Below are 57,671 nucleotides of genomic sequence, written 5' to 3' on the forward strand. Positions count from 1 at the left end.
GCAAAGGAGCCCGATGCTTAGTTCAGGTATTTGGCAAAGAACTTTTCCATGGCTTCGTAGGCTTCGAAGCGGTTTTCTTCGTTAGAGAAACCAAGACCTTCATTGTCCTTCACGATGTAGTCCACGGTGACGCCACGTTTTTTCAGCGCTTCGACCATCTGGTCGGACTCTGCCTTGTTGACGCGAGGATCTTTGGCGCCTTGCAACACCAGCAGGGGCGCTTTGATCTTGTCGGCGTTGAGGGCCGGTGAATAGGCCTCCATCGCGGCTTTGTCCTTCACCGGGTGGCCAACCATCTCATACTGCATTTCCTGGAAGGGCTTCCAGTAAGGCGGAATGGTATTGAGGAATGTCAGCAGGTTTGAAACCCCTACGTAATCCACCCCGCAGGCATACAGATCAGGCGTATAGGTGAGGCCGGCCAGTGTGGCATAACCGCCGTAGCTGGCACCGTAGATACAAATCTTCTTGGGATTGGCAATGCCTTGGTCAATCATCCATTTCACACCGTCGGTGATGTCATCCTGCATGGTGCGGCCCCATTGCTTGAATGAGGCTTGCCAGAAGGCCTTGCCGTAGCCGGTGGAGCCACGGAAGTTCATCTGCAGCACGGCGTAGCCACGATTCGCCAGCCATTGCACCTCGGGGTTGAAGCGCCACTCGTCACGCGCCCAGGGGCCGCCATGCGGATTGACGACAACGGGCAGATTCTTGGCTTCCTTACCGACTGGCAGTGTCAGATAACCGTGGATGGTCAGACCATCGCGCGATTTGTATGAAATTGGCTTCATTTCTGCCAGTTGTTCTGACTTGAGCCATGGCGAAACGTCTGCCAGCTTCTTGAACTTCTCGTCTTTGGCGTTGTAGAGGTGGTAGCTGCCCCGGGTGCGATCATTCTTGACCACAACAACGTAGTTTTCCTCTTCCTTATCGACCGCCACGATGTCCCCTTCCATATCGGCAAAGGTGCGCTCCATGGCGTGGTAGACCTTCTCGGTCGGGCCGTCGATGAGTACTTTCTGCTTCTTGGCTAGCTCATAGGTCGTCGATGTCAGCGTCTTGCGCTTGTGCGACCAGCTGAAGTCGATGATGTCCGCAGACTCGTGGATGCTGACGATGTCTTTTTCCTTGCCGGTTTCCGGGTCGATGACGACCAGTGCCTGTTTGTCGCGGCCCAGGTTCGACCAGGCATATAGTGCCTTGTTATCGAAGGTAAACAGCACGGGCTCCAGCGTATCCTTGAAGCTGGTGGTGGCGATGGTTTTCCAGGAAGCCTTTTCGTCAGCGCGGGTCATGACACTGCTATTGACGCCATCGGTCGAAATGGCCGCCCGCAGCTTGCCATTATGGTCGGCCAGCCAATGCGTGATATTGCCGGGGTTCTCGGCAACGAGTTTCAGCGCCCCGGTCTTGGTGTTGAGCCGGTAGGCGTCGAAGATTTCGGGCTTACGCTTGTTCAGGCCCACCAGTAGGTCGGTGTCGCTGTCTTCGAGTGAATCAATAATGCGAGCCCTGACCTTGGGGAACGGCGTCAGATCGCGCGTGGTTTTTCCATCGCGATCAACTGAAAACAGGTGGAAGTTCTCGTCGCCACCGTTGTCCTTCAGGTAGACGAGGCGGTCATTGCCTTTCCAGAAGTATTGGCGAATATCACGATCCTTGACGGCTGTAATCCGCTTGGCTTCGCCTTTAACCGGCTGGGTGAAAATATTCAGGCGATTTTCGTAGGGCTGAACGAAGGAAATGGTCTTGCCATCGGGCGAGATGCGGAAAACGGTTTTTTCCGGATTGCGGAAGAAGTCGCGCAAGGGCAATTGTTCGATAGCTTGGGCGCTGAGGCTTCCGGCCAACAGAGCGGCGACGGTGGCGCTACGGTACAAAGGCTTCACTCATGTCTCCTGTATGGGGTGGTTGAACGTGCATGCAGCGACGGGCTGCAACGACGAAGGGCTGCATTATGGCGATAGCGCAGGGTGACGTCAGCCCGCGCCTTCGACCGGAATCTCAATCGAGAGTTGCGATGACGGGCGCGTGATCGCTGGGGCGTTCTGCTTTGCGGGCTTCTTTGTCGATGACGCAGCCGGTGCAGCGAGCAATCAGCGGGTCGGACAGCAGGATGTGGTCGATGCGTAACCCGGCATTCCGGCGAAAGCCTGCGGCACGGTAGTCCCACCAGGAGAATGTTTGTTCTGGCTGATCAAATTTACGGAAGCTATCGTGTAGCCCCAAGCTGATCAGCTGGTTGAATGCCGCGCGTTCCGGTTCGCTGACCAGTACTTGACCGACCCACTTGGCGGGATCGTGGACATCGCGATCTTCCGGGGCAATGTTGTAATCGCCCAGTAGCGCCAGCTGCGGGTATTGCTTGAGCTGGTCGCCAACGTAGGCAATCAGTGCTTCCAGCCATGCCAGTTTGTAGGGGTACTTTTCCGAATCCAGACTCTGGCCATTCGGAAAGTAACCACAGATCAGCCTGACTTCACCAAAGGTGCCTGCGATCAAACGCATCTGGTGATCACTGTAATTGGGAAGGTTGATCTGAATGTCGGTGGCGGGTTCGCGGGAAATCAGTGCCACGCCGTTGTAGGTTTTCTGGCCAGCAAATGCGACCTGCCAACCGGCTTCACGAATCGCCGCTTCGGGAAAATTAATGTCTTCCAGCTTGGTTTCCTGCAGACACAGACAATCTAGCTGGGGATGGGCGGCCAGCCATTCGAGTACTTGCGGCAGCCGGACTTTGAGGGAATTGACGTTCCAGGTGGCGATCTGCATGGGTCTGATCCTGAATGGCGCTGCATGCGCAGACGGGTCGCCATTGTGCCAGCTATTGCGGATCGGGGAAGGTTTTGCAGGCTATTGCAAAGGATGCGAGACAGGCAGGAGGCCTGTCTCGGTAGAGACTACTGCTTGGGCTTTGTGGCGTCGGCATTCGACGCTGCGGGCTTGGCGACCGGGGCAGGAGGGGGCTTCGGGGCGCCAAAGTCGGCAGTGCGCGAATAGCCTGCCGTGTTGAGCAGGGCATTCCAGTTCTCCGCATTGAAGCCAGTCGTGATTGAGTTGCCTATTTGTAATACAGGCACACTGTCTCCGCCACTGAGTGCCTTGAACGTGTTGAATTCCGCTTCGCTGGAAGACGGGTCGCGTTGGGTGAAGGGAATGCCGCGTTTGGCGAGCAGGTTGCGGGCATCATCACAGTTGCTGCCACAGGCATTGGCCCATAGAACGACGGGGTTTTTGCGTGCCGCTTCTTTGTTCGAATACGACAGGCCGCTGGTTTCTATGCTATTGGTACGAACCTTGTGCTCAGCGGTATTGGCTGCGGGAGGCTGGTCAGTAAAGATAATGTTGCCATTGGCGTCTTTGTATTGATAAACCTTGCCGGCATATGCCGTCGTTGCGGCCATCAACACGAAAAGCACGAGAGTGCGCTTCATGGTCGATTCCTTTCACATGATGATGACATCAGTATATTCCCATATTCCCGGTTGTCGGGGCCGATTGTGGCTCGCCGGCGGTCGGCTTGATCATGCATAAACTTCCTACTCTTAATCTGATTGGGGCTGGCCAATTGGGGCGCAGCGTTGCCAAACTCTTTATCGGCCAGAAACTGGTTTTTCTGCAGTCTGTGGCGACACGCTCTCTTGAAACCGCACAAGCGGCCTGTGACTGGCTGGAGGCTGGCAGGGCTTGTACCTTGCCTGAGCTGCCCGCTGCAGATTTCACACTGCTAGCGGTTTCTGATGACCAGCTTGCTTCAGTTTGCATCCAGATTGCGCCGCAGCTAAGGGCCGGCAGTGTGGTGTTTCACTGTTCCGGTTCGCAAAGCTCGGAGGTGCTGTTGCCCGCGCAGCAACGCGGGGCGGTGGTTGCCAGTGTGCACCCGCTACGTAGTTTTGCAGACCCGGCCGCCGCCGTCGCCGGTTTTGCCGGAACTTTCTGCGCCTGTGAAGGGGATGCGAAGGCTATGGCCTTGCTTGGACCGATGTTTGATCGGATCGGTGCCCGCCGGTTTGCCATCGACCCCTCCGCCAAGGTGCTCTATCACGCGGGAGCCGTGTTTGCCTGCAACTATCTGGTGGCGTTGATGGACGCGGGGCTAGCGTGTTTTGAAGCTGCCGGGGTCGAGCGCAGTACGGCATTCCAGGCACTCAAGCCCCTGATCGACGGTACGCTGGCGAATGTGGGGCGGGTAGGTACTGTGGCGGCCTTGTCCGGACCTATTGCCAGGGGAGATGTTGCGACGGTTGACCGTCAACAAGCCGCATTGGCTGCCAAACTGCCGACATTGGTGATGCCGTATCAGGTTTTAGGTCAGATCGCCGTCCGGCTCGCCGAGCAACGACCCGGCCAGGACAGGCAAGCCATGTGTACACTGGCCAGCCTGTTGCAGCAGGGGGACGTATGAGCTGGCAGTTTGAAGCGATAGGCCGAGTCGAATCGCCTTATAAAGAGAAGTTCGCCATTCCCCGCCAGCCAGGTTTGGCAGCGCATGCCAAGGGACGTGTGGTGCTGTTGCCGCCTTATGATGTGGCTGACGCGGTGCGCGGCCTGGAAGGCTTCAGCCATATCTGGCTATCGTTCATTTTTCATGCCACCGCCGAACAGGGCTGGCGACCAACGGTGCGTCCCCCAAAGCTGGGTGGGAATGCGCGGGTTGGCGTATTTGCGACGCGCTCGACATTCCGACCGAACCCCATAGGACTATCGGTGGTGCGTTTACTTGGGGTCGATATTCGCAAGGGTGTAGCACTGGAAATCGAAGGCATGGATCTGCTGGATGGGACGCCAATCATCGACATTAAGCCTTATTTGCCGTTTGTCGATAGCCAGCCGGGGGCGAGCATGGGCTTCGCGCCTGAGCCTGTAGCATTTCTGCAGGTGATGTTTCATCCGCAGGCCGAACCAGCGCTACAGGCAGCGAGTTGCCGCTATCCTGATCTGGTGGGCTTGATCAGGGATGTGCTGGCGCAAGACCCGCGTCCCGGCTATGCCGACGACCCGGAAAGGGTCTATGGAATGCAGTTATACGATCTGAATATCCGCTGGCGATGTGTCGCCGGTGTCGCCGAGGTGTTGGCCGTGGAGCAGACGCAGGCCCGCTTGGGCGGGGAGTGAAGCCTTGCTGGGCCGGATAGCGTGGACTGCCAGATGGGCTTCAGAATTCATACCCCAAGAAACTGGGTTTCCAGCGCTGTGGTCTGGCTGCCGCCGTTGGAGGCTTTTTCTACCAGATACGCCTTGGCACTCGGGCGAGAGCTGACGACCTGATGCAAGGTACCTTCTACAAAATGCAAGGCTGCGCCGTCATCGGCTGCGTAAGCAGCGCTGCTGCCGTGTGCAACGGCCAGCTGTAATGCCGGCTGCCGCTTGCTTTCCCCATCATAATGCGGGCAGGCACCACCTGGCAGCAGACCAAGACAATTGAGCGGGACCAGCTGGCCGGGGTTGGAATCCGTCAGCCCCCATTCAAACCAACAGATCATGCCGGCAGAGATTCCCGACAACACCACCCCCGCCTCGTAGGCGCGCCGTAGCGCCTTGTCCAGCCCCCATTCACGCCAAAGTGCCAGCATCGAGCGAGTATTGCCGCCGCCAACGAATATCAGATGCTGGTGTTGGAGGTACTCGTCGAAATCTGCGGTATGTGGCTTGAACATCGATAAATGACTGGGCCGGCAATCCAGTCGGGAAAAGGTATCGTAGAAGCGGGACAGGTAGTACTCGCTATCGCCGCTGGCTGTCGGAATGAAAGCGATCTGAGGCCTGGGTTGTCCGGTTGCTGCCAGCAGGTAATGGTCGAGCAGCAGAGAGGACTCCATGGAGAAGCCCCCACCTCCCAGCGCGACAATCTGTTTGGGTTTGCTCATAGCTCAGAAGTACAGTGCGGGCAGCGCGTGGCTTTGACAGGAATGGCACTGTAGCAGCGGGGGCAGTCCTTGGTTACGGGCTCTACCGGCGCAGTAGCAGGCGGCGGACGTAGCTTTTCCAGTGCCCGCACGATCAGAAATACCGAAAAGGCAACGATCAGGAAGCTGATCAAGGTGTTTGCAAACAGACCCAGATTGAGCGTCACCGCACCGGCATCCTGGGCAGCCTTCAGCGTTTCGTAAGGACCGACGATTTTGGCGCCGGGTTTGAGCACCACAAATAGATTACTGAAATCCACATTGCCCAGTAATAACCCAATTGGCGGCATCACTACGTCTTTGACCAGTGAATCGACGATCTTGCCAAATGCCGCGCCAACAATCACCCCGACGGCCAGATCGACCACGTTGCCACGCATGGCAAATTCTTTGAACTGTTTAAGCATGCTTCCTCCCGAGAATGGCGATGCCACTAGCTTAGCAGCTACTTTGGCATGTTGCGCGAGGCGCTCTCGCGCTTTCGGTGCCATGACAAGGCCGGTACGTGCGGGACTTGGAACAAATTAGAACAAGCCTCGTGGGAGGCTAGCGACGTCGCAGGTACACCGTGATCTCTTCTCTATCGTGGTAGAGCTGGCGGGCGTTGAGCTTATAAGGCACGTCTGCATCACGCAGCCTGTCATCAATCAGGTCGAAACACAGGCTGACGGCATCCAGTCGCTTCTTCATGGGTAGCTTCAAATTGAAAATGGCTTGGCGGGCATGGCCTTCGGCCAGCCACTGCGCCATTAACGCAGCAATCCGGTTTGGTTGCTCGACCATATCGCACACCACCCAATCCACAGGCTTTTTCGGCTTGAAACGAAATCCATCAGCACGTTCATGTCGGACATGGGGGTGATCGGCCACAATCCCCTTTAGCGGTCCGTTATCGACAGCGGCAACCCGCAAACCACGGCTGACCAATTGCCAGGTCCAACCCCCTGGCGCGGCGCCTAGATCAACTGCATGCTGACCGCTACGTAAACGCTGCTTTAGTTCATCTTCCGGAACCAGCGTCAGGAAGGCCTCCGCCAATTTCAGGGTAGATCGGCTGGGTGTCTCAAATGGCATCTTCAGACGAGGGATGCCCATTGGCCACGGCGAGGTATGTTCCGGCGCTGCCAATGCGAGTGTGACACTCTGCATGTCGGTAAAAAACAGATGCAAGCGTGGCGCTCTGGGATGCTTGCTCAGTAGACCTTCTGCTGCTGCCGCTTCCAGCAATTTTTCACCAAAGCGGCGGCAAAAACCCGATAGCTGCTTCGCTTCATTGGTATCTGGCGTTTCCAGCCAGATGTCACAAAATGGCCCGCCCAGTTCTTTGGCGGCCGCCAGAATCGGGGTTAGCCTATCTCGCTCGCTGAGTAGGGCGACAGGTTCCTCTGCTAGCAACAACTGCCGAGCAAAGACCAGCTCACGCCACACAGGCAGGCGATCACCTTTGCTGCTTGTATACCTCACCCGCACCCATCCTTGGCCGCGCTCGATTTCACAGTCAATACCTTGCCGTAGCAAGAATCCACCGATTTCATCACCACATTCGGGTTCGAATCCGGGACGGCAGTAGGCAAGGAGGTGTGTAGACATGGTCAGGTTTCAAACGCGAATGGGAGGGGCTGGTACAAATGGAAAAAGGCAGCCGAAGCTGCCTTTTCCGACTCTACTAATTCGAAGTGGTTCGAATTAGAAGTTGTGCATTACGCCTACACCGAAGGTGGTCGGATCGTTCTTGCCATCAACCTTGAAGTCGATGTGGCCGAGTTCAATCTTCACTGCGGTGCGCTTGCTCAGGCCTTGCTTGAAGCCAAATACGTAGTGGTTGTATTCGCTGTCCTTAACGTCATTGTTCTTGCGAGCAATGATCAGACCGCCTTGCAGTTCGGACTGGCCCATGGCGTAAGCAGCGTTGAACAGGAAGCTGTTACGGTCTTGAACCTTGGCACCACCTGTGCTCATCTCAGCCTTGGCCTTCTGGAATGCACCACCCAAGCTAACAGCGCCCATTGTGTAGCCAACGCCCAGCAGATAGTTGCGACGATCAACTGCAGTAGCAGCTGCACCAACGCGCTCTTCAACATCAACAGCACCACCAACCCATACTGGGCCTGCTGCATACTTCAGCGAACCAGCGAAATCCCAGCTGGAATTGTCTTTAGCGGTCTTGTTCTCGCCCAGAGCCAAGCTTGCAGCTACGGAAACTGGACCGTAGTCACCGGTGAACTTGGCAGAGTTGTTGAAACGTCCCTTGTTGTTGCCATCCACTTCGTTCAAGCCAAGTGTCAGCGCAACGTCGAACAGGTCGAACTCTTCCAGGAACAGTTGGTATGCAGACTTGCCACGGCCCAATGCAATGGCAGAGGAACCAAACTTCATACCAACCCAACCTTCACGGGTTGCCCAGCCGGATGCGCTGGCATCGTCAGGAGCAACGCCGCTTTCCAGTTGGAAAAATGCCTTGGTACCGCCGCCCAGATCTTCTTCACCCTTGAAGCCGATGCGTGAGCTGGTTGCCAAGTTATCAACCTTCAGTTGGCGCTCGCCAGAAGTGTATTTGCTGTCGTAAACAACGCCTACGTTTACCTTGCCGTAGATGTTGACGTTCGAAGTGTCAGCCAGAGCAGCCGGAGCGACAACGGCTGAAGCAACAGCCAAAGCGATCAGTTTCTTGTTCATGAGTTTTCCTTCGTTGAGGTTAATTGGTGAAGCTTGGGTACAGCCGAGACCCCTTTTGCGGGGCGTCACGCAAAGATGATAGTGGTTTCGTTTTGGCACAAGCAACCACTGGTGTCTGATTTTGGAGAGAGGGAGCCTAAGCTGAGTTGATAGGTGAGTGTGGTAATTGATTGAAAAATAATAATTTATTTGTTTTGGTGCGGGCTTTCCCTTAGTTGCAATGGCGCAACAGATATTTGTTTACCTGAATTGGAACGGCAAGGCAATTGCTGTGTAACGAAGGATTTTGCCCAATGCCATCCAACCAATTGTGGGGGCTGGAGGTAACTTAAGTAGCCCGGCCGCCAGGCAAAGTGCATCACCAATAATGGGTACCCAAGATAGAAGCATGAGTGGGGGGCCATGCTTTTGCAGCTGAGCAATATATTTATGTCTGACTTCCTTGGGAAATATCCCCCCTAGGAAGTAAGTGGTTGCTCCGCCAAGTGTATTGCCAATGCTGGCAATCAAGATTGCCTGAAGCGGGCTGCCGTAGCCAAGGCTTAGGTAGGCGAGTAAAGCAATTTCCGAATTGCCGGGCAATAGGGTTGCTGAAAGAAAGGCCGAGCTGAATAACCCAGTTTCAGCCCAAAATGCTGTGATTGTCATGTCGGGCCTGGGAATGGGTGTATCAATCAAGCCTCAAAGGTAAACGGGGAGTCGCTTTGGGTGCTGATCAGCAAGGCAAGTGTGGAGAAAAACTCCCCTTCGTCACGGGTGTTCTTCCAGATACCGTCAAGGTTGCGATAGTGAAACCCACCACTGCGAGCAGCAATCCACATTTCCTGATTAAAGGTGTGTCGATTAACGATGATTTTACTGCCATCTGCAAACTCCAGCTCCAGCACGTTGCCATTTTGGCTGGGTTCAATGTCCAGTCCGGATTTGTCGATCTGATGCTGGATTTTCTCGAAAATTGCGTCGGTTTGGGTCAAGAACGCGGATTCATCCATGGGCGGTTCTCATAGGGTTAATTTGCTAGTATGGCAATTTTGCCATAAGCCGGTGTTGATCAAGCGTGGCTTATGCCAAACACCGGTCAACTGGGCATCATTTGATGAATAGTGGTCGATTGTTTTATCTACATTGTCTCATTGTGCGACGAACTGAGTGGGAAGAGGGGGCTCAAATATATGCGTTTATTTGTATTGATTCTGGTTGCGGCCATGTCTTCTGGTTGCGGCTATAAAGGTGCTTTGTATTTGCCCGCTACGAATAAGGAGGTGTCTGCGGAAGCAGCAAAAGCGGGTACTTCACAGATCAAGGAGCAGGAGTCCACACGCCCATGACGTATTTCTCTATGGAAGATCAGCGCCTCATATTCGATGGGTTGCCTCTGGATCAAATCGCTGACAGGTTTGGTACGCCAACCTATGTTTATTCGGCTAAGGCGTTGAAGGAAGCGTTCCGGGCCTATGATCAGGCATTTGCCCCTGTTGATCATTTGATTTGCTATGCCATGAAGGCGAATTCCAATCTCTCTATTCTTAAATTGTTTGCGGAGCAGGGTGCTGGATTCGACATTGTCTCGGGAGGGGAGTTGCGACGGGCGCTGGCGGTTGGTGCTGCGCCGGATAAGATTGTTTTCTCGGGGGTTGCCAAATCGGTTGAGGAAATCAAGCTGGCGCTTGAGGTGGGAGTTCGTTGCTTCAATGTTGAGTCCGAAGCAGAGCTGGAAAGATTGGATGAGATCGCTGGACAGTTGGGTAAGCTGGCGCCGATTAGCTTAAGGGTGAATCCAGATGTAGACCCCAAAACCCATCCTTATATTTCCACCGGACTCAAGGACAACAAATTTGGCATTGCATACGCCGATGCACGGCGCGTATATCGCAAAGCATCGGGTTTGCAGAATCTACGCATAGCCGGGGTGGATTGTCATATTGGGTCTCAGCTGACAGAAATAGCCCCCTTTGAAGATGCTTTGGCAAGGCTGCTGAATTTGCACGCTGAGCTCAAAGAAGATGGGATTCAATTGCATCATCTCGATCTGGGGGGCGGGGTTGGGATTCGCTATTCTGATGAGGAACCGCCGGCTGTATCGGCATATGCCGAGGCGATCATGACTCAGTTGAGGGGCATGGATTTGCAGCTTGTACTGGAACCGGGACGATCTTTGGTTGGTAATGCAGGCTTGTTGCTGACTCGGGTTGAATATATCAAACCTGGTGAAGCCAAGAATTTTGCAATTGTTGACGCAGGAATGAACGATTTGATTCGTCCGGCTTTATATGAAGCGTGGCATGACATCGTGCCCGTGTGTTCTCAACCTGATACACCTGCCCGCGTATATGATGTAGTTGGGCCTGTCTGTGAGAGTAGTGACTTTTTAGGTAAAGATCGGACTTTGGCGATTCATCAAGGCGATTGTTTGGCTGTATTGTCAGCTGGAGCCTATGGTCAGACAATGAGCTCCAACTACAATACTCGACCAAGAGCTGCTGAGGTGTTGATAGAGGCGGGTGCAGCAAGGTTGATACGTAGTCGAGAGAGCTATGAACAGCTATTGGAGAACGAGAAAGCTCTGCTTTCCTGAGTTACTCTTCAAGTGACCATTTAATTTAGGCGACTTAAACGAAAAAAGGCGCATCTGTTGTGATGCGCCTTTAATTTTGTCGAAGCCCAAAGATGAATTATTTTGCAGCGTTTGCCATATAGCTGACAGCCGCTTTGAATTCCTCGTCGCTGCCAGCAAAGCCGCCTTTGGGGGGCATTGCGCCTTTACCTTGTGTTGCACTTGCGATAAGAGAATCCAAGCCGGCTTTGAGTCGAGGTGTCCAAGCTGCTTTGTCTCCAAATTTCGGAGCGCCTGCAGCGCCAGTGCCATGACACGCTACACATGTTGACTCATAAATTTCTTTGCCTTTGGCAGCTAAGTCCACTTTGCCCGCAGTGGCTCCACTCGTTGCGGGCTTTGGCTCTTCAAATTTGCCACCACTGGCATTCCCCATAAAAGCTACTGCCCGAGCAACTTCATCATCCGTCAGGTCAGCTGCTCCACCTTTGGCGGGCATGCCTTTAAATCCGCCAACAGCGTGTTTAACAAGTGTTTCAAGGCCTTGGCTAATGCGAGGTGCCCATGCTGCGCTATCTGCAAACTTTGGTGCTCCGGCCAAGCCCGCGCCATGGCATGAAGCGCAAACAGCTTCATAAACAGCTTTTCCATTGCGACTTCCAGGAGGGCCGCCTTCAGATGCTTTTGAAAGGCCAACCGGTTGAATTCGGGCTAGTACTTCCTGATCTGTCATGGTGCTGTTAGAAACATTGCCCGTGAACAGTTTGACAATAAAAAATATCAGTAATGGAATTCCAATGAACGCGGCGGCGACCAGCACTATCACGTCCTTGATATTGGTCGAATTGTTGGCGTTTGCTCCGCTCATGCTGCCATTCCCTTTGCGCAGTGTCGTTGAGATTCGTTGTCGATAAAAAACCACACGATTATAGCGGTAATTGGCACAACTCTCAAAACCACCCTGAATTCTCTGGGTAGACGCCTGCTGTAAAGCGCGGTATTATTTCGCCTCTTCGCAAGAAATGCGCCCGTAGCTCAGTTGGATAGAGTGTCAGTTTCCGAAGCTGAAGGTCGCTGGTTCGATTCCAGCCGGGCGCGCCAGCTTATTCTGTTGCTTCTGCCGTAAATCTTTCTTAAGTCAGGCTTTTCCCGCTTCTACCTGCTTTTTATGTATACGCAAGTGCATTGATGCCTTGAGGGGTGTCAATTTGCGTAAATTATGATTTCCTGCGCAATGTTGGTTGCCTTCGTGGAACCTGTTGGCCTGTAGTCTTATCATACGCGCATGAACAAGCCCACTCTTTGTGCTCTAGTGGTTGGCATTCTTGCCGGCCAACTCCATGCGGCCGAGCTGCCCGATCTTGGCGATTCGTCTTTGGCTAATCTTCCCCCCAATGCTGAAAAACAAATTGCGCAGTCTGCGGCAAGAGAACTGCGCCAGTCCGGTGAAGTGATTGATGATGTTGAGATTAGTGATTATCTGAATTCACTGGGTAATCGTCTGGTGTCGGCAAGTGATGATGCCCGCCAGGGCTTTACTTTTTACCCTTTGTTGTCCAGTTCAATAAATGCCTTTGCTATTCCGGGTGGGGTGGTTGGGGTAAATAGCGGCCTGATTTTGACAGCGCAGCATGAAAGTGAGTTGGCGGCGGTTTTGTCTCATGAGATAGCGCATGTTACTCAACACCATTACGCCAGGATGGTTGAGTCGCAAAAAGGGGCTGGCTGGATGTCTCTAGCGGCAATTGCCCTGGCGATTTTGGCTTCCAGAGGAAGTGGGGATGCCACTCAAGCTGCCCTGGCCGGTGCCACTGGATTGCAGTACCAGCGTCAAATTGACTTCACCAGAGAGTTTGAGCGGGAAGCTGACCGCGTCGGTATTGCCACCTTGGAACGTGCGGGTTTCGATACAAAGGCTATGCCAGCGTTTTTTGAACGGCTCCAGCGTTTTTATCGAAATGTAGATAATGGTGCGTTCGCTTTTTTGCGTACTCATCCGGTAACAGGCGAGAGGATTGCGGATAGCGCGGCGCGGGCGGCGCAGACTTTGGGAAAGACCCATGTCGATAGTATCGAGTTCTTGTTGATGCGAGAGCGGGTGAGGGCCATTCAGCTAGGTGGTCGATCTGCTGTGGATTATTACAAAGTGACCATTGAGCAGAAGCGCTATGTAAGCGCTGTGGCGCAGCAATACGGGCTCGCCGTAGCAGCAAACATGGTGGGCGATTATGAACTGGCCAAACGTAGTTTGATGTCAGCAAAGAAGGTGTTTAATCGGCCAAGCCCTTCACTTGATGCCCTTGAAGGTGCAATCGAGTTGAGCGATGGTAAGGCGACTCAAGCTTTGGAGATCTTCAGAAGTGCCAGAGTTGCAGCGCCGTACTACAGAGCTTTGCTGTATGGGGAATTGGATGCGCTGATCAGGTTGCGTCGTGATGCGGAGGCAGTTGCTCTGGTTGAAGAAATGCTCGGGCGTCGGCCGGGAGATTCAGGTCTATACAAACGGCAGGCGTTTGCTTATACGCAGATGAATCGTTTGATTGATGCGAAAAGGGCGCAGGCTGAGTACTTCGTCTCTGTTGGTGATCCTATAGCCGCAATTGAGCAGTTACAGATGGCGGTCAAAGTAGGTGGTGGAGACTATTATCAAATGTCTGCGATTGAGGCTCGGCTCAAGGAGTTGCGCCAGATTATAAGGGCGACAGAGTCGGATGAGCGGAAAAGAAGGAATGTGCCCTGAGCTATATTCAATATTTCAATCCTATGAATCCTTGGTTTGATTTTTTTGATAAGCCAAGGCTTGGAAGGGGGCTTGACTGCTTCGCCTAGGCTGGGTGGAGGCTCTAGGTTTGAGGTGGATCAAGTAGGCCCAGTTTTCCCCTCAGGCAGCCAAGGTAAATGGAGGGGTTCGGTGCCGTGTGGTAGCGCTGGGCATGCCATATCATCTCCCCAAGGCAGTCCATAAGTTGATGTTGTGCATCATGTTCACTGCCGCATTGTTGAGTCATTTGCAGATATAGGCTCTTGATGCCTTGGGGTTGATCTATGGATAGCTGCTCTTCGATCGCTAAGTGCATCGATAAATGCAAGAATGGATTGGTGTCACCAAATTCAGGTGGATAGTCACGATCAAGAAACTTCTCTCGTGCGGCCAGCAGGGTGTGATACTCGGGATGTTGCCACATGATGGCAATGGTCATTTTTTCCAGATCGGTAAGCACTGCCTTTTGTTCCATTTTTTCCCAGGCGTCAAACAGGAATTGGCGTGCTTGGTCTCTTGTTGGATTAAACATTGATAGGGCTTCACTACTAAATCATTTCTCGATTGTAACCTAGAGGTTCGCGGCTGGCGTAGTGAGTGAAGGAGATGGGGCGAGTCTTCCGGGTTTAAATGACGGGTGTGGTGGTTGTCTTGAGCAAGTTTGGGAATGAGAGTTTCAGTGGTTTTAAACCTAGGTATACAAGGAAGCGTTCATGTCGTCGTCAATTTATGATTTTTCCGTCGCTCGTATTAATGGTGAAAGCAGTGACCTGTCCGAGTACCGTGGCAAGGTATTGCTGATAGTCAATACCGCGAGTGAATGTGGGTTTACGCCACAATATGAAGGCTTGGAGTCTTTGTATAAAAAATTTAAGGGAGAGGGGTTGGTGATTTTGGGGTTTCCTTGTAATCAGTTTGGTGGGCAGGAGCCTGGATCGGATAATGATATCGCTAGCTTTTGCCAAGTGAATTTTGGGGTGACATTTCCGATGTTTGCCAAAGTGGACGTAAATGGCAGTGCGGCACATCCGTTGTTTGAGTTTCTTAAAAACCAGGCTAAGGGTGTGTTGGGGACGGAAATGATCAAGTGGAACTTCACTAAGTTTCTTGTTAACCGTGAAGGTGAGGTGCTAGAGCGCTTTGCGCCGACGACCAAGCCCGAAGAGATAATTCCAGCAATTGAAAAACTTTTATAAGGCAATTTCTCGCCGCTAATCAGTCTTTGATGTGGTGAGTTTTTCTTTAATTGGTCAAACGTCCTGCCGCGGCCTTGAAGGTGGTATTCCTTGCGGCCGAGCCACTCGATTGATGCAAGTGCCAGATTTCCTTTATAATAACCAGCAAACGCAGTTCTTTAGAATTTTATGGCGAACGGGATAGGGCAAAAGCCTTATCCCGTTTTGTTACGTCTAGCCCCCGAAATTTGACCTTTCTTCCTGGCAAGTTTCGGCGTGCTGCCCACTCGCAGGAGCCCCTGGTGCCACATCAATCCAAAGCCCTTCTCGCCCTTGCTGACGGTACGTTGTTTCACGGTACTTCGATTGGCGGCGACGGTGTTGCTATCGGTGAAGTTGTTTTTAATACCGCGATGACCGGGTATCAGGAAATATTGACCGACCCGTCCTATACCAAGCAGCTGGTTACACTGACCTATCCTCATATTGGCAATGTTGGCGTCAACGCTGAAGATGCAGAAGCGTCACGGGTGTACGCCGCAGGTTTGATTGTTCGAGATACTCCAATTCGTGCTTCCTGCTGGCGTTTGCAGCAGACGCTACCCCAGTACCTCCGCGAGCATGGCGTGGTCGCAATTGCAGATGTGGATACACGTAAGTTGACTCGCATTTTACGGGAGCGAGGTGCTCAGTCCGGAGCGATTGTGACGGGAGATGCTGTTGCTAGGCCAGACGAAGCGATCGCACTCGCTAAAAGCTTTGGATCCATGGCGGGGCAGGATTTGGCAAAGGTTGTATCTGCAAAAGAGCCATATGTGTGGACGGACGGAGAGTGGCGCCTGGGGCAGGGTTTTGCGGTAGCGGATAGTCCCAAGTTTCATGTGGTTGCTTATGACTTTGGGGTGAAGCTGAATATCTTGCGAATGTTGGCGCAGCGGGGGTGCAAAGTCACTGTTGTGCCTGCGCAGACATCAGCAGAAGAGGTGATGAAACTGGCACCTGATGGAGTGTTTCTCTCGAACGGGCCTGGAGATCCTGAACCATGCGAATATGCAATTGCTGCCATTCGCGTGTTTCTGGAGCAGAGTCTACCTATCTTCGGCATTTGCCTTGGGCATCAATTGCTGGGCTTGGCTGCGGGGGGGAAGACTAGCAAGATGAAGTTTGGCCATCACGGTGCAAATCACCCTGTACAGGATCTGGATTCAGGAAAGGTCATGATTACCAGCCAGAATCATGGCTTTCAGGTGGATGAGTCGAGTTTGCCCGCTAATGTTCGGGTAACTCACCGATCGTTATTTGATCGGACAGTGCAGGGTATTGCGTTGATGGATAAGCCGGCCTTTAGCTTCCAGGGGCATCCCGAAGCCAGTCCGGGGCCGCACGACGTAGCATATTTGTTTGACCGGTTTATTTATTCGATGGAGGCGATGAAAAAGTGAGCTAAGTGGTGGGCTTAAACATTGCAGGCCATTTAAGTTTCTTCACAAAAATTTTGAATCACTTTTTCAGGAAGTAAACACATGCCGAAGCGTACAGATATCCAATCAATTCTTATTATCGGCGCGGGGCCGATTATTATCGGTCAGGCTTGCGAGTTTGATTACTCAGGTGCTCAGGCCTGTAAAGCTCTTCGAGAAGAAGGGTATCGGGTTATTCTCGTCAACTCGAATCCGGCCACAATCATGACAGATCCCAATATGGCGGACGTCACTTATATCGAGCCAATTACTTGGCAGATTGTGGAAAAGATTATCGAGAAAGAACGCCCTGACGTGATTTTGCCTACCATGGGTGGACAAACAGCATTGAACTGTGCCCTTGACTTGTGGCACCACGGCGTATTGGACAAGTTTGATGTTGAAATGATTGGTGCGCGCCCCGACGCCATTGATAAAGCAGAGGATCGCCAAAAGTTCAAGATGGCCATGGAGAAGATTGGCCTGGAAAGTGCGCGGTCGGGTATTGCGCACAGCTTGGACGAGGCGCTCGCTGTACAGGCGAAAATGGGCTTCCCGGCAATCATCCGCCCCTCTTTCACCATGGGCGGTACCGGTGGCGGTATTGCTTATAACATTGAAGAATTTACTGAAATCTGTACTCGTGGATTGGATTTGTCTCCAACGCGTGAGTTGCTGATTGAAGAGTCGTTGCTGGGTTGGAAAGAGTATGAGATGGAGGTGGTTCGCGATAAGGCAGATAACTGCATTATCGTCTGCTCCATTGAAAACCTGGATCCAATGGGCGTGCATACGGGCGATTCGATTACCGTTGCGCCGGCACAAACCCTGACAGACAAGGAATATCAGGTTATGCGCAATGCCAGCTTGGCTGTGTTGCGCGAAATTGGTGTAGATACCGGTGGCTCAAACGTACAGTTCGCAGTAAATCCAAGGGATGGGCGATTGATTGTTATCGAGATGAACCCTCGGGTGTCTCGTTCATCTGCCTTGGCCTCCAAAGCCACAGGTTTCCCAATTGCCAAAGTTGCCGCCAAGCTGGCGGTTGGGTATACCTTGGATGAGTTGAAGAATGACATTACTGGTGGAAAAACCCCGGCGTCATTTGAGCCATCAATTGACTACGTTGTTACCAAGGTACCGAGATTTGCGTTTGAGAAGTTCCCTCAGGCGAATGATCGATTGACTACGCAGATGAAGTCGGTAGGTGAAGTCATGGCGATGGGGCGGACTTTGCAGGAGAGCTTGCACAAGGCGCTCAGAGGCTTGGAAACGGGTATGTCTGGCTTTGATGAGCGCACGCAGGATGTCGATGTCATCAATGCGGAGCTTGGGGCTCCCGGGCCAGACCGTCTTTGGTTTGTCGCGGATGCGTTCCGTGTTGGCATGAGTCTGGATGAGGTATTTGATCATACAAAGATTGATCCATGGTTCCTGGCTCAGATTGAAGATCTTGTTAAAGAGGAAGCTGCTCTCAAGAGCAGGACGGTGGATGATCTTTCTGCCTCCGAATTGCGGGCGTTGAAGCGTAAGGGCTTCTCGGATCGCCGTCTTGCAGCGCTGATGGGGACTGACCAGAATGCTGTTCGGCGCCGTCGCCATGAGTTGAATGTCCGGCCGGTGTATAAGCGGGTTGATACCTGCGCTGCAGAATTCGCGACTAATACCGCTTATATGTACTCCACCTATGAAGATGAGTGTGAGTCCAAGCCAACAAATGGTAAGAAGGTCATAGTGCTTGGTGGCGGACCAAATCGTATTGGTCAAGGGATTGAGTTTGACTACTGCTGTGTTCATGCAGCGCTTGCTTTGCGGGAAGACGGGTATGAGACCATTATGGTCAACTGCAATCCTGAGACTGTGTCCACAGACTACGATACCTCTGATCGTCTTTATTTTGAGCCGCTGACGCTTGAGGATGTTTTGGAAATCGTGCACGTGGAACGCCCTTATGGCGTAATTGTGCAGTATGGTGGGCAGACCCCTCTCAAGCTGGCTCGTGCCCTAGAAGCCAATGGTGTACCTATTATCGGTACCAGCCCTGACATGATTGATGCGGCGGAAGATCGAGAGAGATTCCAAAAATTACTGCATGATCTTGGGTTGAAGCAGCCTCCCAATGCTACGGCTAGAAATGAGCGAGATGCATTGATCTTGGCCGCAGAGATTGGCTATCCATTGGTTGTCCGACCTTCTTATGTGCTGGGTGGTCGAGCCATGCAGATCGTGCATAGTGAAGAAGATTTAACTCGCTACATGCGTGAGGCGGTTAAGGTTTCAAATGATAGTCCTGTGCTTCTGGATCGCTTCCTGAATGACGCAATTGAGGTGGATGTTGACGCAATCTGCGATGGATCGGATGTGTTGATTGGTGGCATCATGGAGCACATAGAGGAAGCTGGTGTGCATTCCGGCGACTCGGCGTGCTCGTTGCCGCCTTATAGTCTGTCTAAAGATCTGCAGGATGAGTTAAGACGACAAACCGTTGCTATGGCAAAGGCATTGAATGTCATTGGCTTAATGAACGTGCAATTTGCGATTCAAGGCGATACGGTATACGTACTTGAGGTTAATCCTAGGGCGTCTCGGACCGTGCCATATGTATCCAAGGCAACGGGGCTGTCGCTTGCTAAAATTGCTGCAAGAGCAATGGTTGGTATGTCATTGAAATCTCAGAATGCTTTCAATGAAGTGATTCCTCCCTTTTATTCTGTAAAAGAAGCGGTGTTTCCCTTCATTAAATTCCCAGGTGTAGATACCATTCTTAGCCCAGAAATGAAATCGACTGGCGAAGTTATGGGGGTTGGTGACACATTTGCTGAGGCATTTGTGAAGTCACAATTGGCTGCTGGGGTTAAGCTGCCTGAAAGTGGTAATGTTTTCCTTTCGGTGCGGAATGCCGATAAAGTGGCGATGGTTGAAGTTGCTCGCACGCTTAAGGATATGGGTTTTGTGCTCTATGCCACAAAGGGTACTGCGGCGACGTTGGCAGAGGCAGGGGTTTCTGTAGAACCTGTTAACAAAGTGAAGGAGGGGCGCCCTCATATTGTGGACATGATCAAGAATGGCGATATCGCATTGATTGTGAATACTGTGGATGAGCGTCGCGCTTCGATTCAGGATTCTTATTCCATCCGTCATGCGGCATTACAGGGACGTGTACCAATCTATACGACTATCGCTGGAGCTAAAGCTGCTTGTATTGGTATGGCACATATGCAGGAGTTGCGGGTTTACCCTCTACAGGACTTGCATGGAAGAATGACTACTCAGCTGCACTGAGTTTGTAACAAACTTCTTTGATCGTTTGGCCGCCGTTGTTTGAAACGGCGGCCGTTATTTTTATTGCCTCCGGGCATCATTTCCATTTGTTCCCCGCGTTAGAGTTCGAGGAGATTTTAAAAGTGATCAAGATACCTCTCACCGTGATTGGCGCTGAATTATTGCGTAACGAGCTGCAGCGTTTAAAAAGTGTGGAGCGTCCAAATGTGATTGCTGCAATTGCAGAAGCAAGATCACATGGCGACCTTTCTGAGAATGCTGAGTATGATGCGGCTAAGGAGCGGCAGGCATTTGTAGAAGGCAGAATTGCTGAGCTAGAAGGAAAGTTGTCGAATGCGCAGATTATTGATCCCAAAGAGCTTGATGCGGATGGGCGGGTCGTATTTGGTGCAACAGTAGATTTAGAGGATTTGGAAACTGGCGACAAAGTAGCCTATCAAATCGTTGGGGATGATGAAGCCAACATCAAGTTAGGAAAAATATCGGTTAGCTCTCCAATTGCAAGAGCATTGATTGGCAAGGTAGCTGGTGAAGTTGCGGAAGTAATGGCGCCAGGTGGAATTCGAGAATATGAAGTTCTTGAAGTACGTTATATCTGATCAAAGATTAAGCGATACATGGATGCGATTTTAATAGGACTTAGATCGATTTTTGCGTATCTGTGGATTGGTGGCTTGTGGATCGCCGGAATTCTTGTTGCGCCTGTGCTCTTTCAATCCCTGCCGAATGCTGATGCCGGCCGTGTTGCGGGAAAGATATTTCAAGTGATGGCTTGGATTGGAATGTTCAGTGGTGCCTATATCTTGCTGATATTTTTTTGGCAACTCGGGGTCAAAGTGTTTAGTACCATCGAGTTCTGGGTGATCGTGCTGATGCTGATGCTTACGTGCCTTAATCATTTTGCAATTTTTCCGATCTTATCTGGGATTAAATCGCAAATGTACCAAGCGGCTGAGGGGGTGTTTGGGGGCGGATTTCAAAGCTGGCATACCATATCCAGCGCAATCTATCTGTTGCAAAGCGTACTGGGGGTTATGTTCGTGGTCAGAGAAGGTGCGGTAAAAACCGGTTAAGCTGCAAATTAGTACGGCCGGTTTGCCGGCCATATTTCATTATCAGCCCGTTCAGATTTTTGATTTTTTGGGCTTGGGTAAAGTAATCTGGCTTGGTGTAGATGGCCGATAAATGACTAGTAGCTTTCCGATGTGCTGCACTTTGGCGCAGCCAAGCTGCTGGCAAATATCGGAGATCAATGCATTGCGTAAGTCCCTGTCATCACCAAGTACACGAATCTTGATTAGCTCATGAGCATCTAAATTGATGGCGATTTCCCGAATAACGGCGTCTGTAAGACCGTTGTTTCCGATCATTACTACTGGCTTCAGGTTGTGAGCTAGCCCTTTCAGATATTGGCGTTGTTCGCTAGTAATTTGAATTTCCATTCAGTTTCAATCCGTTGCGTTATAAGGTTCCTATTTTACGTTATGGCAAGAAGTAAAACTAGCAAGGCTTGGCTGCAAGAACACGTCAATGATCACTATGTACACTTGGCACAAAAGCACGGCTATCGTTCTCGTGCGGCCTATAAACTGCTTGAGCTAAACGAAAAGGATCGGTTGTTCAAGCCGGGAATGTGTGTAGTTGATCTTGGGGCAGCTCCAGGCAGTTGGTCGCAAGTTGCAAGAGACTTGGTTGGTAGTGCTGGAAAAGTGTTTGCTCTGGACATATTAGAAATGGATCCAATCACGGGGGTAGATTTTCTCCAAGGAGACTTCCGTGAGAGCGTTGTATTGGATAATTTTCTAGAATTATTGGGTGATCGCAGTGTGGATCTTGTAATTTGTGATATGGCACCCAACATGAGTGGTAACTCCGTGACTGACCAAGCAAGAAGCTTCCTATTGTGTGAGTTGGCACTGGAGTTCTGTGTTTCCCACCTTAAGCCCGGTGGGAATTTTGTGGTCAAAGTGTTTCAGGGATCTGGCTACATCGAATATATGAAGCAGATGCGGGAATCCTTTTCACAAGTTATTTCTCGGAAGCCCATGGCGTCGCGCGGGCGCAGCAATGAGAACTATTTGGTAGGCCGCGGTCTCAAAGGGGCTTAAGCTGACACCTGTAGGTAGCAAGGGTAAAATCCGCAGAGAGGCGCGCCTCTGCGCAAAGGAGTGTTGCAGTGAATAATTTGGGCAAGAATATCGCTATATGGGTGATTATTGGTCTGGTGTTGATGACCATTTTCAACCAATTCTCTAAGCGTCAGGAAGCTCAGGCGCAGATTCCATATTCGCAGTTCATGGGCGATGTGGAAGCTGGGCGTGTTTCCAATGTTGAGATTGAGGGACATCCGTTGCGGGGGCAGTGGATCAAAGGCAAGAGGGGGGACGGGTCAGCCTTTTCCACTTTTGCACCCTTTGACTTTCGCCTTGTCGATACATTGATCAAGCATAACGTCAGATTTAGTGCCAAACCTGAGGAAGAGCCATCCTTGCTGATGAATATCTTCGTGTCTTGGTTCCCAATGCTTCTTCTGATTGGCGTGTGGATTTTCTTTATGCGACAGATGCAGGGAGGCGGACGTGGCGGTGCTTTTTCTTTTGGAAAGAGTCGCGCACGCATGTTGGATGAGTCGAACAATCAGATCACATTTGTTGACGTAGCTGGGTGTGACGAAGCAAAAGAAGAAGTTCAAGAGATTGTTGAGTATCTAAGAGATCCGGCGAAATTCCAAAAGCTGGGTGGGCGTATACCGCGTGGGATTTTGATGGTCGGCAGCCCTGGTACGGGAAAGACATTGTTAGCCAAGGCGATTGCAGGGGAAGCCAAGGTGCCTTTCTTCTCGATTTCCGGCTCCGACTTTGTGGAAATGTTTGTTGGCGTGGGGGCAGCTCGTGTTAGAGATATGTTCGAAAACGCAAAGAAGAATTCTCCCTGCATAATTTTCATTGATGAAATTGACGCGGTAGGCCGTCAGCGTGGTGCGGGCCTTGGCGGAGGCAATGATGAGCGAGAGCAGACCCTTAACCAGATGCTGGTTGAGATGGATGGATTCGACTCCACCTCTGGTGTGATTGTTGTCGCGGCTACCAACCGTCCTGATGTGCTTGATCCAGCGCTTATGCGGCCTGGTCGATTTGATCGCCAAGTTGTTGTGCCTTTGCCAGATATTCGGGGTAGAGAGCAGATCCTGAATGTGCATATGAGAAAGGTGCCGATTGCTACAGACGTTGATCCAAGCATAATTGCACGGGGTACACCGGGTTTCTCTGGTGCAGACTTGGCTAACTTGGTAAACGAAGCTGCATTATTTGCAGCGAGATCAAATAAACGGCTTGTCGATATGCAGGATTTTGAGAATGCAAAAGACAAGATCATGATGGGTGCAGAGAGGCGCACCATGGTGATGGACGATGAAGAGAAACGGAATACCGCTTATCACGAATCTGGTCATGCTATCGTTGGTATGCTTTTACCGAAATGTGATCCGGTTCACAAAGTCACCATCATCCCGCGAGGTCGTGCGCTTGGATTGACCTTGTCTTTGCCAGAACAAGATCGCTATAGCTATGACCGTGAATTTTGCTTACAGCGAATTGCTATGATGCTTGCCGGTCGAATTGGCGAAGAATTGTTCATGAACCAAATGACAAATGGTGCTGCGAATGATTTCCAACGTGCTACTGATCTGGCTCGAAGAATGGTGACACAGTGGGGCATGTCTGATGCACTGGGACCAATGGTTTATGGCGAGGAAGAAGGGGAAGTGTTCCTTGGTCGTTCCATCACGACGCATAAAAATGTGTCTGAGGCGACAATGCAGCAGGTTGATGCAGAAATACGCCGGGTGATTGATCAGCAGTATGCGTTAGCAAGACGACTGCTTGAGGAGAATCGAGATAAAGTTGAGTCGATGACCGCTGCTTTACTTGAGTGGGAGACGATTGATGCGGATCAGATTGATGACATCATGAATGGTCGCGCTGTACGTCCACCGAAGCCGCGTGCGGGTAGCGCTTTACCTCCGCCTAGCGATCTTCCGTCTGGGACAGCGCCTACTGCTACGGCAACTACTGCGTCTGGCGCATAATCATTTAAAAGTTGACTGGTGTTGATTTGGCGGCGACGAATCCTGGATTCGTCGCCGCATTTGCTATATGGGCAGCTTATGGGAAGTTCAGTGCTTCGCTGTGGAAGATTTTTATTGCCAATGAATCGGCCACTCGTTATGGGTATCTTGAATGTAACCCCGGATTCATTTTCAGATGGGGCTCCGAAGGGTGCTGTGACGGAGTTCTTGCGTAAAGCTGAGGCCATGGTTGTACAAGGCGCCGATATTATTGACATCGGTGGTGAGTCAACTAGGCCGGGGGCTAGTTCTGTGCCTTTGGATACGGAGCTTGCTCGGATTCTGCCTGTTTTGCGGGAGATCGTTTCGTGGAATGTGCCTGTATCCATTGATACATACAAAGCAGGTGTTATGTCAGCCTCGCTGGAGTGTGGTGCTGATATGATCAACGACGTTTCGGCGCTGGAAGACGTAGGAGCATTGAATGTGATTGCGCAGAGCAACTGTGCGGTCTGTTTGATGCACAAGAAGGGTCAGCCTGACACCATGCAGCAGGCTCCACACTATCAAGATGTCATGTCGGAAATTCGAAACTATCTGGATGGTAGATTGGCAGCGGCTAGACGAGCGGGGGTCGCCCGGGAACGCTTGGTGATTGATCCTGGCTTTGGCTTTGGGAAAACCTTTGAAGACAACATTGAGCTTATGCGACGACTTCCAGAATTCAAAGATCTTGGTTCACCAGTGCTGGTTGGTATGTCCCGTAAGGCTATGCTCGGGAAAATTACCGGAAGGCCGGTCAGCGAGCGTATGGTTGCCAGTATAGCAGCAGCCTTGGTTGCCATAAGGAATGGCGCCGGCATTGTGAGAGTTCATGATGTCGCCGCTACCAAAGATGCGTTGTCTGTGTGGGCGGCACTGACCTAGTCGTAATGGAAAGCCGCGATCTTTTCTATTGATGAATTTGGTGAATGTAGGAATGAGCAGAAAATTTTTTGGAACAGATGGTGTTCGGGGTAGGGTCGGAGTTGAACCCATTACTCCTGAATTCGCAATGAGGCTAGGTTTTGCGGCAGGTAAGGTCTTGGTTGCCGGGAAAATTGGTGATACCCATCCTGCGGTCTTGATCGGTAAAGATACGCGTATTTCCGGGTATATGCTGGAGTCGGCTATACAAGCCGGACTTTCCGCTGCTGGAGTGGATGTTCATCTGACTGGGCCACTCCCGACCCCTGCGATTGCATATCTGACTAGGGCGCTAAGGTTGTCGGCAGGAATTGTCATTAGCGCCTCTCACAATCCATATGATGATAACGGGATAAAGTTTTTCGGTGCTGGCGGTGTAAAGCTACCGGATGAAGTTGAAGCAAAAATTGAAGCATTAGTTGGTAAGCCACTAGAGTGTGTGGATTCTAAAGACTTGGGAAAGGCATGGCGAGTCGCAGATGCCGGTGGTCGTTATATCGAATTTTGTAAGGGTACGTTCCCAGCGGATTTAGATCTCAAAGGCCTTAAGATAGTGGTCGATAGTGCGAATGGTGCTGCATATCAAATAGCCGCACATGTTTTCCATGAGCTCGGGGCTGATGTGGTTTCTGTTGGCAATCATCCGAATGGGCTCAACATCAATGAAGGATGCGGCGCAACCTACACCCAAGCGGTTCAAAAGGCAGTGCTCGATTCTGGTGCGGATTTTGGAATAGCGCTTGATGGCGATGGTGATCGTCTCATTATGTGTGACTCTCAGGGCGAGATTTATGATGGTGACCGCTTGCTGTATATCATCGCAAGTTTCAGGCACGAGGAAGGCATTCTGGATGGAGGCGTAGTTGGGACTCTGATGAGTAATCTTGGTCTTGAGACGGCGCTGAAGAATCTGGGCGTGCCATTTTCACGTTCTAAAGTTGGCGATCGTTATGTCCAAGAAATGCTGAAACAGAAGCGTTGGGTTTTGGGAGGGGAAGGATCTGGCCACATTCTTTGCCTGGATCGCCATACCACCGGGGATGGAATTATCTCGGCGCTACAAGTGCTTCAAGCTGTTTTGCAGGGCGGGAGAAGTTTAAGCGAGTGGTGTGCCGATCTCGAAGTCTATCCTCAGGTTCTGGTTAATGTGCAGGTTGCAAAATCCTTTGATTTTCGAGAATCGCTAACTATTCAGGCTGCTCTGGTTGAAGCAGAAGTTGAGCTGGGCGGAATGGGTAGAGTACTTCTACGGCCTTCTGGAACGGAGCCGGTATTAAGGGTAATGGTGGAGGCGAGAGACTCCACCATTGCTGAGCGCTGGGCTGGACGTTTGGCAGAGCTGGTCTCTCAAGCTGCAGCCGCATAATAACTGTTGGGCAAAACGACAGTAATGGAGAAGTTGTAACGAAACAGAAATATTGTATCGCTATGATGTCCTCAATCAATGTTGCCTGTCTTGCTGGCCGGGCGTCTTTAATTTGAGGGACTGACGATGTTTAAGTTGATTTCACCAGTTGTAAAGCAAATCTCTGGTTGCGTTCTGGTTGCAGGTTTGTCTTCGCAAGTTTGGGCGGCTGATATTACTGGCGCGGGTGCGACATTTCCTTACCCGATATATGCAAAATGGGCCGACATTTACAAGACCAAAACAGGCGTGGGAATGAACTACCAGTCGATTGGTTCTGGGGGGGGCATCAAACAGATCAAAGCAAAGACTGTGGATTTCGGCGCATCAGATAAGCCCCTGACAGTCGAGGAATTAAATAAGGAAGGACTGGTGCAGTTTCCGGCCGTTATTGGTGGAGTTGTTCCGATTATTGAAGTGCCGGGTATCGAGCCTGGCAAGCTGGTGCTCACTGGTGGTTTGTTGGCTGACATTTTTTTGGGCAAGATTACAAAATGGAATGCTCCTGAAATTGCAGCGAAAAACCCGGGTCTGAAATTGCCGGAAATGGCGATTACGGTTGTTCATCGCTCAGATGGTTCTGGTACAACTTTCCTTTTCACTAACTATCTCTCTAAAGTAAGTGTCGATTGGAAGCAGAAGGTTGGTGAAGAAGCTTCCGTGCAGTGGCCTGTCGGGATTGGAGGCAAGGGGAATGAAGGAGTCGCAGCTTATGTCCAAAAGGTGAAAGGCTCTATAGGGTATGTTGAATATGCTTATGCTAAGAAAAATAAAATCCCACATGCGGCGCTAACGAATGCAGATGGGCGCTCTGTTCAGCCCGATGACGTGACATTTAAGGCTGCTGCGGCAAGTGCTGACTGGAAGAAGGCGCCTGGGTTTAATCTGATCTTGACCAATCAGCCTGGTTCGGATAGTTGGCCCATTACCGGTGCAAGCTTTATCTTGATGCATAAAAACCAAGAGAAGCCTGCCCAAGGTGTTGAGGTCCTGAAGTTTTTTGATTGGGCATACAGCAACGGTAGTAAAGAAGCGACTGATATGGATTACGTCCCGCTGCCAGACGCATTGGCGCAGTTAATTCGTGCTGCTTGGAAGAGTCAGATTACAGATGGAAAAGCAGCTATCTGGAAGTAAAATCAGCTGATTCAAAAGCTGGCATCCCGCATAGGCGGGATGCCTTTTTTGTTGTGTGCGCAGGAGAATTCGCGTGTCTTCAACTTCAAATCGTAAATTTCTGCAAAGGCAGCGTATTTACGATAGCTTCTTTCAGAATATAACCAAGTTTTTTGCCTTCCTGGTATTGGCTACGCTCCTTGGAATCATCATTTCTCTGATAATTGGGGCGATGCCGAGCATTAAGCAATTTGGTTTTAACTTTTTGATAAATGACTCCTGGGATCCGGTAAAAAAAGACTTCGGAGCATGGAGCCCGATTCTAGGTACCTTAATTACTTCTTTCATTGCGCTATTCATAGGGGTTCCAGTTAGCTTTGGAATTGCCCTTTTTTTGACGGAGTTGTCCCCTCTATGGATGAGACGTCCGTTGGGAATAGCAGTGGAATTATTAGCCGGGATTCCTAGTATTATTTATGGCATGTGGGGGCTTTTTGTATTCGCCCCCTTTTTCTCTGATTACCTGCAGCCGCACATAATAGAGCATATCGGTTCGATCCCTTTAATTGGCCTATTGTTCACTGGGGCGCCGATGGGAATTGGTATGTTCACCGCAGGGTTGATTCTATCAATTATGGTAATACCCTATATTTCCTCGGTAATGCGAGATGTATTTGAATTGGTACCTACGATGTATAAAGAGTCCGCATACGGACTTGGCGCGACAACCTGGGAGGTGGTGCGATATGTTGTGCTGCCATATACAAAGACTGGGGTGGTGGGCGGGATAATGCTTGGCTTAGGCAGAGCACTGGGTGAAACCATGGCCGTCACATTTGTTATTGGAAATGCACATGACATAAAGGCTTCGCTATTTATGCCGGGAACGAGCATCGCTTCGGCTCTCGCAAATGAATTTACGGAGGCTGATGGTGTTTTGTATACGTCGGCTCTGATAGAGCTAGGCTTAATATTGTTTGGGATCACCTTTGTGGTTCTAACGCTTTCAAAAATTCTGCTTTTGCAATTGCGCAAAGCTGAAGGCTCCCAATCATAAGAAGTGGATCATTTATGAAAAATGATTTGTATCGTAAACGACGCTTGATTAACTTCATTAATTTATCAATGTCGCTTATGGCTATGCTTTTTGGGTTATTTTGGTTGGCATGGATTTTATATACCCTTTTGAAATATGGCCTAGGTGGAATCAGCCTTGGCTTGTTCACGCAGACAACCCCGCCTCCCGGTAGTGAAGGCGGTTTAGCAAATGCGCTCTACGGCAGTGCGGTCATGTCGCTATTAGGTGCCGCGATTGGTACGCCTGTGGGGATTTTGGCGGGAGTGTATCTTGCGGAGTTTGGAAGTAAAGGTTGGCTCGCACCCGCGACCCGATTTGTAAATGACATTCTGCTCTCCGCTCCTTCGATTGTGATCGGGTTGTTTGTATATGAGATGATTGTAATCCGAATGGGACATTTCTCGGGGTTTGCCGGAGCAATTGGATTGTCTTTGCTTGTGATTCCCGTTGTTGTTCGCACAACTGAGAATATGCTGCGATTGGTGCCGAATAGTTTGCGGGAGGCTGCATTTGCTCTTGGCGCACCTAGATGGAAAGTTATAATGTTTGTCACAATTCGATCCGCTAAGGCGGGGGTCCTCACCGGTATTTTGCTTGCATTTGCGCGCATAACTGGCGAGACAGCGCCCCTGCTATTCACGGCACTGAATAATCAATTTTGGAGTAACCTGAATAGTCCGATGGCCAATTTGCCTGTTGTGATTTTTCAATTTGCAATGAGTCCATATGAAGACTGGCATAAGCTCGCATGGGCTGGTGCATTATTAATTGCTGTAGGTGTACTTGGCTTGAATGTTGTCGCGAGGATGATAACGGTCAAGCGAGAGAGTGCTTGATTTAATAGATGTTTTCTAAGATGGAATCTTCAGAATGCAACAGGTAGGAATGCAATCAAAGATAAGCGTTAAAGGCTTGAACTTCTACTACGGCAATTTTCATGCGTTGAAGAATGTTTGTTTTAATGTTCCGGCAGGAGCGGTTACAGCCTTTATCGGGCCCTCTGGTTGTGGTAAGTCAACACTATTGAGGACGTTCAACCGGATGTATGAGTTATATCCAAAGCTTCGTGCGGAAGGTGAAATTCTACTGGATGGGCAAAATATTCTTGCGCAAGATGTGGACTTGAATTTGCTCCGGGCGCGCGTGGGTATGGTGTTTCAGAAGCCCACTCCATTCCCGATGTCAATATATGACAACGTTACTTTTGGGGTAAAGCTCTATGAAAAGCTATCCCGTTCACAACTGGATGAACGAGTTGAATGGGCATTAAAAAAAGCTGCGTTATGGGATGAGGTTAAAGATAAGCTAAAGCAGAGTGGCTACTCACTATCTGGAGGGCAGCAGCAGCGACTATGTATTGCAAGGGCAATCGCTCAACGTCCCGATGTCCTATTGTTGGATGAGCCAACTTCAGCCTTGGATCCGATTTCCACTGCACACATTGAAGAGCTCATTCATGAGTTGAAGTCTGAATATACCATTGTAATAGTTACACATAATATGCAACAGGCGGCGCGAGTCTCTGACTATACGGCATATATGTATTTGGGCGAACTGATTGAGTTTGATTTAACAGATACAATTTTTACCAAGCCTAGCAAGACTCAAACTGAAGACTACATTACTGGACGCTTTGGCTGATCAAATTTCGGTTTGACGTTAGTTGGGTTCTTGCACTAGAATAAAAAGTTGAAAAGTGCTCTTGGTTGGCGTTACATGTCTCGCATAGTAATCGGTAATTGGAAGTTGCATGGATCCATGGCAATGCTAGAGGAGTATTTTTCTCTATTGAGTGCGGCTGGGGTTAGTGGCGGTAACGTTTGGCTCGGTCTTCCTGTGCCATACATATCTGCTGCAAGAGGTTTTGCTGAGAAATTGGGTGTATGCATTGGGGCGCAAGACGCTAGCCGTTATTCTGAGGGTGCATATACGGGTGAGATTTCTGCTGACATGCTGAGAGATGTGGGCGCGCAGTTTGTGATCGTTGGGCATTCTGAACGGCGCCGCGTTTTTGGTGATGTGGACGATATAGTTTGCGAGAAGTACCATCGGGCGATTCTGGCGGGTTTGATCCCGGTTCTTTGTGTTGGTGAGACGCTGGCTGAGCGGGATGCCGGTTATGAGTATGAGGTTGTTGGTCGTCAGTTGATGGCTGCAATTAATTATTTTAGTTCGGAAGAGGGTGGCTTTAATGCGCCTTGTATTATTGCGTATGAGCCAGTTTGGGCAATCGGTACTGGGCGCACAGCATTGCTGGAAGATGTTGAGGCTATGCATTCCTTCATATTGGATCGATTGCCGGGTGCCAAGGTTTTATATGGTGGTAGTGTAAAGCCCGATTCGGTTAGGTCTCTGTTTCAAATTGATAGTGTGGCAGGGGTCTTGGTTGGCGGTGCATCACTGTCTGCGTCGTCGTTTGCTTCGATTTGCGGTATGGCATAGGGTGTGTCGTGGAGTTATTTAAAGGTTTTATACAGGTATTTAATGTTCTGTCTGCTGTTGGTGTGATAGTTCTGGTTTTGCTTCAGCACGGCAAAGGTGCTGATATGGGTGCTGCTTTCGGTAGCGGGTCTGCCGGTAGCTTGTTTGGCTCATCCGGTTCTGCGAATTTCCTTAGTAGATTTACTGCGGTTTGTGCTATAATCTTTTTCTCTACCTGTTTGATGTTGGTTGTTGTTGATTCAAAGGTCGTGGCATCAAAAGGGGTAATGTTTCAGGAAAAGGTTGAAAAGCCTCTTCAAAAAGAACAAGCTGGAAAAGGTAATGTAATTCCGAATTAATTGAACTAGGCCGACATGGTGAAATTGGTAGACACGCTATCTTGAGGGGGTAGTGGCGAAAGCTGTGTGAGTTCGAGTCTCACTGTCGGCACCAGAATTTTGAAAACGCTCAGGCTATAAATCTGGGCGTTTTCGTTGTTATCACCAGTGCTTTGATTGGATTGAGTTATGGTTGATAGTCATTTGGCGCAAGGCTATATGCCAGTGCTTCTTTTTATGCTTATTGGCGTGATTATCGGTGTGTTGCCAATGTGCTTGGGTTGGTTGGTTGGTTGGTTGCTTGGAACTAATCGCCCAGACCCTGAAAAGTTGTCACCTTATGAGTGTGGCTTTGAAGCCTTTGAAGATGCACGGATGCAATTTGATGTTCGTTATTATTTGGTCGCAATACTCTTTATTTTATTTGATTTAGAGGTGGCTTTCCTTTTGCCGTGGGCAGCAGTATTAAAAAGTGGCGAAATTGGATTCGTCGGTTTTCTGTCTATGATGTTTTTTTTGGCTATCCTTATAGTTGGATTTGCTTATGAGTGGGCGAAGGGGGCTTTGGAGTGGGAATGAATTCATCGCTTCAGTCTGAGGGTTTTATTACAACAACGGCTAGTGCGGTAATTAATTGGACTCGCACAGGTTCCTTGTGGCCCATGACATTTGGACTGGCTTGTTGTGCTGTGGAGATGATGCATGCGGGCGCGTCAAGATATGATTTGGATAGGTTTGGCATTGTGTTTCGGCCTAGTCCTCGCCAGTCTGATTTGATGATTGTTGCTGGTACTCTTTGTAATAAGATGGCGCCGGCGCTGCGTAAGGTTTACGACCAAATGCCAGAGCCAAGATGGGTTCTTTCAATGGGTTCATGTGCAAATGGTGGTGGGTATTATCATTATTCGTACTCTGTTGTTCGTGGTTGCGATCGAATAGTGCCTGTTGATGTGTATGTTCCAGGGTGTCCACCTACTGCTGAAGCTCTGCTGTACGGATTGATTCAATTACAAAATAAAATTAGACGTACTAATATTTTGATGCGCTGAGGTTTTCGATGGATAAGCTGGAGTCTCTTGGGCAGTTGCTGGCGGATGCATTGGGGCAGAAGCTAGTAAGCTGGTCTATTCATCTGGGCGAAATTACTATTGTGGTGCGGGATGAAAATTGGATTGAGGTTGCTAAGTTTCTATCGGAAGATGAGCGGTTTTGTTTAAGAACCTGCATCGATTTATGCGGTCTAGATTACTCGGCTTATGGGAGTGGAGCATGGCATATGCCGAGGTTCGCAGTTGCTTACCATCTGCTTTCCGTGAAGTACAATTTTCGCATCCGGGCAAAAGTATTTTGCGCGGATGATTATTTTCCATGTTTGCCATCCGTGGCTGATATTTGGCCTTCTGTTGATTGGTATGAGAGAGAGGCATTTGATCTTTTTGGGATTATGTTCTCTGGGCATCCAGATTTGAGAAGGCTGCTAACGGATTACGGATTTGTTGGGCATCCTTTTAGAAAAGATTTCCCGCTGTCTGGTTATGTAGAAATGCGTTACGACCCCTGTCAGCGACGGGTTGTTTATCAGCCCGTGACGGTCGAGCCAAGAGAGGTCACTCCTCGCGTCGTTAGAGAGAGCGGATATGGGCGCTGAGATAAAAAATTACACACTTAATTTTGGTCCGCAACATCCGGCTGCGCATGGAGTGTTGCGCTTGGTGCTTGAATTGGATGGGGAGGTTGTGCAGCGGGCTGATCCACATATTGGCCTATTGCATCGAGGAACGGAGAAGTTAGCCGAATCCAAGACTTACCTTCAATCATTGCCATACATGGATCGACTGGACTATGTCTCCATGATGTGTAATGAGCATGCGTATGTCATGGCTGTCGAAAGACTTGCGGGGATCGAGGTTCCGATTCGTGCTCAGTACATTCGGGTAATGTTCGATGAAATCACTCGGATCTTAAATCATCTGCTGTGGCTCGGTGCTCACGCGCTTGATTGTGGCGCGATGACAATGTTTTTGTATTGTTTCCGTGAGCGCGAAGATCTCATGGATTGTTACGAGGCCGTGTCGGGTGCTCGTTTGCATGCTGCTTATTATAGACCTGGCGGCGTATATAGAGATTTGCCGGATTTCATGCCGAAGTATGGGGAATCTAAAATCAGAAGTGTAACAGAGGTGGCGAAGCTGAATGAAAATCGCCAAGGCTCCCTTCTTGATTTTTTGGAGGATTTTTGCGCCAGATTCCCTCGATATGTAGATGAGTATGAAAATTTATTGACTGACAATCGTATCTGGAAACAACGTACCGTTGGCATTGGTGTTGTTAGCCCAGAACGCGCAGTCGCACTCGGTTTTTCCGGCCCAATGCTGCGTGGGTCTGGCGTGGATTGGGATTTGAGGAAAACTCAACCTTACGAGGTGTACGATCAGGTTGATTTTGACATTCCGCTTGGTGTCAATGGAGATTGTTATGATCGATATTTGGTTCGGGTAGAGGAGCTAAGGCAATCCAATCGTATTATCAGGCAGTGCATCAAGTGGCTGAGGTCCAATCCGGGGCCGGTAATTACTGCAGACCATAAGGTTGCTCCGCCGAGTAGGGTGAAGATGAAATTAGGTATGGAGCATCTTATTCATCATTTCAAGTTGTTCACTGAAGGGATGCATGTTCCTGAAGGTGAGGTCTATGCGGCAGTTGAGCATCCCAAAGGCGAGTTTGGCGTTTACATGGTATCTGATGGTGCGAATAAGCCGTACAGATTAAAGATTAGGGCTCCAGGTTTTGCCCATTTGGCTGCGTTAAATGAGATGTCGGTTGGTCATATGATTGCTGATGTAGTTGCAATTATCGGGACTCAGGATATTGTATTTGGTGAGGTTGATCGTTAATGCTAACCGCTGATTCTCTTTTTCAAATAGATTTGGAGCTAAAGAAATATCCTGAAAGTCAAAAGCGCTCTGCTGTTATGTCGGCTTTGCGCATCGCACAGTCTGAGCTGGGATGGCTTTCGCAGGATACGATAAAGTTTGTAGCGGGTTACCTTGGTTTGATGCCAATGGCTGTTTATGAAGTTGCTACATTCTACAATATGTATGACCTTGCCCCTCGAGGAAAATATAAGTTAACGGTTTGTACAAATTTGCCTTGCGCACTCAGTGGAGGCGAGGACGCTCTGGACTATCTTAAACGTAAGTTATCTATATCAATTGGTGAGGTTACTGCTGATGGGAGGTTCTCACTGCATGAGGGTGAATGTATGGGTGCCTGTGGTTATGCGCCTGTGGTGTTGGTGAATAACCATTCGATGTGCAGGAATATGACTCCTCAGGCCATTGATAGCATGTTGGCTGAATTCGATTGATTGTTAATAGGCTAGTCAAGAGATGACTGTATATACAAAAGGTGTTGTATTTGACGGCGTTGACTTCGATGATCCTGATTGCTGGAAGCTTGATCGTTATGTAAAGCGCGGTGGTTATGCGGCTTTGCGAAAAATTATTGAGGGAAGCATTTCTCAGGATTCTGTTATTGCTGAGGTGAAGCTTTCCGCGCTTCGTGGGCGTGGTGGCGCTGGTTTTCCTACGGGGCTTAAGTGGAGCTTTATGCCTAGGCAGTTTCCGGGTCAAAAGTATTTGGTTTGCAACACAGATGAAGGCGAACCTGGAACGTTCAAAGACAAGGATATTATTGAGTTAAATCCTCATGCATTGATCGAAGGAATGATTATCGCTGGATATGCGATGGGTATTTCTGTTGGGTATAACTATATCCATGGTGAGATCTTTCAAGATTATCGACGATTTGAGGCCGCCTTGCAGGAAGCTAGAGATGCGGGTTTGCTAGGTGAGAACATTCTAGGGAGTGGCTTTTCATTTCAGCTTTATGCTCATCATGGATATGGCGCTTATATCTGTGGTGAAGAAACAGCGTTGCTTGAGTCGTTAGAGGGGAAAAAAGGTCAACCTAGATTTAAGCCACCATTTCCCGCTTCCTTTGGTTTGTATGGTAAACCGACGACGATCAATAACACGGAAACATTTGCCTCCGTACCATTTATTATCCGCGAAGGTGGGCAGAAGTTTCTAGAACTTGGTAAACCTAATAATGGGGGTACTAAGTTATTTTCTATTTCAGGTCATGTTTCTCGGCCTGGAAATTATGAGGTTCCAATGGGTATGCCATTTGCTGAGCTCCTTGCTCTTGCAGGTGGAATGCGTGATGGTGGGAAGTTAAAGGCTGTCATTCCCGGTGGTTCTAGTGCCCCTGTACTACCTGCACAAATAATGATGGATGTAACAATGGACTATGATTCCATCTCTAAGGCAGGATCCATGTTGGGCTCTGGTGCGGTAATTGTTATGGATGAATCGGTTTGCATGGTGAAGGCTCTTCGAAGGCTCTCGTACTTCTATTATGAGGAGTCTTGTGGACAATGTACGCCATGTCGTGAAGGTACTGGGTGGTTGTATCGAATCGTAGACCGAATTGAGCGGGGAGAGGGGAGCCTCGGTGATTTGGATCTTTTAGAGTCGCTTGGGAAAAATATCGCGGGTAGAACGATCTGCGCTCTTGGTGATGCTGCGGTAATGCCTGTTCAAGGAATGTTGAAGCACTTTAGAGATGAGTTTCTTTTTCACATCGAGAATAAGCGCTGTTTGGTACACTAAAAGGCCATATGTGTAGCTAGGCTGATTTTGTTTCTTGTGTTTTGTCCACATTTAATTTGCCGTAGACGTTATCCATGTTAGAGATCGAGATTGATGGTAAAAAGCTGACAGTTCCCGACGGTAGTACCGTTATGGAAGCAGCCGAAGCTGTGGGTACATATATTCCGCATTTTTGCTATCACAAGAAGCTTTCGGTTGCTGCCAATTGCCGTATGTGCTTGGTTCAGGTTGAGAAAGCCCCTAAGCCGCTACCTGCATGTGCTACGCCTGTTACGGACGGGATGAGGGTTTTTACAAAATCTGATCTTGCAGTTAAAGCTCAACAGGGGGTGATGGAGTTCTTGCTTATTAATCACCCTCTTGATTGCCCAATATGTGATCAAGGTGGGGAATGTCAGCTTCAAGATTTAGCTGTTGGGTATGGTGATGTTGATTCCCGTTTTTCAGAGGTGAAGCGTGTCGTTCCCAATAAAGATTTGGGTCCTCTGATTTCCACGGATATGACACGCTGTATTCATTGCACTAGATGTGTACGATTTTCAGAGGAGATTGCTGGTGCCCAAGAAATAGGAATGGCTGGGCGAGGAGAGCATTCGGAGGTCATGTCGTTTATTGGGTTGACTGTTGATTCCGAAATTTCTGGTAATGTTATAGACCTTTGCCCGGTTGGTGCTTTAACGTCTAAACCTTTCCGGTATCAGGCGAGATCATGGGAGTTATCCAGAAGAAAAGGCGTTAGCCCGCATGATGGACTCGGGAGTAATCTTATTTTGCAGACAAAAGGCGGGAGAGTTGTCCGTGTTTTGCCGCGTGAAAATGAGTCAATAAACGAATGCTGGATCTCAGATAGAGATCGTTTCTCTTACGAAGCTTTGATGTCATCGGAGCGTTTGCTGACGCCTGAGTTGACTATCGGTGGTCAAGTTGTTTCTACCTCATGGGATTCAGCTTTAAGTAAAGTTGCGGAAGAGATAAAAGGTACTATTGAAAAGTTTGGTGCAGATAGTATTGGTGTGGTAGCGTCTCCGAATTCCACGGTTGAGGAGCTTTATTTAATTAATAAGTTGTTTGGTGGTGGCTTAGGAGTTAGAGCCATAAATACGTTCGGCAGAATGTCTGATTACAGACTTGTGTCTGAATCTGAAGGTGTTCGTTGGCTAGGTCAATCCATAAGTGAGCTTAGGCAGTCCGATTTATTTATGATTGTCGGCTCGGATCTTCGCATGGAGAGTCCGTTACTGGCGCAGCAAATCAGGCAGTCAGTTAAGCGTGGTGCTGAACTTTGTGTGCTGTCCCCGTCCTCCTCTAAGCAATTGTGCAGGAGTGTTGAGAGGATTGTTCGACCGGATGAGTTGTTGAGTAGTCTGGTGTCTATCGCACATTCTGTGGTTGTCAAAATTGGTAAGTCTGTGCCTGCAGTATTACAACTTGCGGGCCTTCTTGCGGATGACGACCCTATGGTTGAGGCTATCGCCAAGGTTGCCGGACGCGGTGGACGTATTTCGATTTTGCTCGGTGAGCAAGTGGAAAATAGCCCTCAGGCTTTGGAAATTGCGAAGGTAGCGAGTTTGTTTGCTGAGGCTATAAGTGCTGAATTCGGCTGGTCGTTTGCATCCGCGAATAAAGTGGGGGCACAGTTATTGACTGTTGATTCGGCTGATCCGACCTTCTCCCGTCAGAGGAAAATGCTCATTGGTTTTGGTGTGGATTTGTGTGCGGATAGCCCAAATGCACAACTCATGAGTCACCAAGTAAGAGCGGCTGATGCTTTGGTGTTGTTCTCTCCTTTTAAGCCGTTATCTCATGTTGCTCCGTTTTCGGCGAGCCTTCCGGTTGCGCCATTTTCCGAAACCGGTGGTTCGTACATAAATATTGAGGGTGTAGTTCAGGCGTTTAATGGTGCTGTAAGGTGTGCGGGTGATGCACGTCCCGGCTGGAAAGTTTTACGCGTGCTTGGAAACCTTCTGAGCATTCCTGGCTTTGACTATCAATCGGTTGAAGATGTTCGACGGGCTGCCCTAGGTGACCTTGAGAAGCTTTCTTCGTCGACGCTCAATAACTCAATTGATGTTGAGGATGTGCGGATAAACGAAAAGCACAATGCATTGATTAGAGTCGGTGATGTGCCGATTTATCAGTCGGATGCTGTGGTCCGTCGTTCTCATAGCCTGCAGGAAACTAAACTGGCAGGCTGTTCAAGATTGGCCAGAATGAACTCGAAGACATTATCGTCACTGATGATCAATCATGGCGATAACGTATTGGTTTCGCAGGGGGGGGCGGAATTTTCTATTGTTGCTGAGGAGGATGACACCTTGCCAGATTTTGCTGTTGCTCTGCCTGCAGTAATTGATGGGTGTGGTGTTCTTGGAGAGTTATATGGCCCTATTTCAGTTAAAAAGAACATGTAAGGAGCCAACGTGATTGATGCAATTCATTCTACCATTGTTGGTTTGCTTGGCTCTCAATTTGGAGCTGTGGTTTGGGCGGCCATTAAAATAGCCCTTATTGTCGCTCCTATATTTGGTTGTGTTGCATACTTAACGCTGGCTGAACGGAAAGTAATTGGGTATATGCAAATTCGGGTTGGGCCAAATCGCGTTGGCCCCTTCGGCTTGCTTCAGCCGATCGCGGATGGCGTTAAACTCTTAACTAAAGAAATCATCGCACCTAGTGCTGCTTCTAAAGGCTTGTTTTTTCTTGCTCCGGTAATGGTGCTTGCGCCGTCCCTTGCTGCGTGGGCAGTGATCCCGTTTTCACCGGATGTAGTACTTGCGGATGTAAATGCGGGACTGTTATATGTTATGGCAATTACATCTGTTGGTGTGTACGGCGTTATTGTAGCGGGATGGGCTTCAAACTCGAAATATGCATTTCTTGGTGCGATGCGTGCTGCCGCACAAGTTATTTCCTATGAGTTAGCAATGGGTTTTGCGCTTGTAGGGGTGCTTATGGTGTCAGGTAGTTTGAATTTAAGTCAGATTGTTGCTAGCCAATCTGTTGGACTGGGCCAAGGCTCAATTTTGTCTTGGAATTTAATCCCATTGTTTCCTCTATTTTTAGTTTATTTAATATCAGGTGTTGCTGAAACTAATAGAGCACCGTTTGATGTAACAGAGGGTGAATCTGAAATTGTTGCCGGACATATGATTGAGTATTCTGGCATGTCGTTTGCATTGTTTTTCCTCGGCGAATATGCAAACATGATTTTGATCTCCTGTATGACCTCCATAATGTTTTTAGGTGGATGGCTTTCGCCATTTCCCTCTGGTATACCAATACTGGGGGCATCTAGTTTTCTGTGGCTTGCATTAAAGGTAGCCTTTATATTGTTTTGCTTCTTATGGTTTAGGGCTACTTTCCCGAGATACCGCTATGATCAGTTAATGAGACTGGGGTGGAAGGTCTTTATTCCTCTTACGCTTGTCTGGATTATTTTTGTTGCTATATGGATGCAGACTCCATATTCACTGTGGAAGTCCTAGTCATGCAGATGATTCGCAATTTTGTAAAGACTTTCTTTCTTCTTGAGCTTGTTAAAGGGTTGGCCCTTACTGGTCGGCATTTTTTTCAGAGAAAAATTACTGTTCAGTTTCCTGAAGAGAAAACTCCATATAGCCCAAGGTTTCGAGGGTTGCATGCTCAGCGCCGATATGCAAATGGCGAGGAGCGTTGTATCGCTTGTAAGCTGTGTGAAGCCGTTTGTCCTGCTATGGCGATAACTATTGAGTCTGAGCAGAGGGCAGACGGAAGCAGACGTACCACTCGTTATGATATTGATCTTACAAAATGCATATTTTGTGGGTTCTGCGAAGAAGCATGCCCGGTGGATGCAATCGTTGAAACGCACATATATGAATACCACGGAGAGAAGCGTGGTGATCTGTATTATACAAAGGAGATGTTGTTAGCGGTCGGCGACAGATATGAGAGCGCTATTTCTTTAGCCAAAGCGGCAGATGCAAAGTACCGCTAAGAAGATTAAGCTTTTCTTGGAGCATACCTTCCAAGTTGGAATTTAGAGATATGAACTGGACCTTGTTAATTTTCTATTTGGTATCAGCGGTGCTTTTGGTTTCTAGCATTTTGGTGGTTACTGTTAGGAACTCAGTTTATGCTGCACTGGCATTGATGTTGAGCTTTTTTTCTGCATCGATTGTTTGGATCATGATTGAAGCCGAGTTTTTGGCTATTTCTCTGGTATTGGTCTACGTTGGTGCGGTGATGGTTCTGTTCCTGTTTGTTGTGATGATGCTAGATATCAACTTTGAAAGGATTCGGCAGGGTTTCTGGAAGTATTCCCCTGCCGCATTAGGTGTTGGTGTGTTGATGGTTTTGGAGCTTTCGGCTGTCCTTTTAAGTAGGAAGGCTGACTTTGACAAGCTGGTCGGCCCAAAGCCGATACAGGCAGGTAGCTCAAACATTGAGCAACTAGGCCTTCAGGTATACTCCAACTACATTCTTCCGCTTGAATTGGCTGCAGTTGTTCTTTTGGTTGCTATTGTCGCAGCTATCTCTCTGACTTTACGGAAGAAAAAGCTATCTAAGTATGTTGATCCTGCTAAACAAATTGCCATCAGGCGAGAGGATCGAGTGCGGTTGGTAAAAGGTCGATCGTCATAATAAAGATTTTCGGGCCTGCATTTTCTTAGGTAAAGTGAGGAAAATTTTTCTAATTCGTTGTTTTTTCTGATCATATGTTACCACTAACACATGTATTACTCCTCTCGGCCGTGCTATTTAGCATAGCGATGTTCGGTATTTTTATGAATAGACGCAATGTGATTATTCTGCTTATGGCCATCGAGTTGATGTTGCTTGCGGTAAATATGAACTTTGTGGCTTTTTCGAAATATTCCGGCGATATGGCTGGTCAGGTTTTTGTATTTTTCATACTTACCGTTGCGGCCGCAGAGTCTGCAATTGGACTCGCCATATTGGTGGTCCTATTTCGAACTATGCGTTCGATAGATGTGAGAGATTTGGACCAACTACGGGGTTAGTGCTTGGTTGGTGTACATAATTCTAGTGCGGGAAGTACATCTGCTTAACCCGAAAAATAGGTTTTAAATGGATAAGGCAACTTTTTATTTGCTGGTACCGCTTCTGCCGTTGATGGGTGCTTTGCTTGTTGGGCTGAGTGGACGGCTCCTCTCGTTTGTTGCGGCACATACCATCGCGATAGCGGGTGTGGCTGGAAGCTTTTTGTTATCAGCAAAGGTGCTGGTTGATTTGTGGAATGGTCAGCCAACTTTTAATGGGAATCTATATAGCTGGATTACGATAGACGGTATTGATTTGAACGTCGGCTTTTTGGTTGATAAGCTGACTGCTATGATGATGGTTGTGGTTACCTTTGTTTCTCTAATGGTGCACGTGTACACAATTGGTTATATGAAAGGTGACCCAGGATACAAGCGTTTTTTTAGTTATATCTCGTTATTCACGTTTTCCATGCTCATGCTTGTCATGAGTAACAATTTCCTGCAGCTGTTTTTTGGTTGGGAGGCTGTGGGTGTTGTTTCTTATTTGCTGATTGGCTTTTGGTTTAAACGACCTACTGCTATTTTTGCTAATTTAAAGGCTTTTTTGATTAATCGGGTCGGTGATTTTGGGTTTTTATTAGGTATTGGACTTGTATTGATGCATTTTGGTTCACTTGATTATGCAACCATTTTCGGTCAAGTGCATACAAGTGAGATGCAGCAATTTTGGATGAGTAAGACGATTAATCTATTGGGGTCGACGCCTGTTGGCCTTATTACTGCAATTTGCCTGCTTCTTTTTGTTGGCGCGATGGGTAAGTCTGCACAGGTTCCGTTACATGTCTGGTTGCCGGATTCGATGGAGGGGCCTACACCCATATCTGCGTTAATTCATGCCGCCACAATGGTGACTGCCGGAATATTTATGGTTGCGCGCATGTCTCCACTGTTTGAGCTCTCGCCTGTCGCTTTGAGTACCATACTGATAATTGGTGCTACTACAGCGTTGTTTATGGGATTTTTGGGCATCATTCAGAACGACATAAAGCGCGTAGTTGCATATTCCACCTTGTCGCAGTTAGGTTACATGACTGTAGCGTTGGGTGTTTCGGCATATCAAATTGGTGTGTTTCATTTAATGACTCATGCCTTTTTTAAGGCCTTATTATTTCTAGCGGCTGGTTCGGTGATCATGGGAATGCATCACGATCAGGATATTCGAAATATGGGGGGCTTAAGAAAATATATGCCTGTCACTTGGATTACATCGTTAATTGGATCGCTCGCGCTGATCGGTACTCCCCTCTTTTCAGGCTTTTATTCTAAAGATGCGATTATTGAGGCTGTAGCGGCGTCCAAGATAGTTGGGTCGTCCTATGCTTATTTCGCTGTTATTGCTGGAGTGTTTATTACCGCGTTTTATTCTTTCCGGATGTATTTTTTGGTTTTCCATGGCGAGAATAGGTGGCGTAGCCATGGCCAAGATCATGGTTTGGCCGATTCGGAGGAGCATCACGGTCTTTCCCCTGGAGATGATCCGCATGAATCATCTTGGGTTGTTCTATTACCATTGATTGCATTAGCTATTCCGTCGCTGTCGATTGGATTTATCGCGGCGCCATCGATTATGGATGGGAGAATGTTTGGCTCCGCAATTTATTCAGATATGCACGATACAATGCGAGTTGTTTCTGAAGAATTTCACGGCTCTTTGGCCATGGCGGTCCATGCATTTTCCTCCGCTCCGTTTTGGTTAGCTCTCTCTGGAGTGGTAGCTGCTTGGGTTCTATATGTATGGAAACCGAGTTTTGGTGTCAATATCTCCAGCTTCTTTAGATCTTTAGGAATTGTTCGGCTTCTGGAAAATCGTTATTACATGGACCACTTATATATTCATGTTATGACGCCTATTGCGACATCAATAGGTAGGGTATTTTGGAAAGTTGGTGACGTGCTGTTGATTGATGGTCTGGTGGTTAATGGTGCTGCCAAACTGGTTGATAAGATGTCTAAGATTACAAGTTTGTTTCATCGCGGATATATATACGCGTCGGCTTTCTCAATGATTCTAGGTGCGGTTGTATTGTTATTGTTTTGGAGTGCGGGGACTAAGCAGATTTTGGCTGCGATTGGGCTTTCTCATTAATGAAAATTTGAAATTAGACCCGACTTTGTCGTGTCTTTGCTAAGGTGAGCATGTTGGAGCATTTGCTTAGTTTCATTATATGGACGCCGATATTCTTTGGCGTTTTAGTCTTGGCTGTTGGGCGGGATCAGCGACCAGCTACAGCAAAAGTGATATCTGTTTTTGGTGCAGGCCTAGGATTTTTACTGTCGCTCCCCCTCTACTTCCGGTTTCAGGATCTTCATGGTGGTCCCCAATTCGTTGAGCTTCTATCATGGATACCCGCATTCAACATAAACTACCATTTAGGTGTAGATGGTTTGTCTATGTTTTTTGTTGTATTGAATTCATTTATTACCTTTTTGGTGGTAATAGCAGGTTGGGAAGTCATTACCAGCAGGGTGTCTCATTACCATGCGGCATTTCTGGTTATGTCCGGGCTAATTAATGGTGCTTTTGCCTCGCAAGATGCGATGCTGTTTTATGCTTTTTTTGAAGCCATGTTGATACCGATGTATTTGATAATCGGTGTTTGGGGTGGTCCGAGAAGAGTATATGCCTCTTTGAAGTTCTTTCTTTATACCCTTATGGGGTCTTTGTTGTTGCTTGTTTCTTTTATTTGGCTATATAAGCAGACTGGTTCATTTGATATTGCCACATTCCAGCGATTTGGCGTGAGGGATGGCTTAGTGGCCGGTATGAGCTTGAAGTCGCAGACTTTGCTGCTAGTAGCTTTCTTTTTTGCATTTGCAGTAAAGGTACCGATGTTTCCTGTTCACACTTGGCTGCCGGATGCCCACGTTGAAGCGCCAACTGGAGGATCAATGGTGTTGGCAGCCATCACGCTTAAATTGGGAGCCTATGGCTTTTTGAGGTTTGCATTACCAATTGTGCCGGATGCTGTGCGAGAGTATGGAAGCATAATCGTTGTCTTGTCATTGATAGCTATTGTCTATGTTGGTTTGATTGCCCTTGTACAAACTGATATGAAGAAATTGGTGGCGTATTCGTCAATTTCTCATATGGGTTTTGTAACTCTGGGTACATTTATGTATGTAGATGGGGTGCCTACCGTATATGGGCTAGAAGGCGCTCTAATGCAGATGATTTCTCACGGGTTTGTTTCTGCAGCGATGTTCTTTTGTATTGGAGTGTTATACGACCGCATGCATAGCCGGAAGATTGCTGACTACGGAGGAGTAGCGAATCGTATGCCCATTTTTGCTGCTTTTTTCCTGCTCTTTTCTATGGCAAATTGTGGTCTGCCTGCAACGTCAGGTTTTGTTGGTGAGTTTTTGGTGATAATGGGTGCTCTTAAAGTTCAGTTTTGGATTGCCTTCGCAGCTGGTATTACTTTGATCGTTGGCGCGGCGTATACCTTATGGATGTACAAGAGGGTTGTTTTCGGCGCTGTAGGCAGTGAAGGGGTTGAATCGCTGGTCGATGTGAATTTCCGGGAATTCATTGTGTTGGCAATTTTGGCTGTTTCTGTACTGGGAATGGGTTTGTTGCCTGGGCTTTTCAGCGCTAAGCTGCATTCGAGTGTAGATACGCTTATTTATCAAGCAAGTCAGTATAAGGTTGGTCGTGAGGGTGGAGAGAAATGATTAGTCCTTGGAATAGTGCGGATTTGACATTTCTAAAGCCTGAGCTTTGGCTGCTATGTTCGGCGTGTGTGATATTGCTGTTGGACTTAGTAAGTAAAGATCAGAGAAAGGCAGTTACTCATTGGCTTAGTTTATTATCCTTGGGAATTGCTGCCATATTAGTTTTGGCTGGCGGGGTAAAATCTCCTCAAATAGTTTTTTCCGGTATGTATGTGGTGGATCAGCTTTCTGGTTTGTTGAAATTTGGTTCAGCTTGTTTAGTTGGTTTGGTTTTGATCTACGGGCGGCAGTATTTTATAGATCGGTCCATGCTTACAGGGGAGGTTTATGTCCTCTCCTTGTTTGGGCTGCTTGGCATGTTTGTGATGACATCTGCTTTTAGCTTCCTTACCTTGTATATGGGTTTGGAATTGTTGTCGCTGTCTCTATATGCAATGGTTGCGTTACGTAAAGATGATAGTTTGGCCATCGAAGCATCCATGAAGTACTTTATTCTTGGAGCATTGGCCTCTGGCATGTTGCTTTATGGGATGTCGATGCTATATGGAGCTACTGGTAGTCTGCATTTATCAGAAGTTTCGGCAAGGATTGCGCAAGGCCAAACAAGTCGTGATTTTCTTGTGCTCGGATTGATTTTTATTGTAGCGGGTATTGCTTTTAAGCTGGGCACTGTTCCATTTCATATGTGGGTTCCTGATGTATATCAGGGAGCTCCTACGCCTATTACGATGCTGATTGGGTCCGCGCCGAAGCTGGCCGCTGTCGCATTTGTAATACGCCTGCTAGTGCAAGGTTTACCTGCTGCTTTTGTGGATTGGCAAAGCATGCTTATTGTTTTGTCGGTAGCTTCTATTGTTGTCGGTAATGTAGCTGCGATTGCGCAGCAGAATATAAAGCGTATGCTTGCTTATTCGACAATATCCCACATGGGTTTCATGTTGCTTGGGCTTATTGCTGGGGATGCTGGAGGCGTTGCTGCGTCGATTTTCTACGCGCTTGTTTATTCATTTACGACGATATCTGGGTTCGGAATTTTACTTTCTCTTACTCGGACAGGTTTTGAGTCAGATAATCTAGCTAATTTCAAGGGTTTGGTGAAGCGCAGTCCGTGGTTGGCGCTGATGATGCTGATGGTTATGTTCTCTATGGCAGGTATTCCTGCTTTTGTTGGATTCTTTGCTAAGCTCTCTGTTATCAGTGCGATCGTTAGTCACGGTTTCGTTTGGCTTGCGGTATTGGCAGTAGCGTTTTCTTTGATTGGTGCGTTTTACTATCTTAGGGTTGTTAAGGTAATGTTTTTCGACGACTCCGATTTGGATGTTGTTGATAGTCCCTTTTCTTTGAAATGCTTTGTTAGTGTAAATGCACTTCTTTTACTGGTGGCAGGATTGATTCCCCAGCCTTTTTTATCCATTTGTGCTGATGCTGTAAACCTTTCTTTATTAGGTTAAAGTTTTAAAGTTTACTAGGTTTTTGGGAGACCTCTAACTTGTTGGCTGCTGGAAACGTGCAATCGCTGCTGGTGTTGATGTGGCTGTTGCTTGCCATAGGCTCTACACTTGCTTTTGAGCGTTGTTTGATTGTGACCAATAGTGGAGCGAGATGGGTTTTTGCATTTTTTGCAGTTTTAGTTGGGTATTGCCTCGCAATTGCAATGGGGGTCTTCTTGGAGGTTAATTATGGGCCATTGCATGGTAAGGCTGCCATTCCTTTCTTTATGACCACATTCTGTGTGTATTTGTTGTTGAGCTTTCCGGCTTTTGTATGGTTTTTCCTAATCAAGAAGCGAAAAATGGATTAAAAGTTGTTGCGCTTCAGGCCGCATCTGGATATAATAGCCTTCTTTAGTAGGCGCGTAGCTCAGCTGGTTAGAGCACCACCTTGACATGGTGGGGGTCGTTGGTTCGAGTCCAATCGCGCCTACCAAAATTCGCTAGTGCGAATGTGTAGTGAAAGTGTGGCGATAGCCGCACTTTTTTTTTGTCTATTGCGGATGAAGAAGGCGCATATGATAACGATCACTCTTCCGGATGGTTCATGTCGAGCTTTTGATGGGCCCATTACCGTTTTTGAGCTGGCTTCGTCCATCGGGGCTGGATTGGCGAAAGCTGCTGTAGCGGGATATGTAAATTCCGCATTAGTGGATCTTTCACATAAGATATTCGAAGACTCGAAGGTGTCGATCATCACTGAGAGAGATCCTGAGGCAATTCAGATCATTCGTCACTCCGCAGCGCATCTGCTCGCTTATGCAGTGAAGGAGCTCTACCCGGAGGCTCAAGTTACTATCGGTCCGGTTATAGAGAATGGATTTTATTATGATTTCAGTTATAAGAGACCATTTACGCCAGAGGATCTAGAGCTAATTGAGAGCAAGATGCATCAGCTTGCTAAACTCAATATGGAAGTTAATAGATTTGAACTCTCACGTGATGATGCCGTGGAGTATTTCAATCGGATTGGAGAGAAGTACAAAGCTGAGATTGTCCAGTCTATCCCGGCTGATCAGGTATTGTCTCTTTATAAGGAAGGTGACTTTACTGATTTATGTCGTGGCCCCCACGTTCCTTCGACGGGGAAGATAAAGCATTTTAAGCTGATGAAGGTTGCAGGTGCATATTGGCGTGGTGATTCACGTAATGAGATGCTGCAACGAATATATGGTACTGCATGGACGAAGAAAGAGGATCTCGATCACTATCTGCATATGTTAGAAGAGGCCGAGAAACGTGATCACCGTAAGCTAGGTAAACAGCTAGATCTGTTTCATTTGCAGGATGAAGCGCCTGGAATGGTTTTTTGGCATCCAAAGGGTTGGAGTTTGTGGCAAACGATAGAACAATACATGCGAGGTCGTTTGTCAAAATCTGGGTATAAGGAAATTAAGACGCCTCTCGTAATGGATCGCTCGTTATGGGAGAAGTCGGGGCACTGGGAGAACTATCGAGAGAATATGTTCACCACAGAGTCCGAAAGGCGCGATTACGCGGTTAAGCCAATGAACTGTCCTGGGCATGTTCAGGTTTTCAATAACGGCTTGAGGTCTTATCGCGACCTGCCTATGCGTCTAGCCGAATTTGGGGCTTGTCATCGAAATGAACCAAGCGGTGCGTTGCATGGCTTGATGCGTGTTAGGGGATTTGTACAGGATGACGCGCATATATTCTGTACTGAGTCTCAGATTGTCGAAGAGGCCAAAGCGTTTAATTTGCTGGCTATGGATATTTATGACGTTTTTGGCTTTAAAGATGTCTCAGTCAAATTAAGTTTGCGACCGGAGAAGCGTGCCGGCACAGATGAGGTCTGGCAGAAAGCTGAAGATGGGCTCAGAAATGCCTTGTCGGCATGCGGAGTATCCTGGGAGGAGCTTCCCGGTGAAGGTGCTTTCTATGGGCCAAAGATTGAGTATCACATTAAAGATGCGTTAGGTCGATCTTGGCAGTGCGGGACTCTTCAATTAGATTTTGTACTGCCAGAGCGGTTAGGTGCGGAGTATGTCGCAGAGGACAATGGTCGCCGTCGACCTGTTATGTTGCATCGGGCAATTTTGGGGTCTCTGGAGCGCTTTATTGGAATTTTAATAGAGAATCATGGTGGTGCATTCCCTGTGTGGTTGGCCCCGGTGCAAGTAGCGGTTATGTGTATCAGTGAGGGGCAGGCTGAATATGCATTAGAGGTGGCGTCGACACTCGAGGCTGCTGGCCTGCGTGTAGAAGTCGACTTGAGAGCGGAGAAGATTAGCTATAAAATCCGCGAGCATACTATGCAAAAAGTTCCCCTACTCGTTGTGGTTGGGGAAAAAGAGAAATCAGAGAAATTGGTCGCTGTAAGAGCTAGGGATGGTAAGGATTTAGGGCAGATGAGTGTAAGTGCTCTTATTGGCTTTGCTGGCATTAGCTAGGCAAGGCAAGACTAGCCAAGTGATTTGATTTTTATTTGGAGATACGATTATCGCTCAGGATAAGGAACCACGGGTAAACGGCGAAATTTCCGCACGTGAGATCCGTTTAGTCGGAGTGGAAGGTGAGCAGCTCGGTATTGTAAGTTTGGACCGAGCTCTGGAGATGGCCGAAGAGGCTGAAGTTGACTTGGTTGAAATTGCTCCTACAGCTCAGCCGCCAGTATGTCGATTGATGGATTACGGTAAGTTTAAGTACCGTGAAAGCAAAAAGAGACATGAAGCGAAGCTTAAGCAAAAGCAGATACAAGTTAAAGAGGTAAAGTTTCGGCCAGGTACAGATGAAGGGGACTATCAGGTCAAACTTCGCAACCTGATTCGGTTCCTTACTGAAGGTGATAAAGCCAAAATTACGCTTCGGTTTAGAGGGCGAGAGATGGCTCATCAAGAGTTTGGTATCGCTTTGTTGAAACGCGTTGAAACGGATTTGGCTGATGTTGCCATGGTCGAACAGTTTCCAAAGATGGAAGGCCGACAGATGGTGATGATGTTGGCGCCTAAGAAGCGTAGTTAGGGATTTGTTTACGGCGAGGCGACGCTGCCGGAAGTGCGTTGGCAAAATATAGCATTAGGCTTAAAGAGTGGTGTTGCCACCGCCTTGTGCTATGTACTTAAAAGGAGTTTGGCAATGCCAAAGATGAAGACTAAGAGCGGCGCTGCAAAGCGGCTAAAAGTGTTAGGTGGTGGTGGTGTTAAGCGCAGTATGGCTTTTAAGCGTCATATTTTGACCAAAAAAACCACTAAGAATAAGCGTCAGTTGCGTGGCACAACTATGGTGCATCCAACTAATATGGCATCTGTTCGTGCCATGCTTCCGTACGCATAAGGGATAAAGGAGTTTAGACATGCCTCGTGTAAAACGTGGAGTTACCGCACGCGCTCGCCATAAAAAGGTTTTAGCCCTCGCTAAAGGCTATCGTGGTCGTCGTAAGAATGTTTACCGTATCGCAAAGCAAGCTGTCATGAAGGCTGGTCAGTATGCTTATCGTGATCGTCGCCAGCGTAAGCGTCAATTTAGAACTTTGTGGATTGCGCGTATCAATGCAGCGACTCGTGAGTTAGGCCTGACTTATAGCCGCTTTATGAATGGGCTGAAGAAGGCTGCGATTGAAGTTGATCGTAAAGTATTGGCTGACTTAGCAGTTTTTGATAAGCCGGCATTTGCGCGTATTGTTGAGCAAGCTAAGGCGAGCCTCGCAGCGTAATTATAGGTTTAGGATTTTATAGTTAAAAGGGGGCGAAAAGCCTCCTTTTTTTTTCTTGTAATTGCATGATTTGATCTTGCCCCATGCTTTTAATAGCTTCGTTTTGTGGAGATGGAAGTGAAAACGATTTCTTTAATTCTTGAGGAAGGGCTAAAAGGTATTTGCTCCGCAAATGATTACGCCTCGCTTGACGTAATGAAGGCGAAGTACCTTGGGAAGAGCAGTGAGTTGACAGGCTTGTTAAAGCAGCTTGGTTCAATGTCAGTGGAGGAGAAAAAGGCTTTTGGGGCTGAGGTTAATCAGGCTAAGCAAGTGCTGGAGAGTGCAATTCTCGCGCAGCGTGAATGTATAGCTAAACGGGAGTTGTCTGAGAGACTGGCGTCCGAGCAACTGGATGTTGGAATGCCCGGACGGGGCAAGGGCCTCGGTGGATTGCATCCGGTATTGCTTGCCAGGCAGCGCATCCAAGACATATTCAAGTCTGTTGGTTTCGAAATTGCTGACGGGCCTGAGGTTGAGTCTGACTTCCATAATTTTGAGGCGCTAAATATCCCTAAGAATCATCCTGCTCGGGCGATGCAGGATACCTTTTACGTCGAGAATGGTGCCTGGGGGAATGGTATGGTATTGCGTACCCATACATCGCCAATTCAGATTCGCTATATGCTGAACAATCCGGTACCGATAAAGATTATCGCACCAGGACGTGTATATCGTGTTGACTCTGACGCTACGCACTCTCCAATGTTCCATCAAATGGAAGGCTTATGGGTGGATTCGGATGTTAGCTTTTCTGACTTGAAAGCAACGCTAATTGATTTCTTAAGAGTGTTCTTTGAGAAGCCAGACTTAAAGGTTAGATTCCGCCCTTCATTTTTCCCGTTTACAGAACCTTCGGCAGAGGTTGATGTGTTGGGTGAGAATGGCTGGTTGGAGGTTGGAGGTTGTGGAATGGTGCACCCTAATGTCTTGAGAAATGTTGGTATCGATCCAGAAAAGTACACCGGGTTTGCGTTCGGAATTGGTATCGATCGATTTGCTATGTTGTATTACGGCGTTGATGATTTGCGCCTGTTTTTCGAAAATGATTTGGCTTTTCTAAGGCAATTTCAATAAATAGATTTTTAGTTTGAAGTATAAAGATCGAGAGATGCTATGAAATTTTCTGAAAATTGGTTGCGTGAAATTCTTCCGAATGATCTGAATACAGAGCAGCTGGCAAGCATGCTTACCATGGCCGGGCTGGAGGTAGAGGCGGCGGAGCCCGTTGCTAAAGATTTTTCGAATGTTGTTGTTGCAGAGGTGCTATCTATCTCAAAGCACGAGAATGCAGATAAATTAAATGTATGCACTGTAAGTGTCGGGACTCAAACGCCTCTCCAGATCGTATGTGGGGCTCGAAATGTAACCGTGGGCGCAAAGGTGCCATGTGCGCTGGTTGGGGCAGAACTTCCGGGTGATTTTCATATTAAGCAGGCCAAGGTGCGTGGTATAGAGTCATTTGGCATGCTCTGTTCAGGGAGCGAGCTGGGACTGGATGATGGCGTGGATGGATTGCTATTGTTGGATAATTCGGCGCCGGTTGGTATGGACTTCAGAAAGTACTATCAACTGGACGATATTGCTTTGACTCTTAAGTTGACCCCCAATCGCGCAGACTGCCTGTCACTGAATGGCGTTGCTAGAGAATTGGCTGCCTTACTCGGCCAGGAGTCTCCAAGAGTGGTGCCAAGTCAGATCGCATTGAGCTGTGAAGATAAAGTTGGCGTCAGGGTCGAAGCTGGGGATGCCTGTCCAAGATACGTCACTCGTGTCATCAGGAATGTTGATGCGGCAGTCGCGACCCCCATTTGGATGAAGCAGCGGCTTGAGCGAAGCGGTATTAGGAGCTTGTCGATACTCGTTGATGTGACGAACTATGTGCTACTTGAAATGGGTCAACCAATGCATGCCTTTGACCTTGACAAGCTTGAAGGCGAAGTTGTGGTGCGCTTTGGCAAAGAGGGCGAATCCATACGCTTGCTCAATCAAAAGGATTTGAATCTGACATCCGATTTGCTTGTTATTGCGGACGAGTCGGGGCCTTTGGCATTGGCGGGAATTATGGGTGGCGAACAGAGTGCTATTTCCACCGATACGCGCAATATATTGTTGGAGAGTGCATTCTTTAGCCCTCAAGTTATTCAAGGGAAGTCCCGTCTTCTTGGCTTTGGGTCAGAGTCTAGCCACCGTTTTGAACGAGGGGTGGACTACGCAAACTGTGTGCTTGCTTTGGAGCGGGCGTCTGCGTTGATTCTGGAGATTTGCGGAGGAAGTGCTGGCCCTATTACCGATGTGTCAGCACCCATTCATGAACGCCCGTCTGTGTCGGTTCGAGCGGCCCGCGTGAGTAAAGTGCTCGGGTTGGATTTTACTGTGGTCGAGGTTTCTGCGCTTTTAAGCCGCCTGGGGATGTGTTGTCTTATTGAGAATGACGTCGTGCATGTCACCCCGCCTAGCTATCGATTTGACATCGAAATTGAAGAGGACTTGATTGAAGAGGTTGCTCGGCTGCATGGGTATGATGCTATTCCGGTTAAGCCGGCGTTGTGTCGCGCGGTTATGTTGGAGTCTCCTGCGGAAGCTCGCGATATTGATGCTTTACGCACCATGGTCGCGCTCCGGGAGTATCAGGAAGTAATTAATTACGCATTTGTCGATCAATCTTGGGAGGCTGATTTTGGTGGGCGTACTGATTCGTTGAAAGTGGTTAACCCGATTGCCAGTCATATGAGTGTGATGCGCTCGACCTTGATTGGTGGTTTGGTTTCGAACTTGTCATATAACATCAATCGCAAGCAGCCGCGCGTACGCTTATTCGAGATTTCTCGCGTATTTATTAAAGAGGCCGATCAGTTGCTGCAGCCCGAAAAGTTGGCGCTGCTTGCTTGGGGTGGACGTGAGCAAGAGCAATGGGGGGGGCAAGATGCACCCGTGGATTTCTTTGATATAAAAGCAGACATTGAAGCTTTGCTTGCACCCCGCAAAGCTAGCTTTGTTGCGTGTGAGCATCCTTCGCTGCATCCGGGGCGGGCGGCCGCGATAATTCTCGATGGAACTTCTATCGGGTTTATTGGTGAATTACACCCTCGTTGGGTTCAAAAGTATGATCTGAATACACCACCAGTTGTAGCGGAACTGTCTCTGGATGCATTGAGGTGCAGAAGTAGAATAAGGGCTATGGCTGTTTCAAAATTCCAACAGGTGAGACGTGATATCGCGGTGCTGGTGGATGAAGTGGTCAAAGTTGAGGATATGCTGAATTCGATGTATCAGAGGGCATCGGCAATCGTCACTGAAATCAATGTGTTCGATTTGTATAAGGGAAAGGGTATTCCCGATAACAAAAAGAGCCTTGCATTCAAGGTGATATTGCAAGATACTCGGAAAACTTTGACTGATGAAGAAGTTGAGTCGGTCATGTCTTCTTTGATTGCTGAATTACAGCAACGCTTCGGCGCTACGCTCAGAGCGTAAGCGTATCTCTTTTAGTATTGGCATCTCTGGATTGCAATATGACGTTAACCAAAGCTGAACTTGCCGATATGTTGTTCGACAGGGTGGGGCTCAATAAACGTGAAGCCAAAGATATGGTGGAAGCGTTCTTTGAGGAAATTCGACTTTCGCTTGAGTCTGGCGATAGTGTTAAGTTGTCTGGTTTTGGCAACTTTCAACTACGAGACAAACCGCAGCGGCCGGGCAGGAATCCGAAAACCGGAGAGGAGATTCCAATCTCCGCTCGGCGTGTCGTAACCTTTCATGCCAGTCAGAAGTTGAAGGGCATGGTAGAAGATCACTATGCATCAACATCAGGAATCCCTGTTGCCGAAAATTGATCTGCCACCCATACCCGCCAAGCGCTATTTCACCATTGGTGAGGTAAGTGAGTTGTGTGGGGTGAAGCCGCATGTTCTGCGCTATTGGGAGCAAGAGTTCACCCAGTTAAGGCCAGTAAAACGACGGGGCAATCGGCGGTATTACCAACACCATGAAGTCTTATTGGTTCGGCGTATTCGCACCCTGCTTTATGAGGAAGGTTTTACTATTTGCGGGGCGCGCAATAAGCTTGATCACTTGATCATTGGAGCTGAGGATGAAGATCTCGCCGGCAGTGCGCCGACCATGTCGCTTGCTGAGTTGCGGCAGGAACTGCGGTTAATTTTAATCGAGTTAAATCAGTAGCGATCTTTGCTTGGCTTACTCTAAAAAATTGGCTATACTCTTCTTTCTTCGGTCGGGGCGTAGCGCAGCCCGGTAGCGCACCTGCATGGGGTGCAGGGGGTCGGAAGTTCGAATCTTCTCGCCCCGACCACTCAGTTTAATGAAAAGGCTAACCAAACTTGGTTGGCCTTTTTGTTTTTGTGCTGAGGATTTCAATTTGCTTCGTAGCTTATTTACTGCCGGTTCTGCTTGTGTAAGCGGGCACAAAGAAACTCCAGTGGTCTGACGGCAAGTTGAGGTAATGGGGTCGAAACTTGGTATATTAGCGAGTTGCCCATGACCGACCGATTTTGCCATGTCCTACAGGCCCGTCGATGATAGCAGCCGTGATCTAATCAGGATTCGCGGTGCGCGTACTCATAATCTCAAGAATATCAATCTAGATTTGCCTCGCCACAAGCTTGTGGTGATTACCGGTTTGTCGGGATCTGGCAAGTCATCCTTGGCGTTTGACACCCTGTATGCAGAGGGCCAGCGACGGTATGTTGAATCGCTTTCTGCCTATGCAAGACAGTTTCTTCAGCTGATGGAGAAGCCTGATGTTGATCTGATTGAGGGCTTGTCCCCTGCGATTTCCATCGAGCAAAAAGCTACCAGCCATAATCCTAGATCAACCGTTGGGACGGTCACCGAAATTCATGACTACCTGCGCTTGCTCTTTGCTCGTGTGGGCGATCCATATTGCCCGGACCACAACCAGCCGCTGACGGTACAAACGGTTAGTCAGATGGTTGATCATGTGCTGGCCTTACCCGAGGATACCAAGCTCATGGTGATGGCGCCGCTAGTGATGGGGCGAAAGGGCGAAAACCTTGATCTGTTTGATGAGTTACGGGCGCAGGGCTTTGTCCGTGTACGAGTGGATGGCGAAGTCTACGAGATCGACAGTGTTCCCAAGCTGGAGAAGAACAAGAAGCATACCATTGAGGTTGTCATTGATCGCTTGAAGGTCAGGCAAGACCTCAAACAGCGGCTGGCTGAGTCCTTTGAGACGGCATTGCGTCATGCGGATGGTCGGGCGATTGCGGTGGAAGTGGATTCCGGCAAAGAGCATTGGTTTTCAGCAAAATTTGCATGTCCGGTTTGCGCCTATAGCTTGCCAGAGCTTGAGCCTCGATTGTTTTCGTTCAACAACCCCATGGGAGCTTGCCCGAAGTGTGATGGCCTGGGAGCAATCCAATTCTTCGATGAAAAGCGCGTTGTCGCTTTACCGCATATGTCTTTGGCGGCAGGAGCGATCAAAGGTTGGGATAAGCGCAATCAGTTTTACTTCCAGATGTTGACAGCCCTGGCTGAACATTACGGGTTCGATGTCGAGACGCCGTTTGAAGAACTGCCAGAGTCCGTACGTCAGGTAGTTCTGCATGGTTCCGGCCATGAGGAAATCCGCTTTGTCTATCTGAACGAACGCGGTAGCAAATTTGAGCGCTTGCATGCATTCGAAGGGATCATCCCCAACCTGGAGCGTCGTTATCGCGAGACAGACTCAGTTGCTGTGCGCGAAGAGCTTGCCAAATTCCTCAACAATCAACCATGTCCTAGCTGTGGCGGTGCACGTCTGCGGCAGGAGGCAAGGCATGTGCGGGTTGGGGGGCAGAATCTGCATCAGCTGGCTCAATTGGCACTAAGAGATACGGCCCGCTTTTTTGAGCAAGTGCAATTTGAGGGAGCAAAGGCTCAGATTGCAGAAAAGATCGTCAAGGAAATCCGGGATCGCGTGGGCTTTCTGGTGAATGTGGGTCTGGACTATCTGTCGTTGGACCGATCTGCCGATACCTTGTCTGGCGGAGAAGCGCAACGTATTCGTTTGGCATCACAAATTGGTTCTGGCCTGACTGGAGTGATGTATGTGCTGGATGAGCCGTCGATTGGCCTGCATCAGCGGGATAACGATCGGCTTCTGGCGACGTTGATGCGTCTACGCGATCTGGGAAATTCCGTCATTGTTGTTGAGCATGATGAGGATGCTATTCGCGCAGCAGATTGTCTGGTGGACATGGGGCCGGGGGCTGGCGAGCACGGCGGTGAGGTTCTGGCAATTGGCGTGCCGGATGAGATCATGGCTTGCGAGCATTCGGTGACGGGGCAGTTTCTGTCTGGGCGGCGCAAGATTGAAGTGCCGAAGGAGCGCCGCGCTGCCGATCCAAACCGGTGGTTCAGCATCAAAGGAGCCCGCGGCAATAATCTGAAGCACGTGAATATGGCTCTGCCGCTGGGCTTATTGGTTTGCATTACCGGGGTTTCTGGCTCGGGAAAGTCTACGCTGATCAACGATACGCTCTACTGTGCCGTGGCGCGTGCGCTGTATGGCTCGAATGAAGAGCCGGCGCCTCATGACGAAATCGTTGGTATTGAACAATTCGACAAAGTGATCAATGTCGATCAAAGTCCGATTGGGCGTACCCCACGCTCCAACCCAGCTACCTATACGGGTTTGTTTACGCCGATCCGCGATCTTTATGCCGGGGTTCCTATGGCCCGGGAGCGCGGCTATGGGCCGGGGCGCTTCAGCTTCAACGTAAAGGGCGGTCGCTGTGAGGCTTGCCAGGGCGATGGCGTGATTAAGGTGGAAATGCACTTTCTGCCGGACGTGTACGTACCGTGCGATGTTTGCCACGGCAAGCGCTACAACCGGGAGACGCTTGAAGTCCAGTACAAGGGAAAGAACATTACCGAAGTGCTGGAAATGACGGTCGAACACGCACATGAATTTTTCTCTGCAGTCCCTTCAATTGCCCGCAAGCTTTCTACCCTGATTGATGTCGGCTTGGGCTACATTCGGCTGGGGCAGAGTGCGACGACTTTGTCGGGTGGCGAGGCGCAACGGGTCAAGTTGGCGCTGGAGCTGTCCAAGCGCGATACCGGAAGGACTTTGTACATTCTGGATGAGCCAACAACAGGGCTGCATTTCCATGACATAGATCTGCTGTTGAAAGTGTTGCACCGCTTGCGCGAGCACGGAAATACCGTGGTGGTGATTGAGCACAATCTGGACGTTATCAAAACGGCGGACTGGATTGTTGATTTGGGGCCGGAGGGTGGCGCGGGTGGGGGCGAAATCATTGCAACGGGTACACCAGAGCAGGTTGCCAAAAATCCGCGTAGCTATACAGGGGCGTATCTGAAAAAGTTGCTGTAAAGGGGCTTGGGCGCTGTTGAAGTTTTTATCTAAAACCTTAACAGCGCCCACCGGTTGCATATGGCCAATCGTTATGACCGGTGCGCTAGGTGTTTGAGTGGTCTTTGGGCGGTACTCCGGTCTTGGCTTCTTCGCTGCTGACGAGTAAGTGCTTGTTTTGCCATTTGTCGGGAATTCGACAAATTTTCACGTAACTTTTCCACATCATTCTAATGGCATATTCTGGCACACTGGATTGAATATCCTGTGCTGGAGGAAATGCCATGTCTCGTCTGACTTCTCTTGGGTTTGTGGGGGCGGCATGTTGTGCCGTATCCGTTGTGGCGGCGCCACCCAGTATCAGCGGCTGCCAGATTTTTCCCGCAGATCATATTTTCAATACCCGCATTGATTCTTTGCCCGTCCATCCGCATTCGGTGGATTTCATTACCCGAATCAATAGTGCCACTCGCAAGCTGCATCTGGATCTTGGCATGTCGGAAGACATGAAGAGCAGCGAGTATTACGGGATTCCA

At 48.8% G+C, this 57,671-nt stretch carries 57 protein-coding genes and 4 tRNA genes (1 of these 61 cut by a window edge); 49 read left to right on the forward strand and 12 right to left on the reverse strand.

The window, feature by feature from the left end; translation table 11 throughout:
* Positions 1–17: 17 nt before the first annotated feature.
* The 3 genes from PZA18_RS11985 to PZA18_RS11995 form a co-directional block, all read right to left on the reverse strand.
* Positions 18–1,889, reverse strand: a complete 1,872-nt coding sequence (locus PZA18_RS11985) for a S9 family peptidase (RefSeq protein WP_284101082.1) — start codon at positions 1,887–1,889, stop codon at positions 18–20.
* A 115-nt stretch (positions 1,890–2,004) separates the two neighbouring features.
* Entirely contained in the window at positions 2,005–2,772 is a 768-nt protein-coding gene (gene xth / locus PZA18_RS11990) for an exodeoxyribonuclease III (protein ID WP_284101083.1), read from the reverse strand.
* 128 nt (positions 2,773–2,900) lie between these two features.
* A complete protein-coding gene (locus PZA18_RS11995) occupies positions 2,901–3,434 on the reverse strand; it encodes a glutaredoxin family protein (RefSeq protein WP_284101084.1) in 534 nt (177 codons plus the stop codon).
* Positions 3,435–3,526: 92 nt separating this feature from the next.
* On the opposite strand from PZA18_RS11995, the gene PZA18_RS12000 reads away from it, so the two are divergent.
* Positions 3,527–4,405, forward strand: coding sequence for a Rossmann-like and DUF2520 domain-containing protein (locus PZA18_RS12000; RefSeq protein ID WP_284101085.1), 879 nt, complete (start codon positions 3,527–3,529; stop codon positions 4,403–4,405).
* Positions 4,402–5,115, forward strand: a complete 714-nt coding sequence (tsaA, locus tag PZA18_RS12005; RefSeq protein ID WP_284101086.1) for a tRNA (N6-threonylcarbamoyladenosine(37)-N6)-methyltransferase TrmO — start codon at positions 4,402–4,404, stop codon at positions 5,113–5,115. Before PZA18_RS12000 ends, tsaA begins: the two co-directional genes overlap by 4 nt.
* 47 nt (positions 5,116–5,162) lie before the next feature.
* Here tsaA and PZA18_RS12010 read toward each other — a convergent pair whose 3' ends face one another.
* The 6 genes from PZA18_RS12010 to cyaY form a co-directional block, all read right to left on the reverse strand.
* Complete coding sequence (locus PZA18_RS12010) at positions 5,163–5,867, reverse strand: Type 1 glutamine amidotransferase-like domain-containing protein (RefSeq protein WP_284101087.1); 705 nt, start codon at positions 5,865–5,867, stop codon at positions 5,163–5,165.
* Complete coding sequence (gene mscL, locus PZA18_RS12015; protein WP_284101088.1) at positions 5,864–6,313, reverse strand: large conductance mechanosensitive channel protein MscL; 450 nt, start codon at positions 6,311–6,313, stop codon at positions 5,864–5,866. The genes PZA18_RS12010 and mscL overlap by 4 nt, the downstream gene beginning before the upstream one ends.
* A 139-nt stretch (positions 6,314–6,452) precedes the next feature.
* A complete protein-coding gene (gene rlmM / locus PZA18_RS12020; protein ID WP_284101089.1) occupies positions 6,453–7,496 on the reverse strand; it encodes a 23S rRNA (cytidine(2498)-2'-O)-methyltransferase RlmM in 1,044 nt (347 codons plus the stop codon).
* Positions 7,497–7,592: 96 nt separating this feature from the next.
* Positions 7,593–8,651, reverse strand: coding sequence for a porin (locus tag PZA18_RS12025; protein ID WP_284101090.1), 1,059 nt, complete (start codon positions 8,649–8,651; stop codon positions 7,593–7,595).
* Positions 8,652–8,822: 171 nt separating this feature from the next.
* Positions 8,823–9,230, reverse strand: coding sequence for a YqaA family protein (locus PZA18_RS12030; RefSeq protein WP_284101091.1), 408 nt, complete (start codon positions 9,228–9,230; stop codon positions 8,823–8,825).
* 26 nt (positions 9,231–9,256) lie between these two features.
* A complete protein-coding gene (cyaY, locus tag PZA18_RS12035; protein ID WP_284101092.1) occupies positions 9,257–9,574 on the reverse strand; it encodes an iron donor protein CyaY in 318 nt (105 codons plus the stop codon).
* A gap of 180 nt (positions 9,575–9,754) precedes the next feature.
* Between cyaY and lptM the strand changes: the two genes are divergently transcribed.
* Both lptM and lysA read left to right on the forward strand, forming a co-directional pair.
* Complete coding sequence (gene lptM, locus PZA18_RS25470; protein WP_407951185.1) at positions 9,755–9,910, forward strand: LPS translocon maturation chaperone LptM; 156 nt, start codon at positions 9,755–9,757, stop codon at positions 9,908–9,910.
* On the forward strand, positions 9,907–11,157 hold the full coding sequence (gene lysA, locus PZA18_RS12040) for a diaminopimelate decarboxylase (RefSeq protein ID WP_284101093.1): 1,251 nt from the start codon (positions 9,907–9,909) through the stop codon (positions 11,155–11,157). Before lptM ends, lysA begins: the two co-directional genes overlap by 4 nt.
* Positions 11,158–11,254: 97 nt before the next feature.
* On the opposite strand, the gene PZA18_RS12045 is transcribed toward lysA, so the two are convergent.
* Positions 11,255–12,004, reverse strand: coding sequence for a c-type cytochrome (locus tag PZA18_RS12045; protein ID WP_284101094.1), 750 nt, complete (start codon positions 12,002–12,004; stop codon positions 11,255–11,257).
* A gap of 156 nt (positions 12,005–12,160) precedes the next feature.
* On the opposite strand from PZA18_RS12045, the gene PZA18_RS12050 reads away from it, so the two are divergent.
* Together PZA18_RS12050 and PZA18_RS12055 are read left to right on the forward strand one after the other, a co-directional pair.
* Positions 12,161–12,237, forward strand: a tRNA-Arg gene (locus PZA18_RS12050).
* Positions 12,238–12,421: 184 nt separating this feature from the next.
* Positions 12,422–13,876, forward strand: a complete 1,455-nt coding sequence (locus tag PZA18_RS12055) for a M48 family metalloprotease (RefSeq protein WP_284101095.1) — start codon at positions 12,422–12,424, stop codon at positions 13,874–13,876.
* A 103-nt stretch (positions 13,877–13,979) separates the two neighbouring features.
* On the opposite strand, the gene PZA18_RS12060 is transcribed toward PZA18_RS12055, so the two are convergent.
* Positions 13,980–14,429: a DUF1841 family protein gene (locus tag PZA18_RS12060; RefSeq protein ID WP_284101096.1), complete on the reverse strand. Its 450-nt coding sequence runs from the start codon at positions 14,427–14,429 to the stop codon at positions 13,980–13,982.
* Between the two features lie 181 nt (positions 14,430–14,610).
* On the opposite strand from PZA18_RS12060, the gene PZA18_RS12065 reads away from it, so the two are divergent.
* From PZA18_RS12065 to PZA18_RS12085, 5 genes are all read left to right on the forward strand, one after another.
* Positions 14,611–15,093, forward strand: a complete 483-nt coding sequence (locus PZA18_RS12065) for a glutathione peroxidase (protein ID WP_284101097.1) — start codon at positions 14,611–14,613, stop codon at positions 15,091–15,093.
* Positions 15,094–15,374: 281 nt separating this feature from the next.
* Positions 15,375–16,514: a glutamine-hydrolyzing carbamoyl-phosphate synthase small subunit gene (gene carA / locus PZA18_RS12070; RefSeq protein ID WP_308447372.1), complete on the forward strand. Its 1,140-nt coding sequence runs from the start codon at positions 15,375–15,377 to the stop codon at positions 16,512–16,514.
* Between the two features lie 81 nt (positions 16,515–16,595).
* The gene (gene carB / locus PZA18_RS12075; RefSeq protein WP_284101098.1) at positions 16,596–19,814 is read left to right on the forward strand and encodes a carbamoyl-phosphate synthase large subunit; all 3,219 of its coding nucleotides are present in this window, start codon (positions 16,596–16,598) and stop codon (positions 19,812–19,814) included.
* Between the two features lie 122 nt (positions 19,815–19,936).
* Complete coding sequence (greA, locus tag PZA18_RS12080) at positions 19,937–20,413, forward strand: transcription elongation factor GreA (protein ID WP_284101099.1); 477 nt, start codon at positions 19,937–19,939, stop codon at positions 20,411–20,413.
* Positions 20,414–20,431: 18 nt separating this feature from the next.
* The gene (locus PZA18_RS12085) at positions 20,432–20,887 is read left to right on the forward strand and encodes a DUF4149 domain-containing protein (protein WP_284101100.1); all 456 of its coding nucleotides are present in this window, start codon (positions 20,432–20,434) and stop codon (positions 20,885–20,887) included.
* A 51-nt stretch (positions 20,888–20,938) separates the two neighbouring features.
* Here the strand turns inward: PZA18_RS12085 and yhbY are convergent, their stop codons facing one another.
* A complete protein-coding gene (yhbY, locus tag PZA18_RS12090) occupies positions 20,939–21,256 on the reverse strand; it encodes a ribosome assembly RNA-binding protein YhbY (protein WP_284101101.1) in 318 nt (105 codons plus the stop codon).
* Positions 21,257–21,298: 42 nt separating this feature from the next.
* Here yhbY and rlmE point away from each other — a divergent pair, with 42 nt between their 5' ends.
* The 38 genes from rlmE to PZA18_RS12280 form a co-directional block, all read left to right on the forward strand.
* A complete protein-coding gene (gene rlmE / locus PZA18_RS12095; RefSeq protein WP_284101102.1) occupies positions 21,299–21,922 on the forward strand; it encodes a 23S rRNA (uridine(2552)-2'-O)-methyltransferase RlmE in 624 nt (207 codons plus the stop codon).
* A 68-nt stretch (positions 21,923–21,990) separates the two neighbouring features.
* Positions 21,991–23,901: an ATP-dependent zinc metalloprotease FtsH gene (ftsH, locus tag PZA18_RS12100; protein WP_284101103.1), complete on the forward strand. Its 1,911-nt coding sequence runs from the start codon at positions 21,991–21,993 to the stop codon at positions 23,899–23,901.
* A 138-nt stretch (positions 23,902–24,039) separates the two neighbouring features.
* On the forward strand, positions 24,040–24,807 hold the full coding sequence (folP, locus tag PZA18_RS12105; protein ID WP_284101104.1) for a dihydropteroate synthase: 768 nt from the start codon (positions 24,040–24,042) through the stop codon (positions 24,805–24,807).
* A 52-nt stretch (positions 24,808–24,859) separates the two neighbouring features.
* Entirely contained in the window at positions 24,860–26,212 is a 1,353-nt protein-coding gene (glmM, locus tag PZA18_RS12110; protein ID WP_284101105.1) for a phosphoglucosamine mutase, read from the forward strand.
* A gap of 126 nt (positions 26,213–26,338) precedes the next feature.
* Entirely contained in the window at positions 26,339–27,388 is a 1,050-nt protein-coding gene (gene pstS, locus PZA18_RS12115) for a phosphate ABC transporter substrate-binding protein PstS (protein ID WP_284101106.1), read from the forward strand.
* A gap of 73 nt (positions 27,389–27,461) precedes the next feature.
* Positions 27,462–28,424 (forward strand): phosphate ABC transporter permease subunit PstC, encoded by a 963-nt coding sequence (pstC, locus tag PZA18_RS12120; protein WP_284101107.1) that lies wholly within the window; start codon positions 27,462–27,464, stop codon positions 28,422–28,424.
* A 14-nt stretch (positions 28,425–28,438) separates the two neighbouring features.
* Entirely contained in the window at positions 28,439–29,281 is an 843-nt protein-coding gene (gene pstA / locus PZA18_RS12125; protein ID WP_284101108.1) for a phosphate ABC transporter permease PstA, read from the forward strand.
* A gap of 34 nt (positions 29,282–29,315) precedes the next feature.
* Entirely contained in the window at positions 29,316–30,086 is a 771-nt protein-coding gene (gene pstB, locus PZA18_RS12130) for a phosphate ABC transporter ATP-binding protein PstB (protein ID WP_284101109.1), read from the forward strand.
* Positions 30,087–30,161: 75 nt separating this feature from the next.
* Positions 30,162–30,887, forward strand: coding sequence for a triose-phosphate isomerase (tpiA, locus tag PZA18_RS12135; RefSeq protein WP_284101151.1), 726 nt, complete (start codon positions 30,162–30,164; stop codon positions 30,885–30,887).
* Positions 30,888–30,895: 8 nt separating this feature from the next.
* Complete coding sequence (gene secG, locus PZA18_RS12140) at positions 30,896–31,225, forward strand: preprotein translocase subunit SecG (RefSeq protein WP_284101110.1); 330 nt, start codon at positions 30,896–30,898, stop codon at positions 31,223–31,225.
* A 9-nt stretch (positions 31,226–31,234) separates the two neighbouring features.
* A tRNA-Leu gene (locus tag PZA18_RS12145) sits at positions 31,235–31,319 on the forward strand.
* Between the two features lie 89 nt (positions 31,320–31,408).
* A complete protein-coding gene (locus tag PZA18_RS12150; protein WP_308447377.1) occupies positions 31,409–31,783 on the forward strand; it encodes an NADH-quinone oxidoreductase subunit A in 375 nt (124 codons plus the stop codon).
* Positions 31,780–32,253, forward strand: a complete 474-nt coding sequence (locus PZA18_RS12155) for a NuoB/complex I 20 kDa subunit family protein (protein ID WP_284101112.1) — start codon at positions 31,780–31,782, stop codon at positions 32,251–32,253. The genes PZA18_RS12150 and PZA18_RS12155 overlap by 4 nt, the downstream gene beginning before the upstream one ends.
* 8 nt (positions 32,254–32,261) lie before the next feature.
* Entirely contained in the window at positions 32,262–32,852 is a 591-nt protein-coding gene (locus tag PZA18_RS12160) for an NADH-quinone oxidoreductase subunit C (protein ID WP_284101113.1), read from the forward strand.
* On the forward strand, positions 32,842–34,098 hold the full coding sequence (locus tag PZA18_RS12165) for an NADH-quinone oxidoreductase subunit D (RefSeq protein WP_284101114.1): 1,257 nt from the start codon (positions 32,842–32,844) through the stop codon (positions 34,096–34,098). Before PZA18_RS12160 ends, PZA18_RS12165 begins: the two co-directional genes overlap by 11 nt.
* A complete protein-coding gene (gene nuoE, locus PZA18_RS12170; protein WP_284101115.1) occupies positions 34,098–34,571 on the forward strand; it encodes an NADH-quinone oxidoreductase subunit NuoE in 474 nt (157 codons plus the stop codon). Before PZA18_RS12165 ends, nuoE begins: the two co-directional genes overlap by 1 nt.
* A 22-nt stretch (positions 34,572–34,593) precedes the next feature.
* Positions 34,594–35,877: an NADH-quinone oxidoreductase subunit NuoF gene (nuoF, locus tag PZA18_RS12175; RefSeq protein WP_284101116.1), complete on the forward strand. Its 1,284-nt coding sequence runs from the start codon at positions 34,594–34,596 to the stop codon at positions 35,875–35,877.
* Positions 35,878–35,951: 74 nt separating this feature from the next.
* On the forward strand, positions 35,952–38,288 hold the full coding sequence (gene nuoG / locus PZA18_RS12180) for an NADH-quinone oxidoreductase subunit NuoG (RefSeq protein ID WP_284101117.1): 2,337 nt from the start codon (positions 35,952–35,954) through the stop codon (positions 38,286–38,288).
* A gap of 21 nt (positions 38,289–38,309) precedes the next feature.
* Positions 38,310–39,362, forward strand: a complete 1,053-nt coding sequence (gene nuoH, locus PZA18_RS12185; RefSeq protein WP_456238572.1) for an NADH-quinone oxidoreductase subunit NuoH — start codon at positions 38,310–38,312, stop codon at positions 39,360–39,362.
* A 2-nt stretch (positions 39,363–39,364) separates the two neighbouring features.
* Positions 39,365–39,853 (forward strand): NADH-quinone oxidoreductase subunit NuoI, encoded by a 489-nt coding sequence (nuoI, locus tag PZA18_RS12190; protein ID WP_284101119.1) that lies wholly within the window; start codon positions 39,365–39,367, stop codon positions 39,851–39,853.
* 50 nt (positions 39,854–39,903) lie between these two features.
* On the forward strand, positions 39,904–40,500 hold the full coding sequence (locus tag PZA18_RS12195) for an NADH-quinone oxidoreductase subunit J (protein ID WP_284101120.1): 597 nt from the start codon (positions 39,904–39,906) through the stop codon (positions 40,498–40,500).
* Between the two features lie 74 nt (positions 40,501–40,574).
* Positions 40,575–40,880: an NADH-quinone oxidoreductase subunit NuoK gene (gene nuoK, locus PZA18_RS12200; RefSeq protein ID WP_284101121.1), complete on the forward strand. Its 306-nt coding sequence runs from the start codon at positions 40,575–40,577 to the stop codon at positions 40,878–40,880.
* Between the two features lie 67 nt (positions 40,881–40,947).
* Entirely contained in the window at positions 40,948–43,008 is a 2,061-nt protein-coding gene (nuoL, locus tag PZA18_RS12205; protein ID WP_284101122.1) for an NADH-quinone oxidoreductase subunit L, read from the forward strand.
* Positions 43,009–43,058: 50 nt separating this feature from the next.
* A complete protein-coding gene (locus PZA18_RS12210) occupies positions 43,059–44,594 on the forward strand; it encodes a complex I subunit 4 family protein (RefSeq protein ID WP_284101123.1) in 1,536 nt (511 codons plus the stop codon).
* Positions 44,591–46,045, forward strand: coding sequence for an NADH-quinone oxidoreductase subunit NuoN (gene nuoN, locus PZA18_RS12215; RefSeq protein ID WP_284101124.1), 1,455 nt, complete (start codon positions 44,591–44,593; stop codon positions 46,043–46,045). Before PZA18_RS12210 ends, nuoN begins: the two co-directional genes overlap by 4 nt.
* A gap of 38 nt (positions 46,046–46,083) precedes the next feature.
* On the forward strand, positions 46,084–46,395 hold the full coding sequence (locus PZA18_RS12220) for a DUF2818 family protein (protein WP_284101125.1): 312 nt from the start codon (positions 46,084–46,086) through the stop codon (positions 46,393–46,395).
* A gap of 48 nt (positions 46,396–46,443) precedes the next feature.
* A tRNA-Val gene (locus tag PZA18_RS12225) sits at positions 46,444–46,520 on the forward strand.
* 82 nt (positions 46,521–46,602) lie between these two features.
* Positions 46,603–48,495, forward strand: a complete 1,893-nt coding sequence (thrS, locus tag PZA18_RS12230) for a threonine--tRNA ligase (protein ID WP_284101126.1) — start codon at positions 46,603–46,605, stop codon at positions 48,493–48,495.
* Between the two features lie 49 nt (positions 48,496–48,544).
* Positions 48,545–49,066, forward strand: coding sequence for a translation initiation factor IF-3 (infC, locus tag PZA18_RS12235; RefSeq protein ID WP_284101152.1), 522 nt, complete (start codon positions 48,545–48,547; stop codon positions 49,064–49,066).
* A gap of 114 nt (positions 49,067–49,180) precedes the next feature.
* A complete protein-coding gene (gene rpmI, locus PZA18_RS12240) occupies positions 49,181–49,378 on the forward strand; it encodes a 50S ribosomal protein L35 (RefSeq protein ID WP_284101127.1) in 198 nt (65 codons plus the stop codon).
* Positions 49,379–49,397: 19 nt separating this feature from the next.
* Positions 49,398–49,757 carry a 50S ribosomal protein L20 gene (gene rplT / locus PZA18_RS12245; protein ID WP_284101128.1) on the forward strand — a complete coding sequence of 120 codons (360 nt, stop codon included), beginning with the start codon at positions 49,398–49,400 and terminating at the stop codon, positions 49,755–49,757.
* Between the two features lie 117 nt (positions 49,758–49,874).
* A complete protein-coding gene (gene pheS, locus PZA18_RS12250; RefSeq protein WP_308447374.1) occupies positions 49,875–50,873 on the forward strand; it encodes a phenylalanine--tRNA ligase subunit alpha in 999 nt (332 codons plus the stop codon).
* 39 nt (positions 50,874–50,912) lie between these two features.
* Positions 50,913–53,273, forward strand: coding sequence for a phenylalanine--tRNA ligase subunit beta (pheT, locus tag PZA18_RS12255; RefSeq protein WP_284101130.1), 2,361 nt, complete (start codon positions 50,913–50,915; stop codon positions 53,271–53,273).
* A gap of 38 nt (positions 53,274–53,311) precedes the next feature.
* Positions 53,312–53,632, forward strand: a complete 321-nt coding sequence (locus tag PZA18_RS12260; RefSeq protein ID WP_284101131.1) for an integration host factor subunit alpha — start codon at positions 53,312–53,314, stop codon at positions 53,630–53,632.
* Positions 53,595–53,978 (forward strand): MerR family transcriptional regulator, encoded by a 384-nt coding sequence (locus PZA18_RS12265; protein ID WP_284101132.1) that lies wholly within the window; start codon positions 53,595–53,597, stop codon positions 53,976–53,978. The genes PZA18_RS12260 and PZA18_RS12265 overlap by 38 nt, the downstream gene beginning before the upstream one ends.
* 53 nt (positions 53,979–54,031) lie before the next feature.
* Positions 54,032–54,108 (forward strand) — tRNA-Pro (locus PZA18_RS12270).
* Between the two features lie 204 nt (positions 54,109–54,312).
* Positions 54,313–57,156 carry an excinuclease ABC subunit UvrA gene (gene uvrA, locus PZA18_RS12275; protein WP_284101133.1) on the forward strand — a complete coding sequence of 948 codons (2,844 nt, stop codon included), beginning with the start codon at positions 54,313–54,315 and terminating at the stop codon, positions 57,154–57,156.
* Between the two features lie 263 nt (positions 57,157–57,419).
* A protein-coding gene (locus tag PZA18_RS12280; protein ID WP_284101134.1) for a hypothetical protein crosses the window boundary here: on the forward strand, positions 57,420–57,671 show its 5' end (the start). 1,167 nt of this gene lie beyond the right edge of the window; 252 of the gene's 1,419 nt are visible here — the first part of the coding sequence; the start codon lies at positions 57,420–57,422; the stop codon falls past the right edge of the window.

The sequence above is a fragment of the Parachitinimonas caeni genome, from assembly GCF_030129945.1.
In the GTDB taxonomy this organism is placed as follows: domain Bacteria; phylum Pseudomonadota; class Gammaproteobacteria; order Burkholderiales; family Chitinimonadaceae; genus Parachitinimonas; species Parachitinimonas caeni.

Bases quoted from the DNA above. Each gene is read 5' to 3' on its own strand.
- xth (WP_284101083.1), bottom strand. From the start codon at position 2,772: ATGCAGATCGCCACCTGGAACGTCAATTCCCTCAAAGTCCGGCTGCCG.
- PZA18_RS11995 (WP_284101084.1), bottom strand. From the start codon at position 3,434: ATGAAGCGCACTCTCGTGCTTTTCGTGTTGATGGCCGCAACGACGGCA.
- PZA18_RS12000 (WP_284101085.1), top strand. From the start codon at position 3,527: ATGCATAAACTTCCTACTCTTAATCTGATTGGGGCTGGCCAATTGGGG.
- tsaA (WP_284101086.1), top strand. From the start codon at position 4,402: ATGAGCTGGCAGTTTGAAGCGATAGGCCGAGTCGAATCGCCTTATAAA.
- PZA18_RS12010 (WP_284101087.1), bottom strand. From the start codon at position 5,867: ATGAGCAAACCCAAACAGATTGTCGCGCTGGGAGGTGGGGGCTTCTCC.
- mscL (WP_284101088.1), bottom strand. From the start codon at position 6,313: ATGCTTAAACAGTTCAAAGAATTTGCCATGCGTGGCAACGTGGTCGAT.
- rlmM (WP_284101089.1), bottom strand. From the start codon at position 7,496: ATGTCTACACACCTCCTTGCCTACTGCCGTCCCGGATTCGAACCCGAA.
- PZA18_RS12030 (WP_284101091.1), bottom strand. From the start codon at position 9,230: ATGACAATCACAGCATTTTGGGCTGAAACTGGGTTATTCAGCTCGGCC.
- cyaY (WP_284101092.1), bottom strand. From the start codon at position 9,574: ATGGATGAATCCGCGTTCTTGACCCAAACCGACGCAATTTTCGAGAAA.
- lptM (WP_407951185.1), top strand. From the start codon at position 9,755: ATGCGTTTATTTGTATTGATTCTGGTTGCGGCCATGTCTTCTGGTTGC.
- lysA (WP_284101093.1), top strand. From the start codon at position 9,907: ATGACGTATTTCTCTATGGAAGATCAGCGCCTCATATTCGATGGGTTG.
- PZA18_RS12045 (WP_284101094.1), bottom strand. From the start codon at position 12,004: ATGAGCGGAGCAAACGCCAACAATTCGACCAATATCAAGGACGTGATA.
- PZA18_RS12055 (WP_284101095.1), top strand. From the start codon at position 12,422: ATGAACAAGCCCACTCTTTGTGCTCTAGTGGTTGGCATTCTTGCCGGC.
- PZA18_RS12060 (WP_284101096.1), bottom strand. From the start codon at position 14,429: ATGTTTAATCCAACAAGAGACCAAGCACGCCAATTCCTGTTTGACGCC.
- PZA18_RS12065 (WP_284101097.1), top strand. From the start codon at position 14,611: ATGTCGTCGTCAATTTATGATTTTTCCGTCGCTCGTATTAATGGTGAA.
- carB (WP_284101098.1), top strand. From the start codon at position 16,596: ATGCCGAAGCGTACAGATATCCAATCAATTCTTATTATCGGCGCGGGG.
- PZA18_RS12085 (WP_284101100.1), top strand. From the start codon at position 20,432: ATGGATGCGATTTTAATAGGACTTAGATCGATTTTTGCGTATCTGTGG.
- yhbY (WP_284101101.1), bottom strand. From the start codon at position 21,256: ATGGAAATTCAAATTACTAGCGAACAACGCCAATATCTGAAAGGGCTA.
- rlmE (WP_284101102.1), top strand. From the start codon at position 21,299: ATGGCAAGAAGTAAAACTAGCAAGGCTTGGCTGCAAGAACACGTCAAT.
- folP (WP_284101104.1), top strand. From the start codon at position 24,040: ATGGGTATCTTGAATGTAACCCCGGATTCATTTTCAGATGGGGCTCCG.
- glmM (WP_284101105.1), top strand. From the start codon at position 24,860: ATGAGCAGAAAATTTTTTGGAACAGATGGTGTTCGGGGTAGGGTCGGA.
- pstS (WP_284101106.1), top strand. From the start codon at position 26,339: ATGTTTAAGTTGATTTCACCAGTTGTAAAGCAAATCTCTGGTTGCGTT.
- pstA (WP_284101108.1), top strand. From the start codon at position 28,439: ATGAAAAATGATTTGTATCGTAAACGACGCTTGATTAACTTCATTAAT.
- pstB (WP_284101109.1), top strand. From the start codon at position 29,316: ATGCAACAGGTAGGAATGCAATCAAAGATAAGCGTTAAAGGCTTGAAC.
- tpiA (WP_284101151.1), top strand. From the start codon at position 30,162: ATGTCTCGCATAGTAATCGGTAATTGGAAGTTGCATGGATCCATGGCA.
- PZA18_RS12155 (WP_284101112.1), top strand. From the start codon at position 31,780: ATGAATTCATCGCTTCAGTCTGAGGGTTTTATTACAACAACGGCTAGT.
- PZA18_RS12160 (WP_284101113.1), top strand. From the start codon at position 32,262: ATGGATAAGCTGGAGTCTCTTGGGCAGTTGCTGGCGGATGCATTGGGG.
- PZA18_RS12165 (WP_284101114.1), top strand. From the start codon at position 32,842: ATGGGCGCTGAGATAAAAAATTACACACTTAATTTTGGTCCGCAACAT.
- nuoE (WP_284101115.1), top strand. From the start codon at position 34,098: ATGCTAACCGCTGATTCTCTTTTTCAAATAGATTTGGAGCTAAAGAAA.
- nuoF (WP_284101116.1), top strand. From the start codon at position 34,594: ATGACTGTATATACAAAAGGTGTTGTATTTGACGGCGTTGACTTCGAT.
- nuoG (WP_284101117.1), top strand. From the start codon at position 35,952: ATGTTAGAGATCGAGATTGATGGTAAAAAGCTGACAGTTCCCGACGGT.
- nuoI (WP_284101119.1), top strand. From the start codon at position 39,365: ATGCAGATGATTCGCAATTTTGTAAAGACTTTCTTTCTTCTTGAGCTT.
- PZA18_RS12195 (WP_284101120.1), top strand. From the start codon at position 39,904: ATGAACTGGACCTTGTTAATTTTCTATTTGGTATCAGCGGTGCTTTTG.
- nuoK (WP_284101121.1), top strand. From the start codon at position 40,575: ATGTTACCACTAACACATGTATTACTCCTCTCGGCCGTGCTATTTAGC.
- nuoL (WP_284101122.1), top strand. From the start codon at position 40,948: ATGGATAAGGCAACTTTTTATTTGCTGGTACCGCTTCTGCCGTTGATG.
- PZA18_RS12210 (WP_284101123.1), top strand. From the start codon at position 43,059: ATGTTGGAGCATTTGCTTAGTTTCATTATATGGACGCCGATATTCTTT.
- nuoN (WP_284101124.1), top strand. From the start codon at position 44,591: ATGATTAGTCCTTGGAATAGTGCGGATTTGACATTTCTAAAGCCTGAG.
- thrS (WP_284101126.1), top strand. From the start codon at position 46,603: ATGATAACGATCACTCTTCCGGATGGTTCATGTCGAGCTTTTGATGGG.
- rpmI (WP_284101127.1), top strand. From the start codon at position 49,181: ATGCCAAAGATGAAGACTAAGAGCGGCGCTGCAAAGCGGCTAAAAGTG.
- rplT (WP_284101128.1), top strand. From the start codon at position 49,398: ATGCCTCGTGTAAAACGTGGAGTTACCGCACGCGCTCGCCATAAAAAG.
- pheT (WP_284101130.1), top strand. From the start codon at position 50,913: ATGAAATTTTCTGAAAATTGGTTGCGTGAAATTCTTCCGAATGATCTG.
- PZA18_RS12260 (WP_284101131.1), top strand. From the start codon at position 53,312: ATGACGTTAACCAAAGCTGAACTTGCCGATATGTTGTTCGACAGGGTG.
- PZA18_RS12265 (WP_284101132.1), top strand. From the start codon at position 53,595: ATGCATCAACATCAGGAATCCCTGTTGCCGAAAATTGATCTGCCACCC.
- uvrA (WP_284101133.1), top strand. From the start codon at position 54,313: ATGTCCTACAGGCCCGTCGATGATAGCAGCCGTGATCTAATCAGGATT.